Source organism: Cystobacter fuscus (genome assembly GCF_002305875.1).
Taxonomy (GTDB): Bacteria; Myxococcota; Myxococcia; order Myxococcales; family Myxococcaceae; genus Cystobacter; species Cystobacter fuscus_A.
In genome coordinates this window covers 6,940,068-6,997,738 of sequence record NZ_CP022098.1, presented here as the reverse complement: position 1 = coordinate 6,997,738, position 57,671 = coordinate 6,940,068, and the positions used below count along the sequence as shown (strand labels likewise).

Here is a 57,671-nt window from a genome sequence, read left to right as displayed (position 1 = left end):
GAATCGCACCTGGGTCCTGTCATCGTTGCTGCTTGGCTCCTTCCTCCTGTCCGCGTGTGGCGCCAAGGCTGGCGATGCGTGCAAGGACAGCACCGCGTTCAGCTGTGCCTCCGAGAAGGAGGCGCTGGAGTGCCGCAACTCTCAGTGGCGCGCGCTGCCGTGCCGGGGAAGCGGGGGGTGCGACGAGGCCTCGGGCAAGGTGGTGTGTGACATGCACGGCAGCGTCGAGGGGGATGCGTGCGCGCTCACCGCCGAGGGCCGGGGGTTGTGTACGGAGGATGGCAAGGCCGTGCTCGAGTGCCGCATGGGCACGCTGGTGCGCACCCGGACGTGCGGCACGTGCTCCATGGACGACGCGCTCGTCAACTGCGCGCCGTGAGTCCGGCGTTCACAGCTCCGCCAGGAAGCGCTCGAGCACGGCGTTGAAGGCCTCGGGCCGCTCCTGGTTGGTCAGGTGCCCCGCGTCCGGGATGATTTCCAGCCGCGCGCCGGAGATGAGGTCCGCCATCTGCCGGGCCTTGTCCGGTGGGGTGAGGGCGTCCTTCTCTCCCACCACCACGAGGGCGGGGCCGGCGTAGCGCGCGAGGATGTCCTTGCTGTCCGGGCGCAGGGCCATGCCCCGCTGGGCCGCGGCGAGGCCCTCGGGCGTGGCCGCGCGCATGAGCGCCGCCACCTCGCGCCCCACGTCCGAGTCCGGGCCCGCGGCCACCAGACGCGGCAGCATCGCGCGCACGCTCGCCTCGGGGCCCTCGCGCAGGGCCTCCTGGGCCGCGGCTTCCCGGCGCGCGCGCCCCGCCTCGTCGTCCGCCCCCGCCTGGGTGTCCACGAGCACGAGCCCCCGGACGCGGCCCGCGTCCTCGCGCAAGAGGGCCATGCTGGCATAGCCGCCCATGGACACGCCGCCCACCACCGCCGACTCCACGCCCAGCGCGTCGAGGATCGCCAGGCCATCCCGCGCGATGCGCGACATCTCCGTGGGCCCCTCGCCCGGCGCGCTCCGTCCGAGCCCCCGCGTGTCCGGCAGGATGAAGCGGTAGCGGTGGGACAGGGCCTTCACCTGGGGGGCGAAGGCGTCCGCGTGCAGGGGAAACGCGTGGAAGAGCAGCACGGGCGGTCCGCGGCCCTCGTCGCGGTAGTACAGGGGGACGCCATCGACGGTGAGGGTGGGCATGGGTGCTCCCGGGAAGAGAGGGGTTTACAGCCAGCGCTTGCTCCTGAACCAGAACATGAGCCCCAGGGGCAGGCCGGCCACGGACAGCAGCATCAGCCAGAAGAAGCCCCAGTGGGACAGCAGCTCGAAGTTCTGTCCGAAGAAGCCCGTGATGAAGGACAGGGGCAGGAAGATGGTGGAGAAGATGGTGAGCTGCTTGGTGATGTCGTTGGTGCGGTTGGCCACCATGGACAGGTAGCCGTCCATCACGTTGCCCAGCAGATCCCTCCCGGAGTCGATCTGCTCGTACAGCCGCACCAGGTGATCGTACACGTCGCGGAAGTAGAGCACCGTGCGCTCGCTCACGTTGGGGATGCCCCGCCGCACGAGCAGACCCACCACGTCGCGTTGGGGCGAGAGCACCCGGCGCAGCGACACCAGGGCACGCTTCATCGCGAAGACCCGCTGGAGCTGCTCCGGCTGGGGGTTCTCGAAGACCGCGGACTCCAGGTCCTCCAGCTCGTCGTTGAAGCGATCGAGGATGGGGAAGTTGCCGTCCACCAGCGCGTCCGCGAACAGGTAGAGCAGCATGTCCACGCCGCGGCCCAGCGTCGCCTCGGGATCGGCGCGGACGCGCTGGCCCACCGTCTCCAGGCCCGGAAAGGGCAGCTCGTGCACGGTGATGATCCAGTCCGCGCCGAGGAAGAAGTGGTGCTCGTGCAGCGTCAGGTGGCACACGTCGTCCGCGAGCGCGGTGAACCCCTGGAGCACGATGAACTGATGGTTCGGGTACTCCTCCAGCTTGGGCCGCTGGTCCAGGTGCAGACAGTCCTCGATGGCCAGCCGGTGCAGGCCGTAGCGATCACCCAGCCGCGCCATCACCTCCTCGGTGGGTTGGAGGACGTCGATCCACTTGCGCCCCGGCTGCTCGAGCAACTCCTCGCCTCCGGTGAGGACGCGACCTTCGTTCAGCAGCAGGACCTGGAGCATGCGCGCGAATGCATAGATCGCACCCCCGCCGAAGTCGAGTAGAGTGGGGGGCGCCGTGTCCGCCGATACCTCGCCCCCGCCCGCGCTGTCCCCCCGACTCGAAGAGCTCCTGCACTCCCTCTCGGATCAGGCTTTCGCCCAACGCATGCGCGAGGTGTACGCGGCCGCGGGCCAGGCCATCCTGCGCCTGAGCGATCTGGATCTGCTGAAGTACGAGACGGCCAGCGTGGAGGACAGTCCGGACCTCTCGCTGTGGGAGGAGATGGCGCCCGTCATCCGGGACACGGTGATGGACGTCAACCGGCTGCTCAACGTCATCCGCGAGCAGTGCGCGGCGCGGTCGGCGGCGAGCGCCTCGGGTGGGAACGTGCCCCTGCAGGCCAGCGTGGAGGCCCGGCGCGCCAGGGACGCCACCGAGCTGCTCCAGGGCTGGATGCAACAGCTCGCCCAGGGCGTCACCCAGCTCGGCGAGGCGATGCGCAACCCCGCGGTCGTGTCGGACCGGTGGACGCTGCTGGCGGAGATCCAGCGGCTGCGCGAGCGCTTCCGCGAGCAGATTGGCAACCTCGTCTTCGAGTCGGCCAGTGCCTTCGGGCCGGTGACGCGGCAGCAGGTGGTGCCCGGGCACGAGGCGGAGGTGCAGGCGTCGGTGATGGTGCGGGCGATCGTCGCGGACCTGTCGCGCATCGTCGCGGCGCGGCTGGGCCGGGTGCGCGAGGCCGAGCCCGAGGACGTACAGTGGAACGCCCAGCAGCTGCAGACCGAGCTGGATGCGTTCGGGCGCACCGTGGCCTACCGCCACCTGCGCGCCCAGGACAAGCGGCAGATCATCGAGCTGCGCGGCCGGGTGGGCAGGCTCGCCATCCAGGCGTCGCTGCTCAAGCAGGAGCTGCTGTCACTGGTGGAGGAGCTGGAGGGCTTCGTGCGCTCGCTCTCCAGCGTGAACAAGCGCCAGATGCTCATCGCCCATGACCGCGAGGTGTGGGCGGGGTGCGGCGTGCGGCTGGAGCGGGCCGTGGGGTTGTTGGGCACGGAGCCCGCCGCGGCGGCACGCACCGTGGCCGAGGCCGCCGCCAGCGCCCAATCCCTCTATGGACGGGATCCCTCGCTCGACGCCTTCCTGCGCAAGGCGCGCAAGACGCAGCTCGCCCAGCTGTCCGTCCCCGAGCTGCGCACCACGATCGAATCCCTCCAGTCGCTCCTGGCCGGCCTGGACGTCCTCTAGGCCCGGACGCCGCCCGAAGCCCGGGGACGGTTGGCGCACGAATATTTCCACCACGGATTCAATTGTGTATACCGCCTGTACGAGGGGCCTGGGAACGTGTGTCCGGAGGGGGGTGTCCTGATTCAGGACAGACTGTAGTGGATTCGGACACCCAAAATGGAGGGGCGCTAATCCCCCTGAATGACTGGGCTTTTTTTTCGAGGTGTAAGAAGGTTTTACGACGCGGTGCGGAAAAGGCGTGACATTCACGCTCCACAGGGACTCGCCTGGAGAGTTCACAAGACTGTCATTCCCAGGCTTTGGCGGTTGGCCCGGTTCCTGCTCATGGAGAAGGGCGTGTGACGGCATCCCCGCCGTCGCCCAGGAGGAGTCCCCCCAGTGACTCGTATTCGCTTCCTTGCTGCTGCGTTGCTTGCCCTTCCCCTCGCCGCCTGCGAGGTCGACAACACCCAGCTGCCCGAGGGTGAACAGAAGTTCGATGAGGCCACCGATTCCCTCGCCGACATCCAGGCCGCGCTCGCGGCGCTTCCCTCGGCGCAGATCGCTGGCCAGGAGGCCAACGGCATCCCCTTCATGATCACCGGCCGGCTGGGCAAGGCCGACGAGGTCCAGGGTCTGGCCCTGGGCTCTGGCAACCGCGTGAGCAAGGCGCTGCCCGGCATCGCCGCGGCGTTCCGCCTGAACGCGGCGGACCTGGTCGCCAAGCGCTCGCGCACGGATGAGAAGGGCGTGACCCACATCCGCTTCGGCCAGACGAAGAACGGCCTGCCCGTGGTCAACGATGAGATGGTCATCCACGTCGGCCAGGACAACACCATCATCGCGGCCAACGGCACGGCGCGTGACGGTGAGATCGCCCCCGCCCGCCCGAGCATCTCCGAGGAGGCCGCGAAGGTGGCCGCCCTGGACAGCACCACCGGCCGTCACCTGCAGATCGACGGCGTGCGCCTGGTGTACGTGCGTCCCTCCACGGACGCCAAGCTCCAGCTGGCCTATGAGGCCATCGTGAGCGGCGAGGGCCTCGACCTGCCCATCAAGGACGCCGTCTACGTGAGCGCCCTGGATGGCTCCATCGTGGCGCGTCACGCGAAGATCCACACGGCGCTCAACCGCAAGGTGTACTCGGCCAACAACGGCAGCTCCACCCCGGGCACGCTCAAGCGCTCCGAGGGCCAGGCGGCCACGGGCGACACCCACGTCGACGTCAACTACGACAAGCTGGGTGGCACCTACAACTGCTACAAGAACAACTTCGGCCGCGACTCGTTCGACAACGCGGGCGCCACGCTCATCAGCACCGTTCACTACAGCCGCAACTACGTGAACGCGTACTGGGACGGCACCCAGATGGTGTACGGCGATGGCGACGGCGTGAACTCGACCCAGCTCGGCCTGTCCGCGGACGTGACCACGCACGAGCTCACCCACGCGGTGACCGAGCGCGAGTCCAACCTGACCTACTCGGGTGAGTCCGGCGGCCTCAACGAGGCGATGAGCGACATCTTCGGCGCCTACTGCGAGAGCTACGACTCGGGCACCTGGGCGACCACCAACGCGGTGTTCATGGTGGGCGACGACATCTGGACCCCGGCCACGCCGAACGACGCGCTCCGCTACATGTACGACCCGGCCAAGGACGGCGCGTCGCACGACTTCTGGACCACCAGCACGAAGAACGTCGACGTGCACTACAGCTCGGGCGTGGCCAACCTGGCCTTCACGCTGCTCTCCAAGGGCGGCACGCACCCGCGCGGCAAGTCCACCACGGTCGTCCCGGCCATCGGCGTGCAGAAGGCCGGCGCCATCTACTACAAGGCCAACGTCGACTACTTCACCGCCTCCACCAACTACTCGCAGGCGAGGACCTACCTCGAGCAGGCCGCTGCGGCGCTCTACGGCGCGGGCTCGGCTGAAGTGGCCGCGGTGACGGCCTCCCTGACGGCGGTGGGCGTGGGCGTCGCGGCTCCTCCGCAGACCGTCTACCTCAACCAGACGGGCCTGGCCGCGTCCACCGGCGCCTCGCTGAGCTACACCCTGGCCGTGCCGGCCGGCAAGGCCTCCACCTTCGCCATCTCCGGTGGCACGGGTGACGCGGACCTCTACGTGCGCGCTGGTGCGGCTCCGACCACGACCACCTACGACTGCCGTCCGTACAAGTCCGGCAACAGCGAGACGTGCGAGCTGCCGGCGAAGACCGCGGCCACGACGTTCTACATCTCGGTGCGCGCCTACAGCACCTTCTCGGGTGTGACGCTGACGGGCAGCTACTAGTCCCTCACGAGCACTTGAGCTGAAGACGAACCCCTGGGAGGCCCCGCCTCCCGGGGGTTTCGTTCGTGCGGGCCTTCCCGCCGGGCCGGGAAGGGTGTAGGTGCGGCGGACCGTATGGCCACTCCCCGTCCCCTGCGTGAAGCGGACCTCTCCCGAGTGGAGGGTGTCTTCACCGATGTCGATGGCACCCTCACCACCGCGCATCGGTTGCGCTCCACCACCATTCGCGCCCTCGAGCGTCTCTCGGACGCGGGCTTCAAGGTGGTGCTGGTGACGGGCCGGCCGGCGGGCTGGGGCGAGGCCTGGGCCCGCACGCTGCCGGTGGAGGGCGTCATCGCGGAGAACGGTGGCCTGTTCTTCCTGCGCGGCGCGGGGGGACGGCTGCGCAAGGTGTACGCGGAGTCCCCGCGTGTCCGGGGGCCCAACCGCGAGCGGCTCCAGGCCGAGGTGGCGGCGGTGCTGCGGCAGGTGCCGGGCGCGCGGCTGTCCGTGGACAGCGCCTACACCGAGGTGGACCTGGCGGTGGACTGGAACGAGGAGGCGCGGCTGGGCGAGGCGGGAGCCGAGCGTCTGGAAGCCCTGCTGCGCGCGCGGGGCGTGACGGCGGTGCGCTCGTCGGTGCACATCAACTGCTGGCTGGGCCGCTTCGACAAGCGCTCCGCGGTGCGCCGCTTCCTGAAGCTCGCCTGGGGGGTGACACCCGTGCCGGGCGAGCCCCGCTTCGTGTACGTGGGGGATAGTTTCAATGACGCTCCGATGTTCGGGGAGTTCGCCCTGAGTGTCGGGGTGGCCAACGTGCGGCGGGTGCTCGAGCGCATCGACACGCCGCCGGCCTTCATCACCCGGGCGGAGGAGGGCAGGGGCTTCGAGGAGCTCGTGCGCGCCCTGCTCGCTTCCCGGGGAGTCAGAAGAGGAGTTGCACCGTGAATGTCGTGAAGTTGGAGCTCGCACCGGGGCTGGGCCGTCACCTGCGCGCGGGGCACCCGTGGGTGTTCCGCAAGGCGCTCGCCCAGGTGCCGAAGATTCCTCCGGGCAGCGTGGTGGATCTGGCGGAGAACGGGAAGTTCGTGGCGCGCGGCTACTTCGATCCGCACTCGGCCATCGCCGTGCGGGTGCTCACGCGCAACCCCCGTCAGGCCATCGACGCGGCCTTCTTCGCCCAGCGCGTGAAGCAGGCGCTCGCCGAGCGGCGCTCGCTCATCGACTTGAAGGACACGGACAGCTTCCGGCTCCTGCACGGCGAGGGGGATGGGCTGCCGGGCGTGATCGTGGACCTGTATGGCCGCTACGCGGTGCTCAAGCTGTACTCGGCGGGCCTCACGCCCTACCGGGGGCTCATCGTCGAGGCGCTCAAGGCGGCGGTGCCCGAGCTCCAGGGCATCATCGGCCGGGACGAGGTGGGCCGGGACGACGTGGAGGACGACGAGGGCCGGGGCGCGGGGCGGATGCTCTGGGGCGAGAAGGCGCCGGAGCTGCTCACCATCCGCGAGCGCGGGGCGACGTTCCTCGTGGACGCCTGGAAGGGGCAGAAGACGGGCTTCTTCCTGGATCAGCGCGAGAACCGCTACCTCATCCGGCGGCTGGCCGAGGGCCGCGACGTGCTCAACTGCTTCTGCTTCAGCGGAGGCTTCTCGGTGAACGCGGCCCTGGGCGGGGCGAAGAGCGTGTTCTCGGTGGATCTGGATCCGGAGGCCATCGCCCTGGCGCGCGAGAACTTCACGCGCAACGGCCTGCCGGCGGAGAAGTACGACTTCCTGGCGGCGGACGTGTTCAAGCTCCTGGCGTCCTTCCGCGAGGAGGGCCGCACGTTCGATCTCATCATCCTGGACCCGCCCGCGTTCGCGAAGAGCCAGAAGGCGGTGCAGGCGGCGATCGACGGGTATGCCTCGCTCAACCGCCAGGCGCTGGGACTGTTGCGGCCCGGAGGCCTGCTGGCGACAGCCTCGTGCTCGGCGCGCGTGAGCCCGGACGACTTCCTGGGCGCGGTGAAGGAGGCGGCCTTCAAGGCGGGGGTGGATCTCGCCCTGGTGGAGGAGCGCTACCAGCCGCCCGATCACCCCATCCGGTTGCAGTTCCCGGAGGGCAAATACCTGAAGTTCTACGTGATGGCGTCCGTGTGAGGGGCGGCCCGGGGGCGGACGCCCACGGGCCTCAGTTCTTGAACACGCGCGAGGCCACGCGCTCGATCACCTCGGTGCTCCAGTGGAGGCTGGCCTTCATGAGCTGGTCCATGTGCTGCTGGAAGGTCTCCACCGGGGGCACCGCGGCGTAGGAGCGGCTGAGGAACAGGCTCTTGTTCTCCGGCTCGTAGTCCACCACGCCGCCGCCGGTATCGGTGCCCGCCTTCTCCTCGGCGCTGAAGCCCTCGATGACGCCGGGCTTGGGGCGATCCCGGAACTTGTAGACGAGGGCGCTCGCCTCCAACTGCTGCGTCTTGCCGTGGTACTCGAAGTAGAGCTGGGCCTCGCCGATCACCGCGCCGCCAAACCCCTGGGGATTGAGGCCCTCGCTGGGTTGCTTGAGGGCCAGCAGGTACGCCTGCACCAGTTTCTGCGCTTCGTCGCGGGTCATGGAATCCTCTCCCTCGGCAGGGGGGTGTCGTCTCTCCAGAGGTTAACAGCAGCGCAGTGGAGGCCGCGAGGAATGCGCCGGGGCGTCACACCGCGTTAAACTCGCGCGCTCTATGGTCCTCAAAGGTCAGTACCTCGAGCGCCCGGCGCTCATCCCCGTGGGGCGTGAGGTGATGGAGGGCGTGGCGCACCGGGGGCAGGTGCGCCCTCCGCTGCTCGTGCTGTCGCCCACGCCCGAGGAGGGAGGCGGCATGGATCATGTCATCGGGGCGGAGCTGGCCTTCGCCGCGGCCACGGCGGGCCATGCCACGCTGCGCTTCAACTACCGCGGCGTCGGCGGCAGCCAGGGTGAGCGCGGCACGGGCGCGGCCCTCATCGACGAGGCCGAGGCCGCGTTGACGGTGGTGTTGGAGAACGCCCAGGCCCCCACGGCGGCGGTGGCCGCGATGCATGGCAGTGCCCGGGTGGCGCTGGGGCTGCGGGCGAGGCATTCCGGGGTGGCGGGCCTGTGTCTGGTGAGTCCGCGTGGGGTGACGCCCGGGGAGCTGACGGGCCTGGGGCGGGAGCTGCTCGTGGTGGTGGGTGAGCTGGACGCCACCCTGCCGCGCGCCGAGCTGGCCCGGGCGGTGGACGCGGCGGGCGGTACCCTGGAAGTCGTGGAAGGGGCGGGCGCGCACCTCCACCATGCCCTCCCGATCGTGGGCAAGCAGGTGCGTGCCTGGTTGAAGCGGCTGTCGGGCAACTGACCGATGCCGCGTAAACCATTGAATCCACTGGCGCTCCCCGGCCGGATGACGGCTTGTCCTCCGGGCGGGAAAACGAGCAGATTCGAGTGAGACCCAATCGTTCCGCGGTTCGTTCGTAGGGGTCGTCACGAAGGAGCACCCATGCCCATGAAGCGTTGGATCCTGGCGAACGCGGTGTTGGCCCTGGCGCTGGTGGCCTGCGCATCGCCCCCGGAGTCCGCGGAGACGGCGGAGCGAACGGCCCTCGAGGCGGACACCTCGCGGCGCGTGCTGTCGGAGGAGGATCCCCACGGCATCGTGGTGGACTTCAAGGATGGCACCTCGCAGGAGGAGATCGATGCCTGGGAGGCGGAGTGGGGGGTGGATCTCACGTACAACTCCGTGGAGGGGCCGCGCTCGGGCGTGGCGATCGCGCACGGGGTGGAGGACGTGGACGCGGTGCTCGAGGCCATCCGCCAGCACCCGGCCGTGGAGTCCGCCGAGCCGCTGCGCGTGTACCGGGTGCCCGTGGGCGAGGAGGCCGTGTTCGAGGAGCCAGCGCCGGCGCTCGACAAGGAGGGCTTCACACCGAATGATCCCGAGTATCCCCGGCAGTGGAACCTGCGGATGATCCACATGCCCCAGGCGTGGCTGCGCAGCCACGGCAAGGGCGTGGTGGTGGCGGTGCTGGACACGGGCATCGCCTACGAGGATTACGACGACTTCAAGCAGGTGCCGGACCTCAAGGGCATCCGGTTCAAGAAGGGGTATGACTTCGTCGGCGACGACACGCACGCCAATGACGACCATGGGCATGGCACGCACGTGGCGGGCACCATCGCGCAGGCGACGAACAACGGGGTGGGCGTGGCGGGCGTGGCGTTCGAGGCGACGCTGATGCCGGTGAAGGTGCTCAACCACTTCGGCTCTGGCACGTCGGCGGACATCGCCGATGCCATCCGCTTCGCGGCGGACAATGGCGCCCAGGTCATCAACATGTCCCTGGGTGGTGGGGGCTACTCGCAGGTGATGGCGGACGCCGTGGCGTATGCCCGGAAGAAGGGCGTCACGGTGGTGGCCGCGGCGGGCAACGCGGGCCGTCCGCGGGTGGAGTTCCCCGCGGCCTATCCGGGCGCGGTGGCGGTGGCCGCGGTGGGCCCGGGCGGCGTGCGTGCTCCCTACTCGTCCTATGGCCGGGAGCTGGACATCGCGGCGCCGGGTGGAGACAAGCGCCAGGGCGACGCGGGCGGCATCCTGCAGAACACGATCGATCCACGCGACGTCTCGCGCTCCGTGTATGCCGCCTATCAGGGCACGAGCATGGCCACCCCCCATGTGGCGGCGGTGGCGGCGCTGCTCTACGCCGAGGGCGCCAGCGGACCGGACGAGGTGGAGCGGGCCCTGTTCGCGGGCGCTTCGCGCGTGGGCGGGCAGGCCTGGTCGGAGGAGTACGGCCACGGTCTGCTGGATGCCGAGGCCTCGCTCAAGGCGCTGGGTGGCGCGAGCTCGCGCTGGCCGTCGCTGTGGTGGGCCCTGGCGCTGCTGGCGGTGGTGCTGCTGACGCTGCGCGGGCGCGAGCGCCCGGGCTACCTCAACATCCTCCTGCGTCCGAGCTTCCTCGTGCCGCTGGTGCTGGCCACCGTGGGGGCGTTCTTCCTCCGCTCGTGGGTGGGTGGTGTCCCGGGCGCGGCGGGCGAGGTGGTGCAGGTGGCCTGGCTGCCCATTCCCGACTGGCAGCGCATCATCTTCGGCACCCGTACGGTCAGCCCGCTCTTCTACAGCGCGCTCATCCCCCTGGTGCTCTCCATCTTCGCCATCAAGTTCAAGGGTCTGCGCCCCGCGCTGGGCGGGCTCGCGCTGGGCTTCGCCGGCTTCCTCGCCTACACCGCGTGGGTCAAGGCGCCCGCGCTGGCGTGGATGCCCTTCACCTTCATGGCCCGGCCCTGGCTGGTGGTGAACGTGCTCATCTGCCTCTTCATCTCGCGCGCCATGCTGCGCCGGGAGTCGCCATGAAGCTCACCGGACGCGTGGTGTTCCGCGACATCGAGACGGGTGTCTGGGTGCTGGAGGGCGATGACGGCCGCACCTACCAGCTCGCGGGCGGGGATCGGAAGATCAAGAAGGATGGCCAGCGCATCGAGGCGCACGGGGACGTGGACCGCGACGCGCTCACCGTCGCCATGGTCGGCCCCGTGTTCACGGTGACCTCGTACCGCTTCCTCTGAGGCCGGCCCTCACCCCTCCAGGGCGCGCGCGAAGGACACCACGCTGCGCGCCAGGGAGGGAAACCCCATCTCACGCGCGAGCTGGGACAACTGCCGCCGGAATTGGGGCTCGGGGGGAAGGGGCTCCTGGGTGCCCACCAGGAGCAGGTTGATGTACTCCGACGCGCCGCGCAGCATCGCGCAGTCCTCGAAGCACCCGGCGAAGGTCCGCACCCGCCACGCCACCTTCGCCGGATCCTCCAGGGCGATGTTGAGCACGGCGACGCCTCCCGGCAGCAACCGGCGCCGCACCGTCTCGAGGAAGAGCGTCTCCTTCAGGTGCTCCGGCGTCCCTTCGCCCGCGAACGCGTCGAGGAGGATGAGATCATAGAGCGGCCCGCGCTCCTCCATGAAGTGGGCCGCGTCCCCGAGCTGGATGTGCAGCCGCTCGTCCTCGTGGACGTGGAAGTAGCGCCGGGCCACCTCCACCACCACGGGGTTGAGTTCCACCACGTCCACCCGCGTCCGGGGCAGGCACCGGTGCAACAGCCGGGGGAAGGCGCCTCCCCCGAGTCCCACCACCAGGACGCGCGAGCGCCCCCGGGTGAGCGCGAGCCCGGCGGTGGCCACCCGCACGTAGCTCGTGGGCACCGCGAGGGGATCGCTCTTGCGCAGCGCGCTCTGGATGGCGCCCCGGGGACTGTCGAAGCGCAGCGTGCGCAGGTCGCCCGTGTCCACCACGAACACCGTCCCGAGCGGCGAGGGCTCTTCGTGGATCACGGTGGCCGAGGACCGCGGGCTCTTCGCCGGCTTCGCCGCCCCCGGGCGGGTTCCACGCTTGGATTTCGAGTCGGACATGCGTGGGAAGAGACCTTCTCACATCAACAGGTAGGACTGAGGCCGCAGCGGCTCGGGAACGGGCTCGCCCAGGGCCTCGAGCAGTCCCCGTTCCGCGGTCCGGGCCATGGCCAGCAGGGGCAGTCCGTTGGGCACGTGGGCGAAGGGGTTCTCCAGCTCGTCTCCCAGCGCATCCAGCCCGAAGAAGGTATAGGCCAGGACGGCGGCGAGCACCGGGGCCATCCACCCGAGCAGCTCCGCCAGTCCGAAGGGCAGCAGCAGGCAGAACAGGTAGGCGGTGCGGTGCAGGAGCACCGTGTAGGCGAAGGGCAGGGGGGTGAAGCGGATGCGCTCGCAGGCGGTGAGCACCGTGGACAGCCCACCGACGCGCTCGTTCAAGGTCTGCCAGGTGATGTCGGTGAGTCGGCCCGTGCGCCGCAGGGAGGCGAGCTCCTGGGCCATCTCGCGCAGCAACGCATCCGGCGGGCTGATGCTGGCCTGGACCCGAGCCAGCTCGTCGGGAGCGAGGTAGCGGGCGAGGTTGTCGCCTTCGTCGTGCCCGCGCAGATACCCGGCGAAGGCATGGGCGAAGGCGATGCCGCGGTGGACGAGCCTCCGAGCGTCGTGACGTCCTCGCACGGGAGTCCCCGGGTCCGCGCCGTCGTCGAGCAGGGCCACGGCATCACGGGCCAGGGAGCGCAGCTCGATGATGAGCGCGCCCCAGTGCTTGCGCGCCTCCCACCAGCGGTCGTAGCTGGCGTTGTTGCGAAAGCCGAGGAAGATGGAGAGCGCGAGCCCCAGCAGGGACATGGGGACGGCCGTGCTGGAGGGCAGGTGGAGCCAATCCTTCTGGATGGCCCAGACCGCGAGGCCGGACATCAGCGCGATGCCCAGCACTTGAGGCAGCACGCGGGGAAGCACCGAGCCGCGCAGGATGTAGAGCAACTGCCAGGCGGTGGGACGAGGGCGGATGATCATGGTGGAGTTGCCGGGGCGCGTTGGTCATCGCCCCGCGAGGTGCCTCCCTGGCATACTGCGTTCCCCGCGCATGTCCACCACAGACCGAGTCCTCTTCGACAGTTCGAGATGGCCCCTGCTCTCCCTCGGGTTTCCCCGGGCCCTTTCCCCCGAGGAGTACGAGGCGTTCCTCGTGACCTTGGGCGGGCACCTCGAGCGCGCCGAGCAGAAGCTCATCCTCCTCATCGACCTGCGCCAGATCTCACGGATGTCCATGGATCAGGAGCAGCGCCAGCGTCAGTTGGCGTGGCTCAAGACGCATGAGGCCCACCTGCGCGAGCGGATCCTGGGCGCGGGAATCATCCTCTCCTCGCCCCTGGCCCGGCTGGCTCTCCGCGCCATCCTGGCGGTCCTGCCGCTGCCCACGTCCGTGCTCACCTTCTCCACCCCCGAGGAGGCCGAGCGCTGGGTGGCCGGACTCCTCCCTCAGGCGGGGCGGTAGTGGGCCTGGGGTGACGAATGACGGCGGATGCCGGTGGCATCCCCGCCCGGGGACATTAGGATGCGCGCCTACCTCTCGCCGTAAGGAGCCTTCACCGTGGCCGGATCCAGCCTGCTCGCCCTGATCGACGACATCGCCACCCTCCTGGACGACGTGTCGGTGATGACCAAGGTGGCGGCACAGAAGACCGCCGGGGTGCTGGGCGATGACCTGGCGCTCAACGCCCAGCAGGTCACCGGCGTCAACGCCGACCGGGAACTGCCGGTGGTGTGGGCCGTGGCCAAGGGCTCGATGCTCAACAAGGCCATCCTGGTGCCCGCGGCGCTGGCCATCAGCGCCTTCATCCCTCGGGCGGTGACGCCGCTGTTGATGGTGGGCGGCCTGTACCTCTGCTTCGAGGGCTTCGAGAAGCTGGCGCACAAGTTCCTGCACAGCCAGCACGAGGACGAGGCCCATCACAACGAGCTGGTCCAGGCCGTGGCCGATCCGAAGGTGGACCTCGTGGCGCTCGAGAAGGAGAAGATCAAGGGCGCGGTGCGCACCGACTTCATCCTCTCGGCGGAGATCATCGCGATCTCGCTGGGCGTCGTGTCCAGCGCGCCCTTCATGACCCAGGTGTTGGCGCTGGTCGGCGTGGCCGTGCTGATGACCGTGGGCGTCTACGGACTGGTGGGAGGCATCGTCAAGCTCGACGACGCGGGGCTCGCGCTGAGCCGTCAGACGGGCGAGGGCGCCTGGCCGCGGACCGTGCGCGGCCTGGGAGTGGGCATCCTCAAGGCGGCGCCGTTGCTCATGAAGTTCCTGTCGGTCGCCGGCACCGCCGCCATGTTCCTCGTGGGTGGAGGCATCCTCACGCACGGCATCGGCCCGCTGCACCACGCGATCGAGGGCGTGGCCCACGCCGCGGGCGTGCTGGGGGCGCTCGTGTCGCCGCTGGCCAATGCCCTGGTGGGCATCCTCGCCGGCGCGCTGGCGCTGGGCGTGGTGAGCCTGGGCTCGCGCGTGCTGGGCCGCGGCAAGGAGAAGTGAGGCTCAGAAGCTGACGGCGTCTTCTCCGGCCCCGCCGCCAAAGCCCTCGATGATGCCCCGGTTCTGCGGCACCGTGCAGGGGCATACCTCGTAGTGGCACGGACGGGGCGCGTCCCACAGCTTCAGCGTCCCGTCGAAGACGTTGCCCAGGTGTCCGTCGCCGAAGCGCTTGCCGGGGTAGCAGGAGAAGGCGTCCCCCTTGGGATGGATGATGAAGTACTGGCTGCCCGCGTGGCACAGGCGGCCCTTGAGCTGATAGCCGCGATTCATCCGAGACGGGGACGCCATGTCCCCGAAGGCCCGGTCGATGCGCCAGCGGTCCATCCAGCCGTACTCGGCGGGCTTGCCGTTCACCCGCATGAGCTGGGGATAGAACTTGATGCCCGCCCGCTCGAACTGCTCGCGGCTGGCGGCCACCTCCGGCACCTGTCCGGGCACCACCACGCCGTTGACGACGAAGGTGGCGCGCGGCCATCGGGCCAGCAGCTCCTTCACCGCTCGCGCCTTCTCGAGGAACTCCGTCTCCTCCACCTCCTCGCGATGCAGCGAGCACGAGAAGGTGCGCAACCGCTCTCCCGCCGCCTCGATGAAGGTGGAGATCACCCGCAGCGGGGCCGACAGGTTGGTGAGCAGCGACACCTTGTGTCCCGCCTCCGCCAGGCGCCGTGCCACCTCCGGCAGCCGCTTGAGCAGGAAGGGCTCTCCGCCGGAGATCTTGAACTCCCAGCTTCCCGGCAGTGCCGTGAGCGCGGTCAGCGCCGCCTCGAGCTGCTCGTCCGTGGGCCCGCCAATGCCCGGCATGTGCTTCTGCACGCAGTACGTGCAGCGGTAGTTGCACCCGCCGACGATGTTCCAGCTCACCGTGGGACGTGGGCCGCTCATGGCAGCTCTCCCTCCTCGAGCATCTCGCGCAGATCCCTCGACGCCGCGAAGTTCATGTCGTGCTTTCCGCAGCGCGCGCAGCCCGGGTAGTACTCGCCCCGGTGCAGCCGCTCGCGCACCGCCTCGTATGCCGGCGCGCGCCACAGGTCCTGGAAGGCACCGTCCTTCACGTGCCCCGCCTCGATGTGCTCGCAGCAGAAGAAGACGCGCCCGTCCACGTAGACGCGGCTGTAGAGATAGCCCGCGAAGCACCCCGTCTCCCGCCCCGAGGGCCACTTGCCCGACAACTGGACCTCGTACGCGTCCAGGTTGTGCTTCACCTTGAGCGCCTTGGCCTGCTTGCGCGCCTCGGGGATGAGCTCGCCGAGCACCTGCTGCCGCTGCTCGGCGGTGAGCGCGTGGTGTTCGGTGCCCCGGGGCACGTCTCCCACCTTGAAGGACGAGCGCGCGCCCACGTCATGCGCGAGCCGCACCATCTGGGGCAGCTCCTGGTAGTTCACCCGGTTGATGACCTGCACCAGGTTCACGGCGGTGACGTCGCGCACCGTGCGTACGCCCTCGAGCAGCCGGTGGAAGGTCTCTGGAGGCTGGTTGGGGTGGTAGGCCACATAGGTCTCCGGAGAGGCGGAGGCCATGTTGAGCAGCATCTGGTCCACGCCGAGCCCGCGCACCCGCTCCCAATCACACAGTGTCCCGTTGGAGATGACGGTGAGCCGCAGGCCGCGCGCCTTCACCGCGCCGATGAAGGTGTAGATGTCCGGGTGGGTGAAGGGCTCGCCACCGCCGCTGATGACGATGCGCTCGGCGCCCGCGTCGGCGCACTCGTGCACCATGCGGTGGAAGGTGGCCGCGTCCATCCGCTGCCGCTTCCACGCCACCGGCTTGGCCTGCGCCAGGTCCGGCGCGTAGTTCCAGCAGGTGATGCAGTCCAGGTTGCACGCGTTGGTGACGTCCAGGTGGACCGTCTCCGGCCCGGTGCGTGGCCGGCGCTCCAGGTAGCCCTTGAGGCGCTCGCGCATCGGATTCGGGTTCTTCATGGGAGCAACTCCAGCAGTGCCCGCGCCGCGGGCTCCGCGCCATTGCGCGCCACCTTCTCGCGAGCCCTCGCGCCCAGGCGTTGGCGCACCTCCGGCTTCATCAGCTCGCGCACCGCGCGGGTGAGCCCCTCGCGCGTCAGCGGCGAGCACGCCAGGCCCGCCCCCGCGTCCTCCACCTCGTGCACGCGCTTCTCCTGGTCGTCCACCATCCGTTCGAAGGGCACGAAGACGGAGGGGATGCCCGCGTACAGCAACTCGTGGACGGCGTTGTAGCCGGCCGCCGTCACCGCCGCGTCGAAGGCCGGCAGGAAGTCCAGCGCGGGGTAGCGGCCCTGGAGCACCACCGCTCCCTCCAGCGCGGGCGGCTGCTCGCGCCACAGGGGACCCGCGCCCACCACCAGTCGCACCCCGGGCAGCTCCCGCGCCACCTGGGCCGTGAGCGTCAATGCCCGGGCTGCCTCGGGGTCTCCACCGCCGCCGAAGGAGGCGTAGAGCAGGGTTCCGTCCCGTGGCAGTCCGAGCGCCTCGCGTGCCCGGGCCCGGTCTGGCAGCTCGTGGCGCTCGCGGATGAGGATGGGGCCCACGGCCAGGGCCTTGGCGGGCTCGGGCAGTGGCCCCACCCGGGCCACGTCCTCGTGGGGGATGAGGATCCGGTCATACAGCCGCAGCGAGGCCTGGAGCAGCTCGGAGCCCGCCACCGCGGCCCGCTGCTCCCGGAAGACGAAGACGTTCTTCTGGCGCCAGCGCAGCACCGGAATGAGTTCCTCGAAAGAGCCGGTGGGGTAGGTGTCCACCACCAGCACGTCCGGATCGAACGCGGAGATCGTGTTCCACGTCACCGTCTGCACCAGCTTGAGGTAGTGGCCCTTGCGCAGGCCACAGCGCTCGCGGATGGTCTTCGAGGGCAGCTTCACCGCGGCGAACCCCTCGCGGTAGATGACGTGATCGGCCTCGGACGAGGTGAGGAAGAGCACCTCGCACTCCGGCGAGAGCCGGCGCAGCGCCCGGGCGATGGACACCAGGCGTGTGACGTGGCCCAGTCCCAGACCATTGACGGCGTAGAAGACGAAGCGGGGCGCGCCCATCAGGAGTGATCCTTCCAGTCGCGCTCCTCGCGGTGTTCACTGGCCCTCTTCGCCGCCGCCTGGGTCGCGGCCTGGGTCGCGGCCTGGGCCGCCGCCGCCTCGCTCGCGCTGTCGAGATCCAGCAACCGGCTCACCCCGTAGGCCGCCAGTCCCGTCGCGAGCGCGCCTCCCGCGGCCATCGCCGCCACCTCGCCGAGTGAGCGCTCCGGAGCGTACTGCCAGGCGGGCATCGTGCTCATGTCCGGATGGGGCTGGTGACGATGGGTATAGGGATCGTACCCGTGCACCTCGCTCCAGTGCTGGGTCTGGCCAGAACTCGATCGCCGCACCTTCACGGGGGGAGGCTGACCCGCGGCGGCCATGTTCGCGCACGGGGGGCACGCGAGCACGTGCGTGACCTGAGAGCCCCGCTTGAGGGGCACCTGCATCCGGAAGGACGGGTTGGCCAGGGGGCGTGCGCAGAAGTAGCAACCCACGCGCTCGCCCTCGGGCAGGAAGGCCTGCTCGCCAAAGAGGCCGTGCGCATGGGCCACCGCCGCCTCCGTCGCCTCGTGTGCCTTGTCGATCCGCCGCTTCACGGCGGACCGCGACGCGGTTCCCTTCCGGAAGTCCTCCATCGATTGCCAGGCGTTCTGCTCGGCCATCGTGGCCTGGTTGAGCAGTGCTCGCAGGTCGGCGTCCTCGTTCAGCCGCAAGGCATGCTCCACCTGGGCGAGCGAGGCCGCGACCTGTTTCAGCTGCCCCTCCAGCGGCGCGAGCTCCTCGCTCCGGGGCTGGAGGGTGGAGGTGGAGGCGTGGTGCGAGTCCTGAAGGGGCTTCGTTTTCGACAGCTGCCGGCGGAACAACAGGAAGAACAGGAGGGCCATCCCGGAGCAGAGACAGAAGGACAACATGGGGTTGGCCGGCTTCTTCGACGTCCCGCCTCGCGGGACAACGGAAGGCTCGGGTGGCGGCGGAGCGGGGGGCGTGCTGGCGGACGGAGTCGAGGGCTCTTCCGAGGGAGTGCTGGTGGACGGAGTCGAGGGCTCTTCCGAGGGAGTGCTCGGCGGCGGTGTTGGCGAGAAGCCCATCTCCCGGAGCTTGTCGTCGATCTCCGCGCGCTTGTAGGCCGGGTCCAGGGAGCGCGAGTGGAGCAGGGCCTCGCGGGCCTCCGAGAAGCGGCTGAGCTTGCGCAGGGCGAGGCCCCGGTTGTACTGCCAGCGCGCCTTGCCGGGCTCGATTGCCGCGGCCTGATCGAAGCGATCGAGGGCGCCCGCGTAGTTCTTCGCGTCGTAGAGGCGCTTGCCCTGCTCGTACACCTCGAGGGCCCGCGCGGCCGTTTTCCCCGCGGACTGCTTCGGGCTCTTGGCTCCCCCCTGCGCCAGCGCCATGGGCGCCACGACGAGCACCCCCACCAGTGCCAGGATCTTCCCTTGCTTCAAGTACCCACTCCCTCGCGTCGAACCAGGAGGGAGTTGATACCGGAAGGCGCGGCGGGGCAATGCGTGGAAAAGACGAAGGGCGAAGGGAGCGGCAAACCCCGCCCACCTTCGCCCTCGAGTGAAACCCGGGCGCCGCTTCGACTGCCGCGGCACCTTCGGGGTTCTCAGCCCTCGCGCTCCTCGCGCTTGCGGTCGCGCTCGGCGCGGTAGCGCTCGCCCGAGCTCAGCGCCTTCTTGCGCATGCGCACCGACTTGGGCGTCACCTCGACCAGCTCGTCGTCGGCGATCCACTCCAGCGCCTTCTCCAGGCCCATCTCGCGAGGCGGCGTGAGGATGACGTTCTCGTCGCGGCCGGCGGCGCGGATGTTGGTGAGCTTCTTCTCGCGGCAGGCGTTCACGTTGAGCTCGGAGGGGTGCACGTGCTCGCCGATGATCATGCCCTCGTAGATGGTGACGCCGGCGCCCACGAACAGGTGGCCGCGCTCCTGGATGCTGAAGAGCGCGTAGGGCACCGTCTCGCCCAGGCGGTCGGACACGATGGCGCCGTTGGCGCGCTTGGGGATGTAGCCGAACCAGGGCTCGTAGCCGTCGAACTGGCTGCTCATGATGCCCTCACCGCGGGTGATGGTGAGGAACTCCGAGCGGAAGCCGATGAGGCCGCGCGCGGGGATGCGGAACTGCAGGCGGGTGCGCCCACCGCCGAGCTGGGCCATGTCCACCATGCGGCCCTTGCGGGGCCCCAGGCGCTCGGTCACCGAGCCCACGCTGTTCTCCGGCACGTCGCAGAAGAGCAACTCCATGGGCTCGTGCAGCACGCCGTCGATCGTCTTCGTCACCGGCTCGGGGTTGGAGGCCGTCAGCTCGTAGCCCTCGCGGCGCATCGTCTCGATGATGACGGCGAGCTGGAGTTCGCCACGGCCCACCACGCGGAAGGCGTCCGGCGTCTCGGTGTCCTCCACGCGGATGGACACGTTGCGGTAGGCCTCGCGGTACAGGCGCTCGCGCAGGTTGCGGCTGGTGACGTACTTGCCTTCCTTGCCCGCTAGCGGCCCGTCGTTGACCTTGAAGATCATCATCATCGTGGGCTCGTCCACGGTGATGCGCGGCAGCGCCACGGGCCGCTCCGCGTCGGCGATGGTGTCACCGATGGAGATGTCCTCGATGCCCGCGATGGAGACGATCTCTCCGGGGCCCGCGTCGGGGATCTCCGTGCGCTTGAGGCCCTGGAAGCCGTAGAGCTTGACGATCTTGCCCTGGGCGATCTTGCCGCCCTCGCGCATCACGGCCACGGGCATGTTGGCGGCGATCCGCCCCGCCTGGACGCGGCCCACCGCGAGGCGGCCCACGTAGTCGTCATAGTCCAGGTTGGCCACGAGCAACTGCAGCTGCTCCTGCTGCGGCGCGGGCGGAGGCGAGATGTGTGAGAGGATCGCCTGGAAGAGCGGCTCGAGCGTCTTGCCCGGCACCTCCAGGCTCGTGGAGCTCTGGCCCTGGCGCGCCACCGTGTAGAGCACGGGGAACTCGAGCTGGTGCTCGTCCGCGCCCAGGTCGATGTAGAGCGAGTAGACCTGATCCAGGATGTCCTTGGCCCGGGCGTCGGCGCGGTCGATCTTGTTGATGACGAGCACCGTCTTGAGGCCCATGCCCAGCGCCTTGCTGAGCACGAAGCGCGTCTGGGGCAGGGGACCTTCGGCCGCGTCCACCAGGAGGATGACTCCATCCACCAGGCGCAGGCCGCGCTCCACCTCACCGCCGAAGTCCGCGTGGCCCGGGGTGTCGATGATGTTGATCTGCTTTCCCTGGTAGGTGACGGCGGTGTTCTTCGCGAGAATGGTGATGCCCTTCTCGCGCTCGAGGTCGTTCGAGTCCATCACCCGCTCGGTCAGGGCTTCGTTGCTGCGGAAGATGCCCGCCTGGCGAAGCATGTGGTCGACGAGGGTGGTCTTGCCATGGTCGACGTGGGCGACGATGGCGACGTTGCGGATGTTCTCTCGGGCAATCATGGATGCGGGGGATCTGCGGGGGACGGCCGAAGCACGAAGCCCGGCGGAAGAAGTCGTGGGTGGGCAAGGCGCCCGGGCCCTCAGGGGGCCTGATGGAACCCCTCAGAAACGCGAAGGGCGGGCGCTTATATGCCGTGAGTCCTCCCCCTGCAACGTGGCTGGACGAAAGGCGTGCCGACGACCAGCCCCTGGCCCCGGCGCGGCCCCTCGACTCCAGCGTCCTCCCACCAGGTAGGTGTGGAGGCGATATGCTCCCGCGCTCCTTCGCTAGGGGAAGGCGGCGAAGTACTCGTGCTTGTTGGAGGTGGGGTAGTGCGCCGGAGGAGGCACGAGCTGGTGCTCGCGCAGGAAGCGTCCCACCCGCCGCTCGACGGTTTCCCGGTATTCCAGGGGAGCCACGTGAGTCCCCTCGGGCAGCAGGAGGAGCTCGGCCCCGGGGATGTGGGCGGCCATCCGACGTGACAGCCAGGCGGGGGTGAACTTGTCGAGCTTGCCGGCGATGACGAGGGTGGGGACGTTCACGCGCGGCAGGTGCCGCCAGGCGTTGTGGTGGGCGGCCGAGCGCAGGGTGCGTACGAAGACGACCGGGTCCATGTTGGCCAGGTGCGCGAAGTAGGGGATGAGGTCGCTCTTGGAGAGCAGCGAGCGGTTCATCTCCACCGACAGGGCGACTTCCAGGGCCAGCGGGGTGCTGAGCAGGGCGCGGGTGAGGCGCGCCACGCGGTCCGGGAAGTGCTCCACGGTGAACCTGATGAAGGGGAAGAGCCGCTTGAGCAGCGGGCCGTCGTGGAAGGTGTCGAGCAGGGTGCCGTAGCTGCCGCACACCAGCACGAGCCCCTTCACCCGCTCGGGGAAGCGTCGGTGGAACTCGAGCGCCACCTGCACGCCCATGGAGTGGCCGAAGAGCACCGCCTGCTTGATGCCCGCCGCGTCCATCACCCGGTTGAGATCATCGCAGGTATAGGACATGCCGATGCGGTTGCGCTTGTCCGGCACGCCCGAGCGGCCATGGCCCCGGTAGTTCCAGCGCAGCACGCGGTGCTGGCGCGCCAGCGCGGGCTCGAGGTACTTCCACACGAAGCCGTCGCAGCCCAGGCCATCGCACATCACCGCGCCGGGCTCGCCCGCTCCACTCACCTGGTAGTACAGCGCCGCCCCATCGGGAACGGTGAGGAAGTCCTGCCGGAAGAGATCGCTCATGGTGTCATGCGTCCGCCTCGGCGTCGGGAGGAAGACCCGCGTCGAGCCCGTAACGGGCGATCTTCAAGATAAGGTTGGAGCGGCTGATGCCAAGCTCCCGGGCCAGCCGGCTCTTGTTGTTCCCAGTACGCAACAGTCCCTGGTGGATCATCTCCCGCTCGAGTGTCTCCACGGCCTCGTGCAGGCTGCCGGTGAGGCGGGGGAGGGGGGCGGACGAGCCCCCAGGCGACACCGCGTCGCGGATGCGGCTGGAGATGAGGTCGGCGGGCAGCAGCTCCAGATCCCCGCCGAGCACGAGCAAGCGCTCCATCTCGTTCTCCAGCTCGCGCACGTTGCCCGGCCAGGCATAGCGGCTGAGCAGGGCGAGCGCCTCGGGGGACAGGCCGCGGGCGCGCTGACCCTCGCGGTGGTGCTTGCGCAGGAAGTGATCCACCAGGAGCGGCAGATCGTCCCGGCGCTCGCGCAGGGGCGGCAGGTGCACGCGGATGACGTTGATGCGGTAGTAGAGGTCCTCGCGGAACTCGCCGCGCTTGACCATCTCGCCCAGGTCCTTGTGGGTGGCGGCGACGACGCGCACGTCCACCTCGCGCGGCTGGGTGCCGCCCACGGGCAGGAACGTCCCCTCCTGGAGCACGCGCAACAGCTTCACCTGCAACGCGGGCGACATGTCACCCACCTCGTCGAGGAAGAAGGTGCCACTGTCGGCCGTCTCGAACAGGCCCTTCTTGTCGCGCACCGCGCCGGTGAAGGCGCCCCGCATGTGGCCGAACAGGGCGCTCTCCAGGAGGTTGTCGTTGAAGGCCGAGCAGTTCTGCACCACGAAGGGCGCGTTGCGCCGGGGGCCGTTGTCGTGGATGGCGCGCGCCACCAGCTCCTTGCCCGTGCCCGACTCGCCGTTGATGAGCACGGTGGCCTCGGAGTTGGACACCTTCTCAAGCACCTTGAAGATTTCCTGGAGCGCGGCCGAGCGGCCGATGATGTGCCCGAAGCGCGCGTTCGCGCCGCCGCGGGCGGGTGCCTCCTGGGCACGCTCCTGCTCGCGGGTGCGCTCGGCCTCGTAGGCGGCGATCTCCCCGGTGCCGTACTCGAGCAGTACGGTGAGCTTCTCCAGGTTGTCGTCATCCAGCACGAGCAGCCGCTCCACGGCGCGCTCCACGTCCAGGGTCGCCGGTTGCAGCTCGCGCAGCCGCGTCCGGATGCCGTCCCGCGCGCCCGTCGTCAGCGGCTCGCGCAGCAGACCCTCGACGAAGAGGAACCCCTCGTACTCGTCCTGCACGTACAGTGGCGCGGCCACCAGGCTGAACTGGAGGTGGCAGGGGTGCACGATGGCCCGGCGCAGGCGCCGGTTGCCGGCAAACTGCTCGTGCAGCTCGCGCACCGACTGGTTGCAGCGCCGCAGCCCCTCGCGGGAACCCCGCGCGAGCCGGCAGCAGGCACTGGCCGCGGAGGCGATGGCCTCGCCCCGGTTCCAATCCAGCACCTGCCCGTGCCGATCCGCGAAGTGCAGCTCCGCGCGCCACCACTTGCGGACGAGCTCCCGCAGCATGATGATGCTCTGAAGGTTCTGGTGCCGCTCACGGTCCATTTGCCGTGGCTTGGGAATGTTCAACAAGAGGAGACCTTGAGCCCGCGAGGTTCGTCGATTCTACCCACCTGGCGCCCCCACGTGTGGGCGCGGTGGAATACCCTGCACCTGTGACTCCTCCTCGTCATTCGCATGCAGCGTCCTCTCATGACCATGATCACTCGCACGGAGAGGCGTGTGGTGGCCATGGGCACGGCCACGGCCATGGTCAACCCCCGAGACCCCCGCCTCGTTCCTTGAAGGAGGAGCGGCGCAAGGACCGCGACCGCCTGCTCGTCGCGCTGGCGCTCACGGGCACCATCGCCGTGGCGGAGGCAGTGGGGGGCTGGCTCACCCGCTCGCTGGCCCTGCTGTCGGACGCGGGTCACATGCTCACCGACATCAGCGCGCTGGGCTTGAGCCTGCTCGCCCTGTGGTTCTCCGGCAAGCCGGCGGATCAGAAGAAGACGTACGGCTACTACCGGATGGAGATCCTCAGCGCGCTGCTCAACGGCGTGCTGCTGCTGGCCATCACCGTGGGCATCGTCCTGGAGGCCTGGGAGCGCTTCCGCTCGCCCACCGAGGTGAACCTGGGGCCCATGGCGGTGGTGGCCACGGTGGGCCTCATCTCCAACCTGCTGGCCCTGAACTTCCTTCACCACACGCACTCGATGAACGTGCGCGGGGCCTTCCTGCACGTGCTGGGCGACACCCTGTCGAGCGTGGGCGTGCTGGTGGGCGCGGGGGTGATGTGGTTGACGGGCTGGTACGCGGTGGACCCGCTCATCTCCGTGCTCATCTCGGTGGTGATCGTGGTGGGGGCGGTACGGCTGGTGCGGGACGCGGTGGACGTGCTGCTCGAGGCCGTGCCCGCGCACGTGGACATGCCCCAGGTCAAGGAGCTGCTGCTCAAGGTGCAGGGCGTGCGCGACGTGCATGACCTGCACGTGTGGACGATCGCCAGCGGGATGTACGCGCTCTCGGCGCACCTCGTGGTGGCGGACCCGAAGGTCAGCAACAACGACGACATCCTCTCGGCGGTGAAGCACGAGCTGCTCGAGCGCTTCAAGATCGATCACACGACGATCCAGATCGAGAGCGAGACCTACGCCCACGTGGGCGAGGTGCACTGAGCCCGGGCTCCGGGGGGGCCGGTACCGGGAGGACCCCAGACATCGGGTCCTCTCGCGGCACCGGCTCCGGTTACCTCACGCCCGGCCGGCAGCCTGGCGTCCGCGGCGGGACACCGCGTCGACCGAGGCGGCCACGAGCAGCACGCTGCCCGTCACCATGAACTTCACCGACGAGGAGAAGGCCAGCAGATCCATGCCGTTGGCGATGGAGCCGATGACCAGCGCGCCGAGCAGCGCGGACCAGGCCGAGCCGCGCCCGCCGAAGAGGCTGGTGCCGCCGATGACCGCCGCGCCGATGGAGTTGAGCAGCACGTCGCCGCTGCCCGAGGACTGATTGACCGCGAGCAGACGCGAGGCGGCGAGCATGCCGCCCGCGGCCGCCAGGGTGGAGCCCATGGCGAAGATGGTGATGCGGATGAACTCCACGCGGATGCCCGCCCGGCGCGCCGCCTCGGCGTTGCCACCCACGGCGAACACGTGACGGCCAAAGCGCGTGTTGCGCAGGAGCAGCTCCAGCGCCGCCACCACGCCCGCGAAGATGAGCGTGGCCAGGGGCAGGCCGCGGTCGCGCGTGAAGATGCTCACCGCCGCCACCACCGCCCCACAGATGATGATCATCCGCAGGGCCACGTTGCGCAGGGGCGCCTGGATGAGCCCCAGCGACGCGCGCCGCCGCCGCTCCAGGAACACGCTGCCCACGTAGATGCCGATGATGAGCGCCGCCACCGCCCACGACATGGGGGTGGAGAAGAACGTCGAGGTCAGCCCGGTGATGACCGGATCGTACAGGTTCACGCTGCCGGTGGAGCCCAGCACGGAGAACAGCGCGCCCTGCCACGCGAGCGAGCCCGCCAGGGTGACCACGAAGGAGGGCACCTTGAAGCGTGTCACCCACGTGCCCTGGAAGGCGCCGATCGCCGTGCCCGTGGCGAGCCCCGCGAGCAGCGCGGGCACCGCCGGCACGTGCATCTTCACGTTGAGGATGGTCATCACCGCGGCGGCCAGGCCGCTCACGGCGCCCGCCGACAGGTCCGTCTCCCCGAGCAGCAGGATGAGGACGATGCCCGCGGAGATCATCCCCATGGCGGAGATCTGCAGCATCAGGTTGGTGAGGTTGATGGCCGACAGGAACCGCTCGTTGGCCAGGTAGAAGATGATCCAGATGGCGCTCAGGCCGATGATGACGGGCAGGCTGCCCAGCTCACCCTGGGAGACGCGGCGGCGGAACCCCGCCCACGCTCCGGCCAGGCCCGGCGCGTCCTGGATCAACCGGGGGTCGATCGCGGATTGATTCACGGAGCTCATGCTTCCTCCATCTTCAGCGTACTGGCGACCTGCGCGGGCCGGGCTCCGGTGATGGCCGCGACGACATCCACTTCCTTCACGTTCTTCACATCGAAGGTGGCCACGCGCTTGCCCAGCCGCATCACGATGATGCGGTCGGCCACCGAGAACACGTCCATCATGTTGTGGCTGATGACGACCACGCCCAGGCCCTGCTCGCGCAGCCGCCGGATGAGATCGAGCACCTGCCGGGTCTGCGCCACGCCGAGCGCCGCGGTGGGCTCGTCCAGGAGCACGACCCGGGGCGAGCCCATCATCGCGCGCGCCACCGCGATGGTCTGCCGCTGACCACCCGACAGCGCCGCCACCTGCGTGCGCACGCTGGGGATGCTCACCGCCAGCGTCTTGAGCAGCGACGAGGCGCGCTGCTCCATGGCCGTCTCATCCAGCCAGCCAAAGGCGTTCCCCTCCTCGTGACCGAGGTAGAGGTTGCCCACCACGTCCAGGTTGTCGCACAGCGCGAGGTCCTGATACACGGTGGCGATTCCGAGCGCCGACGAGCGCTTGGGCGTTCCAAGCGTCACGGGTTTGCCATCGAAGAGGACTTCTCCCTCGTCGATGGGAATGCTGCCCGAGATGATTTTGACAAGGGTTGATTTTCCCGCCCCGTTGTCTCCCACCAGGGCCACGACCTCACCCGGGTGGACCTCGAAGTCCACCTGGCTGAGGGCCTGTACGGCCCCGAATCGCTTGGAGATGTTGCGGAGCGCCAGCAGCGCGGTCGCCGTCATGGGTGCCTCGTGTCCTTACTGCAGCTGCGCCTGCGCACAGGCCGCCTGGAAGGAGCCCTCGCAGATCTGCGCCGTCGTCCAGAAGCCATCGGCCACGATGGTGGACTTGATGTTGTCCTTGGTCACCGCCACCGGCGTGAGCAGCACGGAGGGCACGTCCTTCTGACCGTTGTTGACCTTGCCGTTGACCTTGCCCGCCGCGGGCTGGCCACCGCGCGCGAGCGCCACCGCCAGCTCCGCGGCCGCCTCGGCCTCGGCCTTGATCGCCTTGTACACCGTCATGTACTGCTCACCGGCGACGATGCGCTGGATGCCCGCGAGCTCCGCGTCCTGGCCCGTCACGGGGGGCAGGGGGTTGATGCCCGCGGCCTTCATCGCGGCGATGGCGCCACCCGCGGTGCCGTCGTTGGCGGCGTACACGCCGACGATCTTGTCCTTGCCCAGCTGGGTGATGGCCTGCTCCATCTGCTGCTGCGCCTTGTCCGGGCTCCAGTCCGGCGTGTCGTACTCGGCGCCGATCTTCGCGCCGCTGCCGTCCAGCACGCTGTGCGCGCCGGCCTTGAACATCGCCGCGTTGCTGTCGGTGGGCGAGCCGTTGATGACGACGATGGTGCCGTCCGCCTTGCCGTCCGCCTTGAGCTTGTCCGCGAGCGCCTGGCCCTGGAGCTTGCCCACCTTCTCGTTGTCGAAGGAGATGTAGTAGTCCACGTCCGCCTGGGCGATGAGGCGATCATAGCTGATGACCATCGCCTTGGACTGGCGCGCGCGCCCCACGATGGCCGCCGCGGAAGCCGCGTCCACCGGATCCAGCACCAGCACCTGGGCGCCGTTGGTGATGGCCGCCTCGGCCTGGTTCTGCTGCTTGGCCGCGTCCTGATCCGCGTTGCTGTAGATGACCTCGCACTCGGCGCACAGCTCCTTCACCTTGCGCTCGAAGTGCGGCCGGTCATGCGACTCGTACCGCGACGTCTTGGACTCGGGCAGCAGCAGGGCGATCTTCGCGCCCGCGGGCTTGGCCGGGGCACCGCCGCCAGCCGGGGTGGCCTCTTTGTTGTCCTTGCAGCCCGGAGTCAAGAGCATCAGGGCAGCCAGCGCCGAGGCGCCGAATGGGGGGAAGTAGCGCATGTTCACTTGTGCCTCGTTCTTGTGAAAAAACCGTGTCGGGAGCGACAAAGGCGCGCGCATCCTCCCCGTCCCCTCGGGCCGCTGCAAGTCATAGTCCGATGCCGCAGTGCGGCGTAGGGTTGGGCCATCCGTCCGGAAGTAGACTCTCTCAAAAGTTGATGCTCCCTCCTCGACACTTCCCCTCCCGACGCGCCTTGGCTTTCTGGTTCGTCTGGTTCTCGCTGCTCGCGCTGGCCGCTTGCGCCCGGCTCGCGGACATGCGCAACGTCTTCGCGGGGGAGCACGTGGAGCTGGTCGCCACGGACTCGCACTACTACGTGCGCTACGCCCACCTCCAACAGGCCGCGTTCCCCCGCTTCGCGCCCTTCGATCCGTACATCAACGCCCCCACCGGCGCGGCCATCATCTGGCCGCCCCTGCACACCTGGCTCGTGGCGCTCTTCCTATGGCTCGGCCCCGAGGCCCCCGAGCGCGCCGCCGCCTGGGTGGATCCGGTGGTGTCGCTCTGCGGGTTGGCCCTGTTGTCACTCCTCGTGAGGCGCTGGCGCGGCGAGGCCGTCGCCCTCGGGGTGCTCGCCCTGCTGGCCCTGGTACCGGCGGCGGTGGAGGCGGGGGCGCTCGGCAACGCGGATCACCATGTCCACGAGCCCTTCCTCGCCGCCCTCTGCGCGCTGCTGCTCGGCCAGGCGTTGAAGACGCGCGGCGTCGTGCTCGGTGGCTTGACGGGCGCGGTGCTGGGGCTCGCGCCGCTGCTCACCACCAGCGGCTTCGTGCTGCTGCCGGGTCTCGCCGCCTCGCTGCCCGTCGCCGCGTGGCTCCAGCGCGAGCGGACGGGGGCGGGCGTGGGCCGGGTGGGGCTCGCCCTGGGCCTGGGGACCGCCGGGGTGCTGGCCCTGGGCGTGGTGCTGTTCGGCGAGCCCCGCTCGCTCGCCTACCATGGACTCACTGCCTTCTCGCCCCTGCTCGCCCTGGGGCTGCTGTGCGGGGCCTCGGGGCTGGCCCTGCTCCTGGAGCGCCGCCGCGGCGGGTGGCTGGCGCTTGGCCTCGCCGTGCCGTGTGCCGTGCCGCTCCTGCCGGAGTTGTCCCGGGCCTGGCACCACCTGCGGTTGGGGGATCCACTCCTCGCCGTCGTCATGGAGTCCACGCCGCTGTGGAAGGATCCGGAGTTCGCCGGACAGTTGCTCGGCCCGGTGCTGGTGCTGCTGCCGGTGGGGCTCGTCGCCGCGAGCGCGCGGGCGTGGAAGGAGCGGGACGCGAGCGCCGCGCCCCTGGTGTTCGGTGCGCTCTCACTCGGAGCCGCCGCGCTGCTCCAGGCCCGTTTCACCCAACCCCTGATGGGGTGCGCGGCCCTGTGCATCGCGGTGGGGTGGGAGGGCCTGCTGCGCGGTGCGGCCCCTCGTGCCCGGAGTGTCTCCGCCGCCGCGTTGGGGCTCGCGGGGTTGCCGCTGCTCGCCGGTGCCCTGCCGCACCCGAGACAACCCGATGCCAGTCCCGTTGTCCGTGTGCGCTCCACGATGGTGTGGATGCGCGAGCACACGCCCGAGCCCTCGCCGCCATGGGACGCGAGCGTTCGACCGGCCTGGAGCGTCATCGCGCCCTATGACATGGGGCACCTGCTGGTGCTGTGGGCCGAGCGCCCCGCGGTGGCCACGCCCTTCTCCCAGGTGCCGGTGCACCAGGAGGCCAACGCCCGGGCCAGCGCGGTGCTCGGCGCCACGTCCGAGGAGGAGGCCTATGCGCTCGCGCGGGCGTCGTCCGCGCGCTACCTGCTGCTCACTCCCATGGATGGGGTGCTGGGACGCCCCGAGGTGAAGCTGTCCGAGACGCTCGCGTTCTGGCTGCGGGAGCACGCGGGACTGGCCACGGGGACGTGGGCCGCGAGCACGCGCTTCCGCCTCGTGCATGACTCGGCCGCGTCGCGCCGCCAGCACCCGGATCTGCCCCATGCCCGCGTGTTCGAGGTCGTGCCCGGAGCGGTGCTGCGCGGTCGGTGCGCGCCCGGTGCGTCCGTGACGGCCTCGTTGGAGCTGGAGACGGGGAGGGGAGGGACGCTCCGGTACGAGCCCCGGGCCATCGCGAGTGCGGAGGGGGGCTTCTCCCTGCGCGTGGCCTATCCAACGGACCGGGACACTCGCGAGTCCGATGTGCTCGCCCGGGATGCGTACCGCGTCCAATGTGAGGGGGGCGGAGGCACCGCCCGGGTGTCCGAGCGGGCCGTGCGCGAGGGGCAGGTGGTGGAGGTGGGGGCGTGAGTGGCCGGGCGCCTCGGGAAGGATGGGGAGGCGGATGGAGCCACTCATCGTGACCTTGAAGCTCGACACGGACACCTTCGCCCGTTTCGACCGCCTGTGCCGGGAGCACTTCCCAGCGAAGCTCAACCACCTGTCCGCGCACCTGACGCTGTTCCATCATCTGCCTGGAGAGGAGCGGGCGAAGGTGGAGGCGGACCTGCGCGCGGTGGCGCCCGCGACCGCGGTGGAGTTGCAGGTGACGGGCCTGCGCTCGCTGGGGCGCGGAGTGGCGTTCGAGATGACCTCGCCGCCATTGAATTCCCTGCGCGCGGAGCTGGCCCGGCCGTGGGCACATGGGTTGACACCCCAGGATCGGCAGGGATTCCGTCCGCACGTGACGGTGCAGAACAAGGTCACCCCGGAGGAGGCCCGCGCGTTGAAGGCGTTGCTGACGGCGGACTTCTCGCCCTTCACGGCACGAGGCGAGGGCTTCCAGTTGTGGCGCTACTTGAACGGCCCTTGGGCATTGGAGGCCGAGGTCGCGTTCAGTGTGAAAAGCCCAACCTCCATATACCTTCACAGGCCAAGAGGGTGTTTCTTGATGTGCACACTCATTTGATGTGCGTGCGCGGAAGAACAACGACTACCCCGTGATTCACGGGATTCCTTGCCTGGGGCCGCCACAGTGCCGAGTCTTCGGCTGCCACATGTCAATGCAGGAGCATTCCCGATATGAATTGTCTTGGCCGCGCTGTTTGCCGCACATCATTGAACCGGTTTTTCCCGCTCTCCGCCGCAGTGGTGTTGCTTCTCGGGGCGTGTGGTCTCGCGACAGACACAGTCGCGGATGGAGGGCACGAGCCTGATTTACTGGCAGCTGTTGAAAGCGAATACCTGGTAGGCGACTGGAACGGCGACGGCTTGGACAACCTGGCGGTTCGTTATGGCAATTGCGTCTACATGGACTTCAACTTCGATGGCGTGCACGACCGGCTTCAGTGCTACGGCAATGGTACCTCGGAAGATCAATACCTGGTCGGCGATTGGAATGGCGATAGGTTGGACAACCTGGCGGTTCGTCGTGGCAATTGCGTCTACATGGACTTCAACTTCGATGGCGTGCACGACCGGCTTCAGTGCTACGGCAATGGTACCTCGGAAGATCAATACCTGGTCGGCGACTGGAATGGAGACGGGTTGGACAACCTGGCGGTTCGTCGTGGCAATTGCGTCTACATGGACTTCAACTTCGATGGCGTGCAGGACCGGCTTCAGTGCTACGGCAATGGTACCTCGGAAGATCAATACCTGGTCGGCGACTGGAATGGAGACGGGTTGGACAACCTGGCGGTTCGTCGTGGCAATTGCGTCTACATGGACTTCAACTTCGATGGCGTGCAGGACCGGCTTCAGTGCTACGGCAATGGCGCCTCGGAAGCTCAATACCTGGTCGGCGATTGGAATGGCGATAGGTTGGACAACCTGGCGGTTCGTCGTGGCAATTGCGTCTACATGGACTTCAACTTCGATGGCGTGCAGGACCGGCTTCAGTGCTACGGCAATGGCGCCTCGGAAGCTCAATACCTGGTCGACGATTGGAATGGCGATAGGTTGGACAACCTGGCGGTTCGTCGTAACGATTGTGTCTACAGGGACTTCAACTTCGATGGCGTGCACGACCGGTTGCAGTCAAAGTAACCTCGTCACGCTGCCAATACAATGGTAACCGTTCACCGACTCAGGCAGCGAGCGCGAGCTGAGGTATGGGCGCGGTGAGTTGTTGCGCGAGCAGCGTGTTTTCCACGAAGTTTTCGGCCCAACTATGAGGGGATGGCTCAGGTTCAGTCCCTCTCTTGGAGGGTGTTGAACTGCGGCGAGCAAGCACGGCAGCGGGTCGGATCCACCGGCTCCCGACCCGCTTCGTTTTAGAGGATTTCCACGTACCCTTCCGTGCCATGGACGCGAATCCGCTGCCCATCCTTTATCAGCCTGGTGGCATTTTCCACGCCGACAACCGCCGGTAAGCCATATTCGCGTGCGATGACCGCGCCATGGGTCATCAGCCCACCGACTTCGGTGACCAGACCTTTTATGGATACGAACAACGGTGTCCAGCTCGGGTCGGTGAAGGCGGTGACCAGGATATCTCCCTCTTCCAGCACGGCGTCTTCCACGTTCAAGACGACACGCGCGCGTCCCTCCGCAATGCCGGAAGAAACGGGGAGACCGACAATCGCTCCGGCCGGGAGATTGTCTCGTTTGTATTCACCTGCGATGATCTCGCCATCGGACGTGATGACGCGCGGCGGCGTCAGTTTTTCATACAACGTGTGCTCGTCTTTTCGTCTGCTGATGAGCTGGTCGTCCAGTTCATGTGTGCGCACGACGTCGCGAAGCTCTTCGAAGGTGAGATAGTATATGTCTTCCTTTTCTTGAATGACGTTGGCTCGCACGAGTCGTTCGGCTTCTTTCAGCAAGGCCTGCTTGTAGACGAAGTAGCGACTGATCATGCCGTATTTGGGATATTCACGGTAGCCGATGAAATTCCGGACCAGGCTGATTATTTGCTTTGTCTGTTCGGCTTTCCGTTCACCATCCGGTAGTTGCTTCAATCGTTCCAACAACTCTTGTTCTTTTTTCAAGGCCGCCTGTCGGCCTTGTTCGAATTTCTGACTGCCGGCACCGAGTGCGAAGTTTTTGATGTTCCCGAGAATCATGGGGATGAGCGTCGTTGGTTTTTCGCGCCAACGAGGTCTCGTGATATCGATTTCTCCAGCACACCGCATTCCATACTTATCGAGATAGGCATGGATGGCGTCTCGGGCTTCGTGTCCACCCTTGAGCTTGACCAGTTCATCCAAAAAATCATCGTCTTTTACATGTTGAATATATTCGAACACTTCCGGATGAGGGCGAATCACGTCTGCGACATCCAGTAGCGCCAGCCCCATTTCCGAAGTGATGTTGTTTGGTACGGATTGAGAAAGCGTGTCTGCCACGCCTTTTTCATCCAACCACTTCTCGATGTTTTCATTGATCCATGCCGAAGCATCCATGGCGGTCATGAACACGGCCGAACTCCGGGGATCAAATAAAATCCTCTTCAGCTCCTGAATATCTTCTTGGATGAAATCCAGCAGTTCAGAGCCTGATTTCGTTTGGATGTTTCGTTTCAATGCGTCTATCGATGTCTGATTGTTCTCAATCAAATCAGAAACGATTTTTGGATCGTTTTCGATTCGCGGATGAAACTCCGAAGACGGCGTGCCTTTATTGTTCTTGCTGGAGTTCTGTTCTTTCTTGTCATCTGGCGACGATTTGATGAAATCGCGTCGCTCGATGATGGTCGTGAGTGCATCTTTTATGAGCGGGTCGTGTTTTCCCATGACCTCCAGCAACATTTCTCTGCCGGCGGGTGAAGCCAGATTGTTGGTGACATCAACGAACAACCTTCCGCCAGCTTTGTACATGGGGCGGAAAGCCGTTGACTGGAACAATGAAATCCCCAATGGCTTCATGGGATCGGTCATCATTTGCTGATGGCCGACAGACACATAAACGTGACTGTCTTGATCGTTCGCTTCCGGGATGGGATATAAGGTGGTGATTGGCCGACTCTGAACCAGGTGGAATTCATCGCCAACCAGGCACCATTCGATGTCCTGAGGGCAGCCGAAGTGTTCTTCGATCTTTCGGCCCATGCGCGCGAGCTGCAAGATCTGCTCATCCGTCAGCACTTGCCTGTTCTGCCGCTCAGGCTCGATCGCCAGTTCTTTCGTGCCGCCACCGTTCGAGGCATGAATGGCCAGCTTCTTGGTGGAGACCTTCTTGCCGATGAGCTCGCCGTCACGCACTTTGTAGATATCGGCATTGACCAGGCCGGAGACCAGGGCCTCGCCGAGTCCGAAGCCGGCATCGATGGATGACACCTTCCGATTGGACGTGACGGGATCGGCCGTGAACAGGATCCCTGCCGCCTGCGGGAAGACCATCTTCTGCACAACCACGGACAGGTGGACCTTGCGATGGTCGAAGCCGTTCTGAAGGCGGTAGGTGACGGCCCGCTCGGTGAACAGCGATGCCCAGCACTTGCTGATGTGCGCGAGGATGGCCTTCTTTCCGATGATGTTCAAATACGTATCTTGCTGGCCCGCGAAGGAGGCCGTCGGTAAATCCTCCGCGGTTGCGCTGGAGCGGATGGCGTAGGCATTTTCTTCTCCCAGTCTGGAGAGAAAGCGCGTGATGTCTTCGAGGATATCTTCAGGGATGGCACCCCCTTCGATGGCGCTGCGGATTTCACCGCTCAGTTTACCGATCTTGCCCCGGTCTTCCGCCTTCAGAAGCGACAACTGATCAAGTAGATCGCCGATCGACGGTATTTCCCCGATAATTCGTTTGAAGGCTTCGGTGGAAATGCAAAAGCCATCCGGCACGCGGATTCCTTCGATCTTGGAAAGTTCCCCCAGGTTGGCGCCTTTACCTCCGACAACCATGCGCTTCGTTTTGTCCAGATCCTGAAAACCAAGCACATATGAACCCATATGTTCGCGCCTCCAATTCCCGTGAAATCCGGCTTCGGCGGCCGATCATGCGGGACGACCCCGTCTTACGGCAAGCCCCTCCCTCAGCGGTGCCGTCCCAACCTCTCCTCGGGTTCGATTTTCGTGCTTCAGGGATGGCTGGATTGGGGCAATCGGTCTCGCTTCTTTGCAGTGGGAAGATAGCATTTACCTTGGTACTCCGCCGCCTGGAGCTCCGTGCACGGTGGTTTCCAGGCGAGTTCCACCCAGCAGCCACCATTGATCTCCACTTCGCCCACCTTGGGCCTACAAGGCGCCGTTGCCTGATCCTTGAATGGCTTCGAGGGCAATGGGTATGCGATAGGTTTCTCGTCCAGTTCATCGGCGTTGGCCAGACGGGGTGCATTGACCTCCGAGGAGTTGATCGGCATCGGAGCGGACATGGTCTGTACCCGCGTGCCTCCAGTATCCTTCGCCTCGCGGAACCAGAACCCCAGGGTGACCACGGCCAATCCCGCGACCGCCAACCCCCTCCAGGAACTCCCGAGGCGGCGAGCGCGTCCCGCCCATCGCTTGATGAATCCCGCCGAGCCTCGTGCGAGGTGGGCTTGGACCTGGGCGCTGTTCTCCACGCGTTCCACCGAGGCCGCCATCAGGACGAGGATGTTGGCCAGTTCCGACACTGTTGCCGGTGAGGGCGCCTGCTTGACCTCCAAAGTCACCCGGGTGGGTGTCGGTCGACACGTGAGGAGCACCCGCCATGGCCCCTCGGGCTGCCAGTCCACGTGCTCCCCCAGCCGCAGCATCAAGGCCGCTGTCCCCGTGCCCACATGCCGTGCCTCGTAGAGGAGGCCCAGGTCCGGCCCCACCTCTTCGCACCTCCTGACGAGGTGGAAGGGTCCCATCCAACCGCCCGTGATGCGCTGCTCGTCCGCCACGTGTCCTCCTTACTTTGGAAGTAGGCACGTCGTAGCAGATCAGTTGACGTGACTCAAGAGGTCATGGCGCGAGGTTATCCGGAGAGGTCATGTCGCGTGGCTACCCCGGGTCGAGAGCCCAGGTACCTTCTTCCCATCGCTTGAGTGCTTGCTGTGCGCAGAAGGGGATCATGCCTTGACCTTTTGCGGCTTCCTCCAGAACCGCTTTGGCCTCGGTGGTCCGATAGCGGAGCAGATGCGCGGCGGCCATGACGCGCACGTCCATGCGTTCATGCTTGAGCAGTATGAGGAGCGCATCACGCCCGGCATTGCCTTGCGCTAGGATCTTGTCGACTGCGGCTCCGTACTTCCTGGCGTGTTTGTTCCCGGTTTTAGAGTCTCCTCGCCAGATGGCCTCGGTCTGCGCGGCCACGTTCAGAGCAAACTGTTCAACCAGTTCCTCTAACTTCATCACCACAACCCCTTTTTGATGTTCTCGATGGCCAACAAACCGAATTCGCGCTGGGCTTCATAGGACTGCGTGCTCAACCACTTTCGCACGGTCAATGGTGAGCCTGTAATATCGCGGCGAACCGCCGAGTAGAACGAACTGATGCGGGTGTGGAGGTTCTTGTCCAGTGGAATGATGTTCTCGGTGTTGTGAAAGGCCTTGGCTCCGAAGCGCTTCACGTTGCCTGGGGTCTGCTCGACGATGTGGTGCCACTCTTTTCCTGGGCCCGCCGGGCCCATGGCCTTCTTGAAGCCGCTGAACGAGCCCCACGCCCTGAAGCCGCTGGTAGGCGCCTTGGCCGCGGCGCCACTCATGGCCCGAGCCGTCATGGCGACCGCACCAGGAGCGAGGGCGACGGAGACTGCCTCCGCGCTCACGGCCACTGTCTCCACTTGCCCCACGGCCGAGAGACGGATGCCCATCTGCGTCTCCGCCTGCACCGCCGCCTGCATCGCACCTGGCAGTTTCGGCACCTTCGCGGCCAGCCCCGGCGCCGTGTTGCCCATGGCCGCCATGGCCAGCATGGCGAATGCTCGTGCCGCGTTCCGGCCCATCCTCTTGCCGTAGCGCTCCCCCGCCGCACGCAGCTCGTTGAACGTGGTGGCTCGGTCTGCTTCCTCCATCAGCCATTTGAAGCCGACGACGAGGCCCCAGAATGTATCCACCCCCACATAGGAAATGATCGTGGCGGTCATCACCGCCGCGAGGCCCTTGGAGACCGTCACGTCGGGAATGGCAATGAGGACCATGTACGTCGTCCAGGTCCAGAGCACCGCCGCCACCATGGCGTGGGGATCGGCCATGTCCTTGAATGCTTCCAGCATCTCGTCCAGCACGGCTCCCTTGGCGAAGGCCAGGGCCAGAGCGAAACGACCATCCCCGTTGAGGGTGGGGCTTTCCGTCAGCAGGCGCAGGCAGTCCCCAGGTCTGCCAGTGCGCTCGCACCAGCGCAGGTAGGTGCATGTCAACTCGTCCTTTGCTGTCGACTCCCCTTCGAGGTGCTCGTCCGGCTCATGCGGAGTGATGCGGCGGTGGCGTGCCTCGTACGTGTACGAACCGCTCCGGGCCTCCACCTCGAACAAACGCCGGGCAGCTTCCTGGGGTCGAGTGGGCGGTGGCATGTCCCGGACAAGCTTCTCCGCGGCTTCCTTGAACTCCTTGTCGTCCAGTTCCACTGGCTCGGCGACGGAGTGCGGGGTGAAGACGAGGGGGTCGGTCTGGTCCGTGTCCAGGCGCACGGCCCGGGAGGTGGTCTCACACCCGACGAGGAGCAGCATCAACAAGGCCGTGCAACACCGCTTCATGTTCATGGACAGGCCTCCTGGCCTCGCCATCCTCCCTTGAATTCCGGCCCCCGGGTGCAACCCCGGGCCTCTCCCCCTGTCCGGCGGTGAACCGGACCCTCGTACGGGCGTACGGGTGCGGGGCTGAACGGAAGCGCTACGGGAATGTTGCAGCGGACCCGGGGGAAGATGATTCTGCGCGCCGGATGAACGTGCTCGACAAGGTACTGACGTTGCGGCCGACGAGCGTGGTGAGCCGGCTGGGCCCCGCCTCGCGGCTGCCCGTGCTGAGCCCCCGCGAACTCACCCAGGCGCTGGACAACGCCCCGGCGGCGCTGCCGTGCCTGCCCGTGCCCGCGCGGCCCATGTTGCCCGGCCTGCTCGCCGCCGCCCGGAGCGAGGACGCGGTGCTGGGGCTCGTGTGCCCTCATCCCCTCGCGGACCGGGGCGCCGCCGAGCGCTTCGTGGCGGCCGTGCAGGAGGTGGCCGAGGCCGATGGTCACGCGCGCCCGCTCTTCCTCCAGGCCGGGCCGGTGCGGGTGCCCGGCACCGCTCCCTCCAGCCTGGCGCCCGTGCAGGGCGGCCTCTTCCGGCTCGTGGACACTGGTTTCTCCCTGGTCGCGCTGGACGTGTCGCGGCTGCCCGCCATCGCCGCGGTGGAGGCGGTGCTCCGGCTGTCGGAGACGCTGGTCGAGCGCGAGTTCGCCCTGGAAGTCTCCCTGCCGGGTGGCCCCGAGGGCGAGGAGCTGGAGGGCGCGCGCATCCTCCTGGAGGGGCTCGCGCCGCGGATGCCGGGCCTGCGCTTCCTGCGCGTCTCCGAGTCGGTGCTCGGCGACGAGGTGCAGGACGTGCAGTTCCTGCGCTCCCTGGTGGAGCTGGCCGGGCTGTACGGGATGGGCATCTCCGTGGGCGAGGCGGGGCGGCGCTCGACGCGGGTGCTGCCCACCTACGTGGCGGTGGGAGTGAAGAAGGTGGAGTGCGCGGCGCCCTTCGAGCGGCTGGCGCTGACCGCCTGGCCCGCGGAGCGCGAGGGCCTGGAACAGAAGGCCCAGAAGGCCGGACTGACGCCGGGGGAACTGCTGGGGGTGCTGGGTGGACAACTGTCACCGTTGGAGCCCGCGGACGCCTCGCGGCTCGAGGCGCTCACGTTCGCCGAGGCTTCCGAGGTATTGGAGTCCCTGGGCGCGAGCCGGACGGGCTGGAGATCCATGCTCTTCCTCGCGGAGAACCGGGGAGATTGATGCGGATCGTTGCGGGCAGTGCGAAGGGACGGGCCCTGGCGGGCCCCAAGGCGACCTCCAAACATATCCGCCCCACGGCGGATCGCGTGCGCGAGACGCTCTTCAACGTGCTCGGCCAGTGGTTGGAAGGGCAGCGGGTGTTGGACCTGTACGCCGGGACGGGGGCGCTGGGCCTGGAGGCCGTGTCGCGCGGGGCCAAGGGCGTGGTGCTGGTGGACTCGGACCGCGAGGCCCTGGCGCTGTGCCGCGCCAACACCGACACCCTGGGCTTCGCGGCCCGGGTGGAGGTGCTCGCCCAGCCGGTGGCGCGCGCCCTGGAGACGCTCGGCCGCAGGGGAGACCGCTTCCAGCTCATCTTCGCCGACCCGCCCTACGCGGCGCGTGTGGTGGAGACGGTGCTGGAGGGACTCTCGGCCCACCAACTACTCGCCGAGGGGGGCACCGTGGTCATCGAGCACGACAAGCGCGAGCCCGCGCCCGAGGCCCACGCGGGCTTCACCCAGGTGGATCAGCGCCGGTTCGGCGACACTTTGGTGAGCCTGTTCCGCGTTGCTTGACCCGTTGCCGGGGTGCGTCGAGACTGCGCCGACATGCGTATCGCCATCTATCCTGGCTCGTTCGATCCACTGACCAACGGGCATCTGAGCATCATCCATCGTGCGCTGCAGATGTTCGATCGGGTGATCGTCGCCGTGGCGGTGAACCCGAAGAAGACACCGCTGTTCACCGAGGAGGAGCGCAAGGCGCTCATCCGCGAGGCCTGTCCGGACCCGCGCGTGGAGGTGGATGCCTTCCATGGCCTGCTGGTGGAGTACGCCAAGGCGCGTGGGGTGAACGTGCTGCTGCGCGGCCTGCGGGCCGTGTCGGACTTCGAATACGAGTTCCAGCTCGCGAACATGAACCGCAAGCTCGCCCCCGGCGTGGAGACGGTCTTCATGATGACGGGCGAGGACTATTTCTACGTGTCGTCGAACCTGGTGCGCGAGGTGGCGCTGTTCGGCGGAGACGTGGAGGGGCTGGTGCCTCCCGGGGTCTTCCAGGCCCTGCGCGCCAAGTACACGAAGAAGTAGGGCAGGGTGCCCACCGCCGTTGTCTCCACCGTTTTCTCTTTCTCTTCCCAGGTCGATCATGAACCTCGCGAACCGGCTCAAGGCCATCAAACCGTCCCCCACGCTCGCCCTCACCGCGAAGGCCAAGGCGCTGGTGGCCCAGGGCGTGGACGTGGTGAACTTCGCCGCGGGCGAGCCCGACTTCGACACGCCCGACTTCATCAAGCAGGCGGCGATCGATGCCCTCGGCAAGGGCTTCACCAAGTACACGCCCACCGCGGGCATCCCCGAGCTGCGTGAGGCCATCTGCGCCAAGCTCGAGCGCGACAACCACCTCACCTTCGCGCCGGATCAGGTGCTGGTGTCGGTGGGCGCCAAGCACTCGCTCTACAACATCTTCCAGGCGCTCTTGAACGAGGGGGACGAGGTCATCATCCTGTCGCCCTTCTGGGTGAGCTATCCGGAGATGGTGCAGCTGGCCGGGGGCAAGCCCGTCATCATCGAGACGCGCGAGGAGGACGGCTTCGCGCCGGACCCCGAGGTCATCCGCAAGGCGCTCTCGCCGCGCACCAAGGCGCTCATCATCAACAGCCCGAGCAACCCCTCCGGCGTGGTGTTGTCGCGCGACACGCTCGCGAAGATCGCCGACGCGGTGCGCGGGCATGAGTGTCTGCTGGTGAGCGACGACATCTACGAGAAGCTGCTCTACACGGGCGAGTTCGCCAACATCGGCAACGTGGCGCCGGATCTGGTGTCGCGCCTGGTCGTCGTCAACGGCATGAGCAAGGCGTTCTCCATGACGGGCTGGCGCCTGGGGTACGCGGCGGGGCCCAAGTGGCTCATCTCCGGCATGCAGATGGTCCAGGATCAGTCCACGTCCAACCCCTCGTCCTTCTCGCAGAAGGCCGCGGTGGCGGCGCTCAAGGGGCCCGAGTCCATCTTCGAGCCCATGGTGAAGGAGTACCGGGCGCGGCGGGACATGGTGGTGGAGCTGCTCAACTCGTTCGAGGGGGTGCGCTGCCGCTCGCCCGAGGGTGCCTTCTACGTGCTGCCCAACATCTCGGGACTGTATGGGCGCTCGTACAAGGGCACGCCGCTGCAGGGCTCGCTCCAGGTGTCGGAGATCCTCCTCAACGACTTCCGGGTCGCCGCGGTGCCAGGCGCGCCCTTCGGCGTGGACGCGAACATCCGCGTGAGCTTCGCCACCTCGCGCGAGCAGTTGCGCAAGGGTCTGGAGCGCATCCGGGAGTTCACCGCCTCCGTGCGCTGAGGCGGCCCCCCCGCTGGCTCCCTCGGCTGGAACCGGGGTGCACGGCGGGGATACTCCCCGTATGAGGGCGGCCGCCTGGCTTCAGTCCGTGTAGGCGAACGCCTTCCAGCCCTCATCGGTTTGCCGGTAGAGGATGACCGCCGCGTGCCCCGACAGGTTGGCCACGGCGGCGTACACCTCGGTCCCCCGCGGGATGATGGCGCCCAGCCGGGCGGGGGGCTTGCCGTACTTCCTCTCCAGCTCCGCGTAGGGCAGCACCTCGATGTCGTACAGGGTGACCAGGTCCGTGCGCTTGTTGCGCAGCTCCTTCACCCACGTGGCCACCAGGGGCTCGGGCGCGTCGAACCGCCGCTCCTCCAGTTGGAAGGGGAAGGCCAGGTACCCCACACAGCCCCGGACATCCCCGGCGAGCAGGGAGTCCACCAGCGCGTGCGCGTCCTTGCGAATGCGCTCCGGCTCGCTACCGGTCCGTGACGTGGGCCGCGGCGCGGGCGCCTCCTCGGCGGGAGCGGAGGGGGGAGCCGGAGTAGGAGTGGGGGCCGGAGCGGGGGCCTCGGCTCGGGTCCGGGAGCGACGGCGAGAGGGCCGGGTGCCCTCGGTGGTGGGCGGAGGGGAGTCGGCAGCCTCGGCGGCGGGCGCCTGGGCGGGCGGGGCCTCGGTGGGCGGGTTTTCCTGGGAGAGGGCGGGAGCGGCGGACAGCAGCAGGAGCAGGGACCAGCGGCGCATGGGACCTCACGAGAATCAGTGCCGAGCCTACCAGAGGCCGGCGGGGGACCGACCCCTTCACACGAGTTCGTGCAAGCGCGGGCGAACGTGCTATGGGCCCCCCCTCGATGCCTAAGCGAAATGATATCCGGAAGGTTCTCGTCATTGGCTCGGGCCCGATCGTCATCGGGCAGGCGTGCGAGTTCGACTACTCAGGGACCCAGGCCATCAAGGCGTTGCGCGAGGAGGGCGTCGAGGTCGTCCTGCTCAACAGCAACCCGGCCACGGTGATGACGGACCCCGAGTTCGCTCACCGGACGTACATCGAGCCCATCACCGTCGAGGTCGCCGAGCGCATCCTCGCCCAGGAGCGTCCCGACTCGGTGCTGCCCACCATGGGTGGCCAGACGGCGCTCAACCTCGCCAAGGCGCTCGCCGAGCAGGGGATCCTGGAGAAGTACGGCGTGCGGCTCATCGGCGCGTCGCTCGAGGCCATCAACAAGGCCGAGGACCGGCAGCTCTTCAAGGCGGCCATGCAGAAGATCGGCGTGGCACTGCCCAAGAGCGGCTACGCGACGAACATGCAGGAGGCGCTCGCCCTCATCGACGAGGTGGGCTTTCCCACCATCATCCGCCCCTCGTTCACCCTGGGCGGCACCGGCGGCGGCATCGCCTACAACCGCGAGGAGTTCGAGGCCATCTGCCGCTCGGGCCTCAAGGCGAGCCCCAACTCCACCATCCTCGTCGAGGAGAGCGTGCTCGGCTGGAAGGAGTACGAGCTGGAGGTGGTGCGCGACTCGGCGGACAACGTCATCATCATCTGCTCCATCGAGAACCTGGATCCGATGGGCGTGCACACCGGCGACTCCATCACCGTGGCCCCGGCGCAGACGCTCACGGACCGCGAATACCAGCGGCTGCGCGAGGCGTCCCTGCGCATCATCCGGGAGATTGGCGTCGACACGGGCGGCAGCAACATCCAGTTCGGCGTGAACCCCAAGGATGGCCGCATCGTGGTCATCGAGATGAACCCGCGCGTGTCGCGCTCCAGCGCGCTCGCGTCCAAGGCGACGGGCTACCCCATCGCCAAGGTGGCCGCGAAGCTGGCGCTGGGCTACACGCTGGACGAGCTGCGCAACGACATCACCCGCGACACCCCGGCCTCCTTCGAGCCCACGCTGGACTACGTGGTGGTGAAGGTGCCGCGCTTCAACTTCGAGAAGTTCCCCCACGCCGACCGCACCCTCACCACCAGCATGCGCGCGGTGGGCGAGGTGATGGCCATGGGCCGCACCTTCCGCGAGGCCTACCTCAAGGCCATGCGCTCCATGGAGTCGGGCCGCACGGGCCTGGAAGCGCCCGAGCTGCCCACGGAGAAGGAGGAGCGGCGCAAGGTGCTGCGCGACTACGTGCGCGTGCCCCGTCCCGAGCGCCCCATCTACGTGGCCCAGGCCTTCCGCGAGGGGATGAGCGTGGAGGACGTGCACGAGCTGTCCGCCATCGATCCCTGGTTCCTGCGCCACATCCAGGGCCTCGTCCGGGAGGCCGAGTCCATCCAGGCGCTCGGCGGGCTGGACAAGCTGCCGGATGACACGCTGCGCGCGGCCAAGGCGGATGGCCTCTCCGACAAGTACCTCGCCCAGTTGCTCGGGTGCACCGAGGCGGAGGTGCGCGCGCGCCGGCACGCCAAGGGCATCCGGCCCGTGTACAAGCGCGTGGACACCTGCGCCGCCGAGTTCGAGGCGTACACGCCCTACCTGTACTCCACCTACGAGGAGGAGGACGAGGCGCCCCCCACGGCGCGCCAGAAGGTGCTCATCCTGGGCAGTGGCCCCATCCGCATCGGCCAGGGCATCGAGTTCGACTACTGCTGCGTGCACGCGGCGTTCGCGCTGCGCTCGGCCGGGTACGAGACGGTGATGGTCAACTGCAACCCGGAGACGGTGTCCACCGACTACGACACGTCGGACCGGCTGTACTTCGAGCCGCTCACCATCGAGGACGTGCTCGAGGTGTCCCAGCGCGAGAAGCCCGTGGGCGCCATCGTCCAGTTCGGCGGCCAGACGCCGCTGCGCCTGTCGGTGCCCCTGGAGAAGGCGGGCCTGCCCATCCTCGGCACGTCCCCGGACGCCATCGACCGCGCCGAGGACCGCGAGCGCTTCGCGCAGCTGATCGAGAAGCTGGGCCTCACCCAGCCGGAGAACGGCGTCGCGCGCAGCCACGAGGAGGCCTACAAGGTCGCCCAGCGCATCGGCTACCCGGTCATGGTGCGCCCCTCCTACGTGCTCGGCGGCCGGGCCATGGAGGTCGTCTACGATCAGCAGAGCCTCGAGCGCTACATGCGCGAGGCGGTGAGTGCCTCGCCCGAGCACCCGGTGCTCATCGATCGCTTCCTCAAGGAGGCCATCGAGGTGGACCTGGACCTCGTCGCCGACCGCACCGGCGCGGTGCTGGTGGGCGGGGTGCTCGAGCACGTGGAGGAGGCGGGGGTGCACTCGGGTGACGCGGCGTGCACGCTGCCCCCGCACTCGCTGTCGCCGGACCTGGTCGAGCGCATGAAGGATCAGGCCATCGCCCTGGCGCGCGAGCTCGGGGTGGTGGGGCTGATGAACGTGCAGTTCGCCATCCAGGGGAAGACCATCTACGTGCTGGAGGTCAACCCGCGCGCGAGCCGCACCGTGCCCTTCATCTCCAAGGCGACGGGCGTGGCGCTCGCGAAGATCGCCAGCCTGTGCATGGTGGGCAAGACGCTCGCGGAGCTGGGCGCCACGAGCATTCCCGAGTTCAAGCACGTGGCCGTCAAGGAGTCCGTGTTCCCCTTCGCGCGCTTCGCCGGCGTGGACGTCATCCTCGGTCCGGAGATGAAGTCCACGGGCGAGGTGATGGGCATCGCCGCGGACTTCCCGTCGGCGTTCGCCAAGAGCCAGCAGGCCGCGGGCGTGAAGCTGCCCCGGAGCGGCAAGATCTTCATCTCCGTGCGCAACGACGACAAGCCGGCGGTGGTGGACCTGGCGCGGCGCCTGCGCGCGCTCGGCTTCAAGCTGGTGACCACGGGCGGCACCCACGACTACCTGGCGGCCAAGGGCATCGAGACGGAGAAGGTGCTCAAGGTGGCCGAGGGCCGTCCGCACATCGTGGACAAGATCGTCGACGGGCAGATCGTCCTGGTCATCAACACCACGTTCGGCAAGCAGGAGATCTCCGACAGCTTCTCCATCCGCCGCGAGGCGCTGATGCACAGCGTGCCGTACTTCACGACCGTGCAGGCGGCCCGCATGGCCGTGGGCGCCATGGAGTCGTTGATCCACACCGAGCAGAGCGTCAAGCCGCTCCAGGACTACCTCGGCGCGAGCGCGAAGTAGTCCGCGCGCTCGGGGCCGTCGCGGCAGAGGTGGCGGCCAACAAGCGGGGGAAGAGCCGGTCGATGCATGACCGGCTCTTCGGCGCATGGCACCGCCCTACACCCCCAGAACGGCACCCAGTACCTCGATGAGCGCCCGCGGATTCTCCCGGAAGTAGAAGTGGCCGCCAGCGAAGCGATGGAGCCGGAAGTCCGAGGTGGTGTGGTCACGCCAGAGTTCGAGCTTTTCCAGCGACACGGCATCCCGGTCGGCGCCGAACACCTCCAGCGGTACCGTCAGAGGCGGCCCCGGCTTGTAGCGGTACGTCTCCAGGAGGGTGAAGTCCGTCCGGAATGTCGGTAGCAGCAGGGCGAGCAGCTCCGGGTCGGCCATGACGTGTGGAGGGATCTCTCCGTATCGTTCGTTGATGGCCTTGGCCAGACTCGCGTCTGGCAATGCGTGCAGCTCGGAGGCCGTCCGAGGCAGGTGCGGGGCGGCGTACGCGGACACGATGAGCCGGTTGGGGAGCGGCCGGCCCTGGACGGCCAGCTCGCGGACCACCTCGAATGCCGTGAGTGAACCCAGGCTGTGACCGAAGAAAACGAAGGGTGGAGTGAGGTCGGTTTCGGCGAGGAACCGGTCCACGAACTCGCGCATGCTCGCCAGTGGCGCCTCCGCGACGCGCGCCCCGCGCCCTGGCGGGCAGATGCCGTAGACCTGAACGCCGGGCAGTTCACGACCCCACCGGACGTACTCGCCGGGCAGGCCTCCCGAGTGCGGGAAACAGTACAGGCGAACCCTGGGCTCTCCAGGGATGGCCTTGCCCACCAGCCAAGGGCTCTTGTCTATCATTGATCAATCCTTTGCATGGTGGGAGCGGCGCCAGCCCGACGTTCCTCGATCACCGCGGCGAGTCTGGCGGCGTTGCGGCTGCGCAGGATGTCGGCGGCTGTGACCGCGACCGTGAACTCCGTCCGCGCCCAGGCGGCGACCTTGGTCGCGATCAGTGAGTCGCCACCGAGATCAAAGAAGCTGTCCTGCGCCTCGATGTCCGGCTCCCCCAGCGCCTTGCCGAACGCCACGAGGAGCGCGGCCAGCACCGGTGGATGGGGCTGGTTGTCGCGGCGCGTTCCCGCATCGGGTGTCCCTTGGGCCCTCACACCGATCCAGGAAGCAGGTGTGCTGCCCGAGGCAGTGGGGCGGGCATGTTCGGGTGGAGGCACCAGATAGCGACGCCGCTCGAAGGGGTACGTGGGCAGCGGGGTTCGCCGACGACGCTCGCCCGCATGCAGTGCGGTGAGGTCGACGCTGGTGCCACCCGCCCAGAGCTTACCCATGGCGGCGAGGGCCGTGCCCAGATCGGAGATGGCATCCACGGGATGGGGCAACATGTGCACGGCGACGTGCCGGTCCTCGAAATCCGGATGCTGCCGGGTGAGTGATTGCAGCGTGCGTCCGGGCCCGACGTCGACCAGGACCCGGTTCTCCTCCGCCAACAGGGTAGACAGCGCCTCGCCGAACCGGATCGGCTGACGCAGGTGCGCCACCCAGTAGTCCACCGTGCGCAGCCTGTCGGGGTCGGCCCAGGTTCCCGTGGTGTCGGAGAGCATCGGCAACTCGGGTCGGTGCAGGTGCAGGCCGGCGACGGTCTCCGCGAACCGGTCGAGGATCGGCTCGACGAGCGAGGAGTGCCCGGCGGTCGCGATCTTCAGGACACGGGCCTCGATCGCGCGCTCCGTCAGCTCCCGCACGAATCGGGTCACCAGGTCAACGGGGCCAGTGACCGTGCACTGCCGCGGTCCGTTGATCGCGCCCACGGACAGTCCCGCGGGCAGCAGTGGCGTGAGCTCGGCCTCGGGCAGCCGTACGGCGGCCATACCGCCGGCGGGGACCAGGCCGAGCAGCCGTCCCCGTTCGACCACCAGCTTCACGGCGTCGGCCGGGGAAAACACGCCGGCCACGCAGGCTGCCGCGTAGGCACCCAGGCTGTGCCCGACCACGGCGCTCGGCCGCAGCCTCCAGGACATCAGGAGCTGGGCCATCGCGTACTGGACGGCGAAGACCGCGGGTTGGCTGACGGCGATGGTGTCGAGCCGTTGTCCGGCGAGTTCGCGCTGGCGGTCGCCTTGGGGGAACAGCACGTCGCGCAGGTCCAGTCCCAGTGACGGGCCCGCCAGTTCGGAGATCTGGTCGAGGCCGCGGCGGAACACCGGCTCCTGACTGTAGAGCGAGGCGGCCATGCCGACGTGTTGGCCCCCCTGCCCGGGGAACATGAACACCGGTGCGGGACTGGCGCTCTTCGCGATGTTGCCTTCGAGGCTGCCCGCGCGGAGCGCGGCTACCGCCTCGCTCGGGTCGGCGGCGACCACGAACCGGCGGTGCGGGTACGCGGCACGACCGGTCTGGAGGGTCCATGCCACGTCGGCGAGGTTGACGTCCGGGTGGGCCATCAGGTGGTCGGCGAGCTGCCGCGCCGCCGTCTCGACGCCGCCGGGGGTGCGCGCAGACAGCACGAGAAGCTGATGCGACCGCCCCGCCGAGACCTCGGGCGCAGTGGGTGCCTGCGCCACCACGGCGTGCGCATTGGTACCGCCCACCCCGAGCGCGTTGACGCCACCGATCCGAGGATGGCCCGGGGTGCCCCACTCGCGCAGCCGGGTGTTGACCTCGAACGGCGACGAGGCGAAGTCAATCGCCGGATTGGGCCGCTCGAAGTGCAAGCTCGGGGGCAGCACGCCGTGCTCGACAGCGAGCACGGTCTTGATCAGCCCCACGACACCGGCCGCGGCATCGGCGTGGCCGATGTTCGTCTTGACCGAGCCGATCCAGCAGCGGTCGCGCGAGCCGCTCCCCGCACCGAAGGCCTTGGTCAGCGCCGCGACCTCGATCGGGTCGCCCAGTGCGGTGGCGGTGCCGTGAGCCTCCACGTAACCGATCTCGTCGGCGTGGACCCCGGCCGCGGCGTGCGCGGCGCGGACGACCTCGACCTGTCCGGAAACGCTGGGCGCGGTGAACCCGATCTTGCCTCGGCCGTCGTTGTTGATGGCCGAGCCACGGATCACCGCGTGAATGTGGTCGCCGTCGGCGAGCGCGTCGGCCAGCGGTCGGAGCACCACCAGCCCCACGGCGCTGGCACTGACCGTCCCGGCGCTGGCCGCGTCGAAGGTCCGGCAGTGGCCGTCGGGGGCCACGATGCCGCCAGGCGTGTACCGCATCCGCGGCAGGCTCGCGATCACGCTCGCCCCGCCCGCGATCGCCATGTCGCAGTCGCCGGCGAGTAGCGACTGAATGGCGACATGCACGGCGACCAGCGAAGTCGAGCAGGCCGTCTGCACCGTGACGGCCGGACCGGTCAGCCCGAGCTGGTAGGCGATCCGGCTGCTCAGGAAGTCCACGGCCGTGGATTGCCGGAGCTGCCACTCGTCGACGAACGGTAGCTGGTCGAGCCGGGCCCGGACGTGCTCGGCGTAGTTGGTGCCGGAGCCGCCGACGAAGACCCCGGTCATCGGCCGGCCGGAGCCGCCGTAGCCGGCGCTCTCCAGCGCCTCGTGCGCACACTCCAGCACCAGGCGGTGCTGCGGATCGAGAATCAGCGCATCGTTCGGCGAGTAGCCGAAGAACTCCGCGTCGAACTCGGCCGCCCCCGCCAGCACGCCATACGCCGGGACGTACTCCGGGTGCGCAGGGTCGCGTTGATCGTCGAGCACCGAAATGGATTCGATGCCCTGGCACAGGTTCCGCCAGAACTGCGTCACGCTGGCGGCTCCGGGAAATCGTCCCGCCATGCCGGTGACGGCGATGTAGCGACTCTGGTCGTTGTCCTCGTAAGCGATGTCGGTCATGTCGTGCCTCCCTGGAGCGCCGATGTGGAGGACGCTGCGATGTGGCTTGTTGCCATGTGGTCGAGTGCGCGCCTGTCGAGCTTGCCGTTGGACAGGCAGGGAAGCTGGTCCATGGCGCAGAATGCCGCGGGCACCGCGGCGTGCGGCAACATGCCGCGCATGTGGCGCCGCAGCGCCACCGGTTGCAATTCGCCGGGTGCCGAGACGACGAAGCCGACGAGTGCGATCGGGGTGCCGGCCTGACGGACCACGCCAATCGCGCTGCTCCGGCCGCCAGATGCCGCGCTCAAGGCGTGCTCGACCTCCATGAGCTCGAGCCGGACGCCAGCGAGCTTGAGCTGCCCGTCCCGGCGGCCGTGATAATGCACGAGGCCATGCTCATCCAGCCGGGCGAAGTCCCCGGTGCGGTAGAGCCGGTTGGCTCCCCGCGAGGTGGCCGGCTCGGTCGTATAACCGAGAGCCACTCCGGGGCCGCCGAGCCACAGTTCGCCAATCTCATTGGTCGCGGCCGGTCCGTTGTCGGTTCGCAAATAGGCCTCGGTGCCGGGGATGGGCCGGCCAATGGGTACCGCGGTGGCGTCACCGTCGCTCGGCTGGCACTGGTGGACGAGGGCCCAGACCGTGCACTCGGTGGGGCCATATTCGTTGTACAACTCCGCGTCGGGCATCAGCTCGAAGTGGCGACGTACCAGCTCCGGGGGGCAGGCTTCGCCAGCGACGATCACCGCCCGCAGCGAGGACAGGCTGTCGTCTTCGTCGCTCTCCAGCAGGATGCGGTAGAGCGACGGGATGAGCAGGACATGCGAGGCGGCGTACTGCTGGCACGCGTTGCGGATCGCGACGGTGTCGACCACGGCGGGGCTGGGGATGACGAGGTGCGCCCCGGTGGCGAGCGCCCAGTAGATGCCGGCGACCGAGCTGTCGAAGGAGATCGACGAGCAGAGCAGGAACACCGACGGGGCTGATGGGTAGTACGCCAGCCGGGCCTGGGTCGAGTACGCCAGGGAATGCCGGGACACCACCACGCCCTTGGGCACCCCGCTCGAGCCGCTGGTGAACAGGGTGTACGCGGCCAGGTCGGGAGCGTGGCGCGACGGCGAAGCCGGTGTCGTCCCGTCGAGGTGCGTCGGTATCCGAATCACGGTCTGGAAGGTGCAACCGGGGGGGAGCTCGGTACGCGACCGCGGGTCGACGACGGCAACGACCGCGCCGCTCTCTCGGATCATCGCCATGCGCCGTTCGACCGGGAAGGAAGCGTCCACGGGCACGTACTGCGCGCCCGTGCGGAGCACGCCGAGCATCGCCACCACCGCCCATCGCGATAGCGGGCAGTGGATGACCACGGGCGTACCCGGCCGGACTCCGGCGGCGTACAGCTCGAGCGCGAGCGCGGAGGCCGCCTGGTCGAGTTCGGAGTAGGAGTGGGTGCCGTCACGGTCGGTGAGGGCCGGTCGCGAGCCTCCGGCGCGGATGCCGGCCGCGAGCATGTCGGCGAGGTCCGGGACCCCGCGCAGGGGGGCACCCACCGACTGGGGCGTCCAGCCGGGGCGAAGTGCGTCGAAGGGGGATGGAAGTGCCATGTTCAGCCTTTCTGGGGTTCCTGGGCCGGGGCCCTGGCGCCGAACACGAACAACGCCGCGGCCATGACTTGGAGGACGGCCAGGGCATGGAAGATGGTCGGCAGCCCAGCACTCTGCGCCGCCGTGCCCGCGAGGGCCCAGCCCAACGCCCCCGCCGCGAGTGCGAGCGCGGTGGCGACAGTCAGGCTCTCGGTGCGTTTCGCGGGCGGGATGCGCAGGGCGCGTACCGCCGCGATCGGAGCGCTGGAGACTCCGTTCAGCAAGCCGGCCAGCAACAAGCAACCCGCCAGGGCTTCGATGCTCAACGGCAAGAGCAGCATGACGAAGGCCAGGCCCAGCGCCACCCGGCCCACCACCGCCAAGGTCAGCGCGGGCACTCGCCGCAGCAGGAGTCCCACCAGCAGCGTCCCGGCGACGGCTCCGCCGCCGAACATCGCCAGCAGCACGCCCGCCACCATCGGAGAACCGTGCTGCTGGGTGAGGGCGATGACGGGCAGCAGGGCGAACAGGGCCTGCCAGACCAATTCACCGATCACGAGCCCGAGTGACCAGCTCCCGACCAGCCGGTCCGACAGCAGCATGCGCGCTCCCGCGCCCACGGATTGGCGACCGGCCCTGGCCGGCTCCGTGACCGGCTCCGTCCGGGGCAGACACAGCCGCAGCAGCACCGCCGACGCCACGAAGGACGCCGCGTCCAGCATCAGCACCACGGGGGCGCCCAGCGCGGTGATCAGCACGCCGGACAGCAGCGGGCCGATCAGCACGCTGAGCCGCGTGGCGGTCTGCAGCGTCGCGGTCGCCCTGCTCAGCAGGGCCTCGTCCTCTCCCACCACGAGCGGCAAGATGGACTGCTGGCTGGCCAGGTAGGGCGCGTAGAACGCACCGACCGCGAACATCACGACGATGAACACGCCGATATTCAGCCAGCCCAGGTAGTAGAGCAGTGGCAGGAGGGCGACGAGAGGCCCTCGGACGGTATCGCCGACGAGCATCACCCGCCGCGGGCCCATGCGGCCCACGAGCGACGCGCCGAACACGCCGAACACGGCGATGGCCGCCAGTTGCGCCGCCATGACCAGGCCCATGTCGCGCGACGAGCCCGTGAGCTGAAGCACCAGCCACGGCATCGCCACGGCACTGAGCTGGGTACCCAGCATCGACATGAACTCGGCGGTGAGCAGAACCCGCAGGGTGTGCTGGCGCCTGCTCCGAAGCTGACTGTCTTCCGGGGTGCTCATGTCAGGCTCCATCCGTAGTGCCTCGGCCGCGGCGAACGGGCCGGGCCGCACGGCGGGGCCGGACCGGTGCCGACTGCGCGCCGTTCTCCAAGGCCGTGGCGAGCGCCGCCACGGTGGGGTGTTCGAACAGGTCGACGATGGGGATGTCGCGGCCCAGCTCCGCGACCAGTCGGCTATGCAGCCTGGCCAGGCTCAGCGAGTTGCCGCCGAGGTCGAAGAAGTTGTCGTGCGCACCGACGTCCTGGGTGCCCAGCACCTCCGACCACACCGTGGCGATGCGGCGCTCGAGCTCGCTGCCAGGGGCCGTGAATCCGCCCCCGCCGACGAGGTCCGTTCGGATCGGACGGGGCAGCCTGGCCACGTCGACCTTGCCGCTGGTGTTCAGGGGCAATTCCGTGAGCCACACCACGGCCTCGGGGACCATGTAGGCCGGCAAGCTGGAGCGCAGCCGCGCCAGCAACCGCGCGGTGTCGGTGCGGCCGGGTTGGCTGGGGATCACGTAGGCCACCAGCGCGGGGGTCTGTTGCGAATCGCCATGGACCACCGCCTGGGCCACCTCCGGCTGGCGGAGCAGCACCTGCTCGATCTCGCCGGGCTCGATCCGGTACCCGCGGATCTTGAGCTGCCGGTCGGCCCGGCCCAGGTACTCGACGGTGCCATCGGCGAGCCAGCGGCCAAGGTCGCCGGTCCGGTAGATCCGGATCGACTCGCCATCGAGTTCCACCGAGCGGAACCTGTCGGCGGTCAGGTCTGGCCGCCGGAGAATGCCGGTGGCCAGACCGCCGCCAGCCAGGCAGATCTCACCGGGGACGCCCACGAGACACCGGCGCCCCTGTGGGTCGAGCACGAGCACGCGAACCCCAGCGATGGGCCGGCCGATCCGGTTGAGGGGAGGTTGCGGCACTGCCTCGAGGTCGTGGATCGTGGCGACCACCGAGTTCTCGGTGGGGCCATAGGCGTTGCCTACCCTGTAGGGCAGCCCGGGCGGCGGCCACTCCGAGAGCGAGGCGCCGCCGATGAACATCCAGCGCAGCCGCTTCGGGCCCGTCCCGGCCCTCCATACGGCCTCCGCGAGCGGCGTGGCCATGAACGCGACGTCGATGCCGTGCTGGTCCAGCCAGGCTCCGACCGTCGATGCGACGACTGGCTCCACGTGCGGCACCAGGCAGGCGCCGGTCGCCAGCGCGGACCAGACCTCCCATTGGGAGGCGTCGAACCCGACGCTCATCAGATGCGAGCAGCGGTCGCGGTCGCCGATCGCGTAGTGGCGCGCGGTCCACTGGATCAGCTGGGCCAATCCCCCGTGCGTGACGACCACGCCCTTCGGGGTACCCGTGGTGCCGGAGGTGTAGATCACGTACGCGGTGGATCCGGCGCTCCAGTTCGGGTCGTCCGCCTCGCTGCCCCCCGCGGTCGCGTCCGTCTCATCCACGCGGAGGGTCGGCACGGAGCCTGACCGTGCCGCGCCGTCGTGGTCGGTGAGCAACACGGGCGTGTCGAGGTCCTCGAGAACGAACCTCACCCGACTGTCTGGCCACACCGGGTCGATCGGGCAGAAGGCCGCACCCGCCAGCCAGCTTCCCAGCATCGCCACCGTGAAGTCCTCGCCGCGCGGGAGCAGCAGCGCGACCACCGGGTCCGCGCCGCGCAGCCTCGGTCGGATCCGGGCCGCCAGCGCCCGTGCACGTCCGATGAGTCCCTGGTAGTCCAGCGTTCCACGGAGCGACTCGACGGCCGGTGCCGAGGCCCGGTCGCGGCCGTGCCGCAGCACCAGTGCGGGGACCGGCGTCATCGGCTCGGGCTCGGGTCCGCGCTCCCACCGGCGCAGCCGCGCGAGCTCGTCCGCGGCGACGTCGAGCGCCGCCACCGGCTGATCCAGGTGGTCCGGCATCAGCTCCATCAGCCGGCCCAGCAGGGTGGCGAAGCGCTCCACGTCGTCACGGCGATAGCGCGCCCCATGGTACGCGACGTTGCCGGACAGCTTCGTACCGTCCAGGGTGAAGCCCACGGTGAGGCCAAGCTTGCCGGCGTAGCCAGCACCCGCGTGGCTGATGTCGGCGGCCTGCAACGGGCGTCCGGCCAGCGAGGCGGGCTGTGCCGGCACGGCGCTGAAGGTCAGCGACACGTCCGCGTACGGAGTCCGACCGGGTCGGCGGTGCGGGTTGAGCCGCTCCACCACCTCCTCGAACGGTGCCCCCGCGTGCTCGAAAGCCTCCAGCACCTCCGAGCGCATGCCGTGCAAGACGTCCAGGAACGTCGCGTTGCTGGCGAGCTGGGAGCGCAGCACCACCGTGTTCAGGCACGGCCCCAGCAGCTCGGCGAAGTCCGGGTTGTCACGGTTCGCGATCGGGTTGCTGATCACCACGTCGGCGTGGCCGGTCCAGCGGTGGAGCAGAGCGGCCAGGCCCGCCGCCGTGACGATGAACGGTGTGACGCCATACCGGGCCTGCAACGGTCGCAACCGCTCCAGCAGGTCGGCGCGCAGTGGGATCGTCACGACGCCGTGGGGTCCAGGCTCCGCCGGGGGGCTGAACTCCACGTAGGCCGGGGCACCCGCCAGCTTGTTCTCCCAGTAGGCCAGATCGTTCCGGCGCTGCACGCTGTCCCGCTGCGAGATCTGCGCGGTGACGAAGTGTCGGTACTGCACCCGGTCATCGGCGGCGCTCGTCGCGCTCCCCCGGGACGAACGACCCTGTGGCGCTTCGGTGAGTTCGCCGAGCAGCCCGGCAATGCTGTCGGCCAGTGCCGCGGCGTCCGCGGCGGATACACGCTGCCCCTGATACGACAGAATGGCGGTCAGTTCGCCGTCCTGCTCGGCGACCGTCAGGGTCAAACCGAACTTCGCTTCGTGCGACCACAGCGAGTCGAAGAACAGCGGGGTCAGCTCGATCCCGCCCAGCAGGGCCCGCCGGGCGCTGCGCAGGTTCATGTTGAGCGTCACATCGATGTAGGGCGTGTGCCCCACACCGCGGGCCGGGGAGAGCCGGTTCACGACCTCCTCGAACGGAGCCCCGGCGTGTTCGAGCGCGCCGAGCATCTCGGTGCGCATCGCCTGGAGGGCGTCGCCGAGGGGAGCGCCGGCGGCCAGGTCCGAGCGGAGCACGAGCGTGTTCAGGCAGGGTCCGAGCAGCCCAGTGAAGCTGGCGGGGTCCCGGGTCGAGACCGGCACGCCCAGGGTGATGGTGCGCTGTCCCGTCCACCGGTGCAGCGCGACGGCCAGCGCGGCGCCGAACGCCATGAACCACGTGACCCCGTGCTGGGTCTGCAGCGGCCGCAGCCGGTCGGGCAGGCCCGCCGGGAGTGGCACGCGAACAGCGCCGTTGCGGCCCGCCGGAACCGGCGCGGGGAACGCCAGGTTCGCCGGTGCGTCGGCCAGTTTTCGCTGCCAGTAGTCCAGCGCGTCCTCGCGCCGCGCCGTGTCCTGGCGGGCCTCCTGCGAGGCCACGAAGTCCCGGTACTGCACGGCTGGCGGCGCCGCGGTTTCGCCGGTGACGACCGCACGGTAGTAACGGTCCAGCTCGGCCAGGAGCACGGGGACGGACTCACCGTCGATGACGAGGTGGTGCAGGCACAAAAGCAGCGCGTGCCCCTGAGCGCCGAGGTCGGCCACGGCCGCTCGCAGCAGCCGGCCCGAGGCGAGGTCGAATCGTCTGCTGGCGGCCGTGTCGAGCCACCGCGCCATCTCGGCGTCGGGGTCACGCGAGGCGCGCAGGTCCAGCAGTTCCACCTCGGGCCGCCATCCGCCGGTCACCACCTGCCGGACGGTGTCCTCGTCGGCCACGAATGCCGTCCGCAGCAACTCGTGCCCGGCCACGAGCTGGCTCAGGGCGCGACCCAACAGCTCGACGTCGAGCCTGCCGGCTGCCTTCCAGGCCAGGACCACGTTGTTGCGGGCCTGCTCGTCGAAGGTCTCGGCGAGCCACAGGCGTCGCTGGAAGGCGGTGGCGGCCAGCTCACCCGCGGCGCGCGCCGAGGACGATCCGGAGTGCCCGGCGGACGGCTGCCCGCCGATCTTCTGGTCGATCAGGTCCGCGAGATCCTGCAGCCGGGGGCACTCGAACAGCGTCTTCATCGGCAGGTCGATTTGGAACCGACGGCGGAGCTGGTTGACCAGCCGGACCGCCAGCATGGAGTGACCGCCGAGGGCGAAGAAGGAGTCATCGGCGGACACATTGTCGACACCGAGCAGCTCGGACCAGATGCCAGCCATCGCGACAGCCGTGGGGGTGCGAGGCTCGGAGCCGGCGCCGCTGTCCAGCGGGACGGCACGGGCACGCACGGCGGCGACGTCGAGCTTGCCGTTCGAGGTCAGCACCATCTTGTCGACGAGCTGGAACACCGAGGGGATCATGTACTCGGGCAGCTTGCGTGCCAGGTGGCCACGCAGCTCGGCCAGGGCGACCCCGGCCCGGCTCTGGACGACCGCGACGAGGCGATCGTCCTCGGCGATGACGACCGCTTCGACGACCGCGGGATGCTCGCGCAGGCAGGACTCGATCTCTCCGAGTTCGATGCGGTAGCCGTGCAGCTGCACCTGGGAATCGGCGCGGCCAATGAAGTGCAGCGCGCCGTCGGGGGTGTAGCGGGCGAGATCCCCGCTGCGGAACAGGGTGCCGGAGCCGACGGGCGAGGCGACGAAGCGCTGCGCCGTGAGTTCCGGCCGGTTCAGGTAGCCGCCGGCCACGCCCGCGCCGCCGACGAAGATCTCGCCCACCGCGCCAACGGGCAACAGCCGGCCGCGGGTGACCGGGTCCAGCAGCAGGAGCGTGGTCGTGGGGATCGGCGTGCCGATGATGCTGGCGTCGGAGTCGACATCAGCCCGGGTGACCGTGCGGATGCTCGAGTGCACGGTGGTCTCGGTGATGCCGTACATGTTGACCAGCCGCACATGCGGGTAGCGCTCCATCCACGAGCCGAGCATGGCCGGACGCAGCGCCTCTCCGCCAAAGATGACGTAGCGCAACCGGCTGAGGCTGCTGGGCGACTGGGGCTTCAACCCGAGCAGCCGCCGGAACGCGCTGGGCGTCTGGTTGAGGACCGTGACGCGCTCGCGCTGCAGCAGCTCCCAGAACTGCTCGGGGTCCTTCGCCTGCTCCTGGGTGACCAGGACCACCCGTCCGCCGTGGACCAGGCCGCCAAACAACTCCCATACCGAGAAATCGAAGGCGTAGGAGTGGAACATCGTCCAGACGTCGGACGCACCGAAGCTGAACGGCAAGCGGTCGTTGACCAGCAGCCGGACGAGGTTGCGATGCGTGATCACGACGCCCTTGGGCCGGCCGGTCGTCCCAGACGTGTAGATGCAGTACGCCGGCGTATCCAGCGCGACCCGCGGCAGCGCCGCTCCGGAGCTGTCGGACTGGGTCGGGTGCATGACCTGTCCGGCGAAGCCGTCCAGACCCGGATGCGGCACCGCATCGTCGGCCACGATGGCCCACCGGGTGCCCGAGTCCGCGAGGATGAACTGCACGCGGTCACGGGGCAGTGCTGGGTCTATCGGCAGGTACCCGGCGCCGGCCAGCAGGACGGCCAGCATCGCCTGGACCTGCTCGGGGCCGCGCGGCAGCAGCAGGGCCACCAGGTCGCCACGGCCGACGCCCTTCGCCACCAGCGCCCGCGCCAGTGCCTCGGCCCGATCCAGCAGCTCGCGGTAGGTCAGCGAGATGTCCCCCGCGGTGATGGCCACCGCCTGGGGCCGGGCGAGTGCCCGCTGCCGGATGAGATCGTGGACCGCCGTCTCGGGGTACCCGGCATCGGTGGCGTTCCACACCATCAGCTGGGTGTACCGCTCGTCCTCGGTCAACGGATCGGCATCGCCGATCGCCCGCTCGGGTGCGGCGATGAGCTGGTCGAGCAGCGCGCGATAGTGCTCGGTCATGGCCCGCACCTGGTCGTCGTCGAAGTACCGGCCATTGAAGACAAGCCAGCCCTCGAGCGAACTGGAGCCCGGCTGCAGGA

Annotated in this window: 44 protein-coding genes (2 of these 44 cut by a window edge); 19 read left to right on the top strand and 25 right to left on the bottom strand. The window is 68.6% G+C overall.

What is annotated here, in order from left to right; genetic code table 11:
- A protein-coding gene (locus CYFUS_RS28440; protein ID WP_232536858.1) for a hypothetical protein crosses the window boundary here: on the top strand, window positions 1-379 show its 3' portion. It extends 2 nt beyond the left edge of the window; only the last 379 of its 381 coding nucleotides appear in the window; only part of the start codon is in view: it crosses the left edge, with 1 base visible at window position 1; the stop codon is at window positions 377-379.
- Between the two features lie 9 nt (window positions 380-388).
- On the opposite strand, the gene CYFUS_RS28435 is transcribed toward CYFUS_RS28440, so the two are convergent.
- Together CYFUS_RS28435 and corA are read right to left on the bottom strand one after the other, a co-directional pair.
- The gene (locus CYFUS_RS28435) at window positions 389-1,171 is read right to left on the bottom strand and encodes an alpha/beta fold hydrolase (protein ID WP_095988083.1); all 783 of its coding nucleotides are present in this window, start codon (window positions 1,169-1,171) and stop codon (window positions 389-391) included.
- Window positions 1,172-1,195: 24 nt separating this feature from the next.
- Window positions 1,196-2,140 carry a magnesium/cobalt transporter CorA gene (gene corA, locus CYFUS_RS28430; RefSeq protein ID WP_095988082.1) on the bottom strand — a complete coding sequence of 315 codons (945 nt, stop codon included), beginning with the start codon at window positions 2,138-2,140 and terminating at the stop codon, window positions 1,196-1,198.
- Window positions 2,141-2,195: 55 nt separating this feature from the next.
- On the opposite strand from corA, the gene CYFUS_RS28425 reads away from it, so the two are divergent.
- From CYFUS_RS28425 to CYFUS_RS28410, 4 genes are all read left to right on the top strand, one after another.
- Window positions 2,196-3,365 (top strand): hypothetical protein, encoded by a 1,170-nt coding sequence (locus CYFUS_RS28425; RefSeq protein ID WP_095992278.1) that lies wholly within the window; start codon window positions 2,196-2,198, stop codon window positions 3,363-3,365.
- A 378-nt stretch (window positions 3,366-3,743) separates the two neighbouring features.
- Window positions 3,744-5,636: a M4 family metallopeptidase gene (locus CYFUS_RS28420; RefSeq protein ID WP_095988081.1), complete on the top strand. Its 1,893-nt coding sequence runs from the start codon at window positions 3,744-3,746 to the stop codon at window positions 5,634-5,636.
- Between the two features lie 114 nt (window positions 5,637-5,750).
- Entirely contained in the window at window positions 5,751-6,563 is an 813-nt protein-coding gene (locus tag CYFUS_RS28415; RefSeq protein ID WP_095988080.1) for an HAD-IIB family hydrolase, read from the top strand.
- The gene (locus CYFUS_RS28410) at window positions 6,560-7,756 is read left to right on the top strand and encodes a class I SAM-dependent rRNA methyltransferase (protein WP_095988079.1); all 1,197 of its coding nucleotides are present in this window, start codon (window positions 6,560-6,562) and stop codon (window positions 7,754-7,756) included. The genes CYFUS_RS28415 and CYFUS_RS28410 overlap by 4 nt, the downstream gene beginning before the upstream one ends.
- A 31-nt stretch (window positions 7,757-7,787) precedes the next feature.
- Here CYFUS_RS28410 and CYFUS_RS28405 read toward each other — a convergent pair whose 3' ends face one another.
- A complete protein-coding gene (locus tag CYFUS_RS28405; RefSeq protein WP_095988078.1) occupies window positions 7,788-8,207 on the bottom strand; it encodes a type III secretion system chaperone in 420 nt (139 codons plus the stop codon).
- Window positions 8,208-8,319: 112 nt separating this feature from the next.
- Between CYFUS_RS28405 and CYFUS_RS28400 the strand changes: the two genes are divergently transcribed.
- The 3 genes from CYFUS_RS28400 to CYFUS_RS28390 all read left to right on the top strand — a co-directional run bounded on the left by CYFUS_RS28400 (window position 8,320) and on the right by CYFUS_RS28390 (window position 11,156).
- A complete protein-coding gene (locus CYFUS_RS28400; protein ID WP_095988077.1) occupies window positions 8,320-8,952 on the top strand; it encodes an alpha/beta hydrolase in 633 nt (210 codons plus the stop codon).
- Between the two features lie 141 nt (window positions 8,953-9,093).
- Window positions 9,094-10,944 (top strand): S8 family serine peptidase, encoded by a 1,851-nt coding sequence (locus CYFUS_RS28395; RefSeq protein ID WP_095988076.1) that lies wholly within the window; start codon window positions 9,094-9,096, stop codon window positions 10,942-10,944.
- A complete protein-coding gene (locus tag CYFUS_RS28390; protein WP_095988075.1) occupies window positions 10,941-11,156 on the top strand; it encodes a DUF5818 domain-containing protein in 216 nt (71 codons plus the stop codon). The genes CYFUS_RS28395 and CYFUS_RS28390 overlap by 4 nt, the downstream gene beginning before the upstream one ends.
- Before the next feature lie 9 nt (window positions 11,157-11,165).
- Here CYFUS_RS28390 and CYFUS_RS28385 read toward each other — a convergent pair whose 3' ends face one another.
- Entirely contained in the window at window positions 11,166-11,993 is an 828-nt protein-coding gene (locus CYFUS_RS28385; protein WP_232536857.1) for a spermidine synthase, read from the bottom strand.
- 18 nt (window positions 11,994-12,011) lie between these two features.
- Window positions 12,012-12,950, bottom strand: coding sequence for a bestrophin family protein (locus tag CYFUS_RS28380; RefSeq protein ID WP_095988074.1), 939 nt, complete (start codon window positions 12,948-12,950; stop codon window positions 12,012-12,014).
- Between the two features lie 70 nt (window positions 12,951-13,020).
- Here CYFUS_RS28380 and CYFUS_RS28375 point away from each other — a divergent pair, with 70 nt between their 5' ends.
- Together CYFUS_RS28375 and CYFUS_RS28370 are read left to right on the top strand one after the other, a co-directional pair.
- Window positions 13,021-13,431: a hypothetical protein gene (locus CYFUS_RS28375; protein WP_095988073.1), complete on the top strand. Its 411-nt coding sequence runs from the start codon at window positions 13,021-13,023 to the stop codon at window positions 13,429-13,431.
- 96 nt (window positions 13,432-13,527) lie between these two features.
- Window positions 13,528-14,460, top strand: a complete 933-nt coding sequence (locus CYFUS_RS28370) for a DUF808 domain-containing protein (RefSeq protein WP_095988072.1) — start codon at window positions 13,528-13,530, stop codon at window positions 14,458-14,460.
- Window positions 14,461-14,463: 3 nt separating this feature from the next.
- On the opposite strand, the gene CYFUS_RS28365 is transcribed toward CYFUS_RS28370, so the two are convergent.
- The 7 genes from CYFUS_RS28365 to CYFUS_RS28335 all read right to left on the bottom strand — a co-directional run bounded on the left by CYFUS_RS28365 (window position 14,464) and on the right by CYFUS_RS28335 (window position 23,673).
- A complete protein-coding gene (locus tag CYFUS_RS28365; RefSeq protein ID WP_095988071.1) occupies window positions 14,464-15,342 on the bottom strand; it encodes a radical SAM protein in 879 nt (292 codons plus the stop codon).
- On the bottom strand, window positions 15,339-16,379 hold the full coding sequence (locus CYFUS_RS28360; protein WP_095988070.1) for a radical SAM/SPASM domain-containing protein: 1,041 nt from the start codon (window positions 16,377-16,379) through the stop codon (window positions 15,339-15,341). Before CYFUS_RS28360 ends, CYFUS_RS28365 begins: the two co-directional genes overlap by 4 nt.
- Entirely contained in the window at window positions 16,376-17,464 is a 1,089-nt protein-coding gene (locus CYFUS_RS28355; RefSeq protein WP_095988069.1) for a glycosyltransferase, read from the bottom strand. Before CYFUS_RS28355 ends, CYFUS_RS28360 begins: the two co-directional genes overlap by 4 nt.
- Window positions 17,464-18,885 carry a tetratricopeptide repeat protein gene (locus CYFUS_RS28350; RefSeq protein WP_095988068.1) on the bottom strand — a complete coding sequence of 474 codons (1,422 nt, stop codon included), beginning with the start codon at window positions 18,883-18,885 and terminating at the stop codon, window positions 17,464-17,466. Before CYFUS_RS28350 ends, CYFUS_RS28355 begins: the two co-directional genes overlap by 1 nt.
- Window positions 18,886-19,049: 164 nt before the next feature.
- Entirely contained in the window at window positions 19,050-20,888 is a 1,839-nt protein-coding gene (typA, locus tag CYFUS_RS28345) for a translational GTPase TypA (protein ID WP_095988067.1), read from the bottom strand.
- A 267-nt stretch (window positions 20,889-21,155) separates the two neighbouring features.
- A complete protein-coding gene (locus CYFUS_RS28340; RefSeq protein WP_095988066.1) occupies window positions 21,156-22,088 on the bottom strand; it encodes an alpha/beta fold hydrolase in 933 nt (310 codons plus the stop codon).
- A gap of 4 nt (window positions 22,089-22,092) precedes the next feature.
- Window positions 22,093-23,673 carry a sigma 54-interacting transcriptional regulator gene (locus CYFUS_RS28335; protein WP_095988065.1) on the bottom strand — a complete coding sequence of 527 codons (1,581 nt, stop codon included), beginning with the start codon at window positions 23,671-23,673 and terminating at the stop codon, window positions 22,093-22,095.
- Between the two features lie 110 nt (window positions 23,674-23,783).
- Between CYFUS_RS28335 and CYFUS_RS28330 the strand changes: the two genes are divergently transcribed.
- Window positions 23,784-24,785, top strand: coding sequence for a cation diffusion facilitator family transporter (locus CYFUS_RS28330; RefSeq protein ID WP_198316131.1), 1,002 nt, complete (start codon window positions 23,784-23,786; stop codon window positions 24,783-24,785).
- Window positions 24,786-24,860: 75 nt separating this feature from the next.
- Here CYFUS_RS28330 and CYFUS_RS28325 read toward each other — a convergent pair whose 3' ends face one another.
- From CYFUS_RS28325 to CYFUS_RS28315, 3 genes are read right to left on the bottom strand one after another with little or no spacing between them, the layout of a single operon-like run.
- Window positions 24,861-26,090, bottom strand: a complete 1,230-nt coding sequence (locus CYFUS_RS28325; RefSeq protein ID WP_095988064.1) for a sugar ABC transporter permease — start codon at window positions 26,088-26,090, stop codon at window positions 24,861-24,863.
- The gene (locus CYFUS_RS28320; RefSeq protein ID WP_071901987.1) at window positions 26,087-26,860 is read right to left on the bottom strand and encodes an ATP-binding cassette domain-containing protein; all 774 of its coding nucleotides are present in this window, start codon (window positions 26,858-26,860) and stop codon (window positions 26,087-26,089) included. Before CYFUS_RS28320 ends, CYFUS_RS28325 begins: the two co-directional genes overlap by 4 nt.
- A gap of 15 nt (window positions 26,861-26,875) precedes the next feature.
- Window positions 26,876-27,985 (bottom strand): sugar ABC transporter substrate-binding protein, encoded by a 1,110-nt coding sequence (locus CYFUS_RS28315; RefSeq protein ID WP_095992275.1) that lies wholly within the window; start codon window positions 27,983-27,985, stop codon window positions 26,876-26,878.
- Between the two features lie 194 nt (window positions 27,986-28,179).
- On the opposite strand from CYFUS_RS28315, the gene CYFUS_RS28310 reads away from it, so the two are divergent.
- From CYFUS_RS28310 to CYFUS_RS28300, 3 genes are all read left to right on the top strand, one after another.
- The gene (locus CYFUS_RS28310; protein ID WP_232536855.1) at window positions 28,180-30,237 is read left to right on the top strand and encodes an STT3 domain-containing protein; all 2,058 of its coding nucleotides are present in this window, start codon (window positions 28,180-28,182) and stop codon (window positions 30,235-30,237) included.
- 49 nt (window positions 30,238-30,286) lie between these two features.
- Window positions 30,287-30,835, top strand: a complete 549-nt coding sequence (locus CYFUS_RS28305; protein WP_232536854.1) for a 2'-5' RNA ligase family protein — start codon at window positions 30,287-30,289, stop codon at window positions 30,833-30,835.
- Window positions 30,836-30,948: 113 nt separating this feature from the next.
- Window positions 30,949-31,914 (top strand): hypothetical protein, encoded by a 966-nt coding sequence (locus CYFUS_RS28300; protein WP_157758703.1) that lies wholly within the window; start codon window positions 30,949-30,951, stop codon window positions 31,912-31,914.
- Window positions 31,915-32,141: 227 nt separating this feature from the next.
- Here the strand turns inward: CYFUS_RS28300 and ppsA are convergent, their stop codons facing one another.
- The 4 genes from ppsA to CYFUS_RS28280 all read right to left on the bottom strand — a co-directional run bounded on the left by ppsA (window position 32,142) and on the right by CYFUS_RS28280 (window position 37,468).
- The gene (gene ppsA / locus CYFUS_RS28295; protein WP_095988060.1) at window positions 32,142-34,757 is read right to left on the bottom strand and encodes a phosphoenolpyruvate synthase; all 2,616 of its coding nucleotides are present in this window, start codon (window positions 34,755-34,757) and stop codon (window positions 32,142-32,144) included.
- Window positions 34,758-34,885: 128 nt separating this feature from the next.
- The gene (locus CYFUS_RS28290; RefSeq protein WP_232537837.1) at window positions 34,886-35,542 is read right to left on the bottom strand and encodes a hypothetical protein; all 657 of its coding nucleotides are present in this window, start codon (window positions 35,540-35,542) and stop codon (window positions 34,886-34,888) included.
- 232 nt (window positions 35,543-35,774) lie between these two features.
- Complete coding sequence (locus CYFUS_RS28285; RefSeq protein WP_095988058.1) at window positions 35,775-36,125, bottom strand: DUF2019 domain-containing protein; 351 nt, start codon at window positions 36,123-36,125, stop codon at window positions 35,775-35,777.
- Complete coding sequence (locus CYFUS_RS28280) at window positions 36,125-37,468, bottom strand: hypothetical protein (protein WP_095992274.1); 1,344 nt, start codon at window positions 37,466-37,468, stop codon at window positions 36,125-36,127. The genes CYFUS_RS28285 and CYFUS_RS28280 overlap by 1 nt, the downstream gene beginning before the upstream one ends.
- Window positions 37,469-37,653: 185 nt before the next feature.
- Here CYFUS_RS28280 and CYFUS_RS28275 point away from each other — a divergent pair, with 185 nt between their 5' ends.
- From CYFUS_RS28275 to CYFUS_RS28260, 4 genes are read left to right on the top strand one after another with little or no spacing between them, the layout of a single operon-like run.
- Window positions 37,654-38,688, top strand: a complete 1,035-nt coding sequence (locus CYFUS_RS28275) for a hypothetical protein (RefSeq protein ID WP_095988057.1) — start codon at window positions 37,654-37,656, stop codon at window positions 38,686-38,688.
- Window positions 38,688-39,245, top strand: a complete 558-nt coding sequence (gene rsmD / locus CYFUS_RS28270) for a 16S rRNA (guanine(966)-N(2))-methyltransferase RsmD (protein ID WP_095988056.1) — start codon at window positions 38,688-38,690, stop codon at window positions 39,243-39,245. Before CYFUS_RS28275 ends, rsmD begins: the two co-directional genes overlap by 1 nt.
- 33 nt (window positions 39,246-39,278) lie before the next feature.
- On the top strand, window positions 39,279-39,758 hold the full coding sequence (coaD, locus tag CYFUS_RS28265; protein WP_071901979.1) for a pantetheine-phosphate adenylyltransferase: 480 nt from the start codon (window positions 39,279-39,281) through the stop codon (window positions 39,756-39,758).
- Between the two features lie 58 nt (window positions 39,759-39,816).
- A complete protein-coding gene (locus CYFUS_RS28260; protein WP_095988055.1) occupies window positions 39,817-41,007 on the top strand; it encodes a pyridoxal phosphate-dependent aminotransferase in 1,191 nt (396 codons plus the stop codon).
- A gap of 81 nt (window positions 41,008-41,088) precedes the next feature.
- On the opposite strand, the gene CYFUS_RS28255 is transcribed toward CYFUS_RS28260, so the two are convergent.
- A complete protein-coding gene (locus CYFUS_RS28255) occupies window positions 41,089-41,733 on the bottom strand; it encodes a hypothetical protein (protein ID WP_095988054.1) in 645 nt (214 codons plus the stop codon).
- Between the two features lie 107 nt (window positions 41,734-41,840).
- Between CYFUS_RS28255 and carB the strand changes: the two genes are divergently transcribed.
- A complete protein-coding gene (gene carB / locus CYFUS_RS28250) occupies window positions 41,841-45,074 on the top strand; it encodes a carbamoyl-phosphate synthase large subunit (protein WP_095992273.1) in 3,234 nt (1,077 codons plus the stop codon).
- Window positions 45,075-45,170: 96 nt separating this feature from the next.
- Here carB and CYFUS_RS28245 read toward each other — a convergent pair whose 3' ends face one another.
- The 5 genes in view from CYFUS_RS28245 to CYFUS_RS28225 are tightly spaced (at most 2 nt apart) and all read right to left on the bottom strand, a layout consistent with a single transcriptional unit that may run on beyond the window.
- Window positions 45,171-45,905, bottom strand: a complete 735-nt coding sequence (locus CYFUS_RS28245; protein WP_095988053.1) for a thioesterase II family protein — start codon at window positions 45,903-45,905, stop codon at window positions 45,171-45,173.
- Entirely contained in the window at window positions 45,902-48,895 is a 2,994-nt protein-coding gene (locus CYFUS_RS28240) for a type I polyketide synthase (RefSeq protein WP_095988052.1), read from the bottom strand. The genes CYFUS_RS28245 and CYFUS_RS28240 overlap by 4 nt, the downstream gene beginning before the upstream one ends.
- Window positions 48,892-50,475 carry an amino acid adenylation domain-containing protein gene (locus tag CYFUS_RS28235; protein WP_095988051.1) on the bottom strand — a complete coding sequence of 528 codons (1,584 nt, stop codon included), beginning with the start codon at window positions 50,473-50,475 and terminating at the stop codon, window positions 48,892-48,894. The genes CYFUS_RS28240 and CYFUS_RS28235 overlap by 4 nt, the downstream gene beginning before the upstream one ends.
- A gap of 2 nt (window positions 50,476-50,477) precedes the next feature.
- Window positions 50,478-51,713: an MFS transporter gene (locus CYFUS_RS28230; RefSeq protein ID WP_095992272.1), complete on the bottom strand. Its 1,236-nt coding sequence runs from the start codon at window positions 51,711-51,713 to the stop codon at window positions 50,478-50,480.
- Between the two features lies 1 nt (window position 51,714).
- On the bottom strand, window positions 51,715-57,671 hold the 3' portion of the coding sequence (locus tag CYFUS_RS28225) for a non-ribosomal peptide synthetase (protein ID WP_095988050.1). The gene runs 3,268 nt beyond the window's last position; only the last 5,957 of its 9,225 coding nucleotides appear in the window; its start codon lies beyond the right edge, outside the window; its stop codon occupies window positions 51,715-51,717.

Coding starts and splice junctions, on each gene's coding strand:
- CYFUS_RS28435 (WP_095988083.1), bottom strand. CDS start 1,171: ATGCCCACCCTCACCGTCGATGGCGTCCCCCTGTACTACCGCGACGAG.
- corA (WP_095988082.1), bottom strand. CDS start 2,140: ATGCTCCAGGTCCTGCTGCTGAACGAAGGTCGCGTCCTCACCGGAGGC.
- CYFUS_RS28415 (WP_095988080.1), top strand. CDS start 5,751: ATGGCCACTCCCCGTCCCCTGCGTGAAGCGGACCTCTCCCGAGTGGAG.
- CYFUS_RS28405 (WP_095988078.1), bottom strand. CDS start 8,207: ATGACCCGCGACGAAGCGCAGAAACTGGTGCAGGCGTACCTGCTGGCC.
- CYFUS_RS28400 (WP_095988077.1), top strand. CDS start 8,320: ATGGTCCTCAAAGGTCAGTACCTCGAGCGCCCGGCGCTCATCCCCGTG.
- CYFUS_RS28395 (WP_095988076.1), top strand. CDS start 9,094: ATGCCCATGAAGCGTTGGATCCTGGCGAACGCGGTGTTGGCCCTGGCG.
- CYFUS_RS28390 (WP_095988075.1), top strand. CDS start 10,941: ATGAAGCTCACCGGACGCGTGGTGTTCCGCGACATCGAGACGGGTGTC.
- CYFUS_RS28385 (WP_232536857.1), bottom strand. CDS start 11,993: ATGTCCGACTCGAAATCCAAGCGTGGAACCCGCCCGGGGGCGGCGAAG.
- CYFUS_RS28380 (WP_095988074.1), bottom strand. CDS start 12,950: ATGATCATCCGCCCTCGTCCCACCGCCTGGCAGTTGCTCTACATCCTG.
- CYFUS_RS28375 (WP_095988073.1), top strand. CDS start 13,021: ATGTCCACCACAGACCGAGTCCTCTTCGACAGTTCGAGATGGCCCCTG.
- CYFUS_RS28365 (WP_095988071.1), bottom strand. CDS start 15,342: ATGAGCGGCCCACGTCCCACGGTGAGCTGGAACATCGTCGGCGGGTGC.
- CYFUS_RS28360 (WP_095988070.1), bottom strand. CDS start 16,379: ATGAAGAACCCGAATCCGATGCGCGAGCGCCTCAAGGGCTACCTGGAG.
- CYFUS_RS28355 (WP_095988069.1), bottom strand. CDS start 17,464: ATGGGCGCGCCCCGCTTCGTCTTCTACGCCGTCAATGGTCTGGGACTG.
- typA (WP_095988067.1), bottom strand. CDS start 20,888: ATGATTGCCCGAGAGAACATCCGCAACGTCGCCATCGTCGCCCACGTC.
- CYFUS_RS28340 (WP_095988066.1), bottom strand. CDS start 22,088: ATGAGCGATCTCTTCCGGCAGGACTTCCTCACCGTTCCCGATGGGGCG.
- CYFUS_RS28335 (WP_095988065.1), bottom strand. CDS start 23,673: ATGGACCGTGAGCGGCACCAGAACCTTCAGAGCATCATCATGCTGCGG.
- CYFUS_RS28325 (WP_095988064.1), bottom strand. CDS start 26,090: ATGAGCTCCGTGAATCAATCCGCGATCGACCCCCGGTTGATCCAGGAC.
- CYFUS_RS28320 (WP_071901987.1), bottom strand. CDS start 26,860: ATGACGGCGACCGCGCTGCTGGCGCTCCGCAACATCTCCAAGCGATTC.
- CYFUS_RS28315 (WP_095992275.1), bottom strand. CDS start 27,985: ATGCGCTACTTCCCCCCATTCGGCGCCTCGGCGCTGGCTGCCCTGATG.
- CYFUS_RS28300 (WP_157758703.1), top strand. CDS start 30,949: ATGAATTGTCTTGGCCGCGCTGTTTGCCGCACATCATTGAACCGGTTT.
- ppsA (WP_095988060.1), bottom strand. CDS start 34,757: ATGGGTTCATATGTGCTTGGTTTTCAGGATCTGGACAAAACGAAGCGC.
- CYFUS_RS28290 (WP_232537837.1), bottom strand. CDS start 35,542: ATGCTGCGGCTGGGGGAGCACGTGGACTGGCAGCCCGAGGGGCCATGG.
- CYFUS_RS28285 (WP_095988058.1), bottom strand. CDS start 36,125: ATGAAGTTAGAGGAACTGGTTGAACAGTTTGCTCTGAACGTGGCCGCG.
- CYFUS_RS28280 (WP_095992274.1), bottom strand. CDS start 37,468: ATGAAGCGGTGTTGCACGGCCTTGTTGATGCTGCTCCTCGTCGGGTGT.
- CYFUS_RS28275 (WP_095988057.1), top strand. CDS start 37,654: ATGAACGTGCTCGACAAGGTACTGACGTTGCGGCCGACGAGCGTGGTG.
- rsmD (WP_095988056.1), top strand. CDS start 38,688: ATGCGGATCGTTGCGGGCAGTGCGAAGGGACGGGCCCTGGCGGGCCCC.
- coaD (WP_071901979.1), top strand. CDS start 39,279: ATGCGTATCGCCATCTATCCTGGCTCGTTCGATCCACTGACCAACGGG.
- CYFUS_RS28260 (WP_095988055.1), top strand. CDS start 39,817: ATGAACCTCGCGAACCGGCTCAAGGCCATCAAACCGTCCCCCACGCTC.
- CYFUS_RS28255 (WP_095988054.1), bottom strand. CDS start 41,733: ATGCGCCGCTGGTCCCTGCTCCTGCTGCTGTCCGCCGCTCCCGCCCTC.
- carB (WP_095992273.1), top strand. CDS start 41,841: ATGCCTAAGCGAAATGATATCCGGAAGGTTCTCGTCATTGGCTCGGGC.
- CYFUS_RS28245 (WP_095988053.1), bottom strand. CDS start 45,905: ATGATAGACAAGAGCCCTTGGCTGGTGGGCAAGGCCATCCCTGGAGAG.
- CYFUS_RS28240 (WP_095988052.1), bottom strand. CDS start 48,895: ATGACCGACATCGCTTACGAGGACAACGACCAGAGTCGCTACATCGCC.
- CYFUS_RS28235 (WP_095988051.1), bottom strand. CDS start 50,475: ATGGCACTTCCATCCCCCTTCGACGCACTTCGCCCCGGCTGGACGCCC.
- CYFUS_RS28230 (WP_095992272.1), bottom strand. CDS start 51,713: ATGAGCACCCCGGAAGACAGTCAGCTTCGGAGCAGGCGCCAGCACACC.